We start from the raw sequence: 46,248 nt of genomic DNA on the forward strand, positions 1-46,248 counted from the left end.
GAAAAAATTTATTAATGTTTTCTTCGGCAGAAACCCCATCAAACAAACGCGCATTAAAACTGATCATCCAAGCACGACTCCAACCAGTGCCTGCTCCTCCATGCTCCAAGCGGTAGTCAAGGGTCTTCTTGGCTGCTTTAAAGGCCTCTGGTGTAGCCTCTGTAATGGCATCTCCTGGATGCAGCGCATAGAGGTGTGAAAGATGTCGATGTCCTTTTTCCGGCTCCTGGTAAGGCTTGTCCCACTCCAGTATTCGTCCATCTTCTCCAATGACAATACCTGGTGAAAGATTTGCTCGTTTTTCCTTGAGTTCCCTTATAAAATCATCCTCAATGTTTAGTACTTGGGCTGCTGAGAGGACATTATCAAAAACTTCCGCGATAATTTGATGCCCCATAGCCGCACCTTTGGAAACTGCAGCTGGATTCCCATCCGAGGCAAAGTATGAATTTTCAGGTGATGTTTCTGGATACGAAATCCATTTTCCAGTAGCAGGATCCATTTGTAACCAATCCATATAAAATAACGCAATTTCTTTTAAAAATGGAAAAGCCCTATTTTTTAAGAAATCTTCATCTTGTGTAAAACGATATTGCTCCCAATAGTGTTGGGCTAACCACCCACCTCCATGGATCCAAGAGCCCCAATAAGGTTGAGAGGAAAACATAAAAGCTGGTGCCCATAGATCAGTGGTATGATGCATCACAGCACCTCTTTGTATTCCATATTGCTCCTTGGCTGTCTTTTTACCGCGTTCCAATAGTCGATCTGAAAAATCAAATAAGGGCTGCTGCAATTCACTTAGATTCGCCACCATCGATGGCCAATAATTCATCTGAAGGTTCACATTAAGATGATAGTCTGCATTCCAAGGGGCAGCAATATGATTGTTCCAAATGCCTTGTAAATTAGCTGGATTCGTTCCTTCTCTAGAACTGGAGATTAACAGGTACCGTCCATAGTCGAACAACTTGGTTTGTAGATCCAAATCTACCTGTCCGTCTTTATATCGTTGTAATCTTTTATCCGTTGGCAAAGAATCTAAGGCAGCATCCCCAAGGCTAAAGTGTACTCGGTCGTAGAACTCACCAAAATCTTCGCTGTGCCTTTGGAGGAGCTGCTCAAAAGATTTGGAGGTGACCGCACTTAAATTCTCCTGCGCTTTTGTCTTATAATCCTGATGATAAAAAGAGGTTTTTGTCACTAAATAAATAACTGCACTTTTAACTCCTCTTAGCTCTAAATGCCTATCGGAGGCTGAAATAGTCCCCCCTTGGGAGGTCGCCTTTAGTCGTGTTTGAAATTTAACACCATCCTCCATGGGATAGGGTTTATTCTCAACTATTCCCCCGCGTTGAGTGACCATACCATCCATGATCAGTTCATTATTATTATCAGTGGTAACTTGTACGGTAGGAATATCCTGGTCCTTGGGGCGAGAGAGTCGTATATCAAAATCAAGTCCTTTTTCGGCAGTAGTTTCAAGGGAAATAATCAAGGCATCATCCACATGGGAAGCGAAGATTTTTTCAGTAAACTGAGCGCCATCTACTTTATAGGATACTGTAGCCATAGCCTTATCGAAATCGAGTCCACGATAGTAATCCGATACCTTGCCATTGCGTTTAAAATCCAGAAAAAGATCTCCAGCTGTTTGATGGGATCTTTTGACCTCGAGATGAGAAAACTTATCTACTATAAATTTATCCGCCTGATGAACTTTACCCTGATCAATCAAAGCGCGTAAAGTCGCCAAATCCTCTGGCGTTCCTTTGCTATCACCTAAAGTAGGTCCTCCAGGCCACATGGAATCTTCATTGAGCTGTAGATGTTCAACATCCGTGTTTCCAAAAATCATAGCGCCCAGTCGACCGTTGCCAACTGGCAAAGCTTGCATCCAATTTTCGGCTGTTTGCTCATACCATAGTTCATCAACTGAATCCTTCTTGGGTGGCGCTTCTGATTGGTTACACCCAACACCTAGCATGGTCAATAAAGCCAGTGTTATAGATCGTTTCATCACACTCATATTTGTTTTTTTATTATAATTTATAAAATCGCACCGCGTTTTCACCCATAATCTTATCTAATTCTAAAGGTGAATAAAAATCGGTGATAATAGATTTCACCTGCTGATAACTGGCCGCCAATAAACAGACAGGCCAGTCGGATCCAAACATAATTCGATCCGTTCCAAAAGTAGCTGTTATGAATTCTAAAAAGACCGTAAAATCGCCAGAGTCCCAATTAAAATCATCGGTTTCTGTTACCATACCCGAAACCTTACAATACAGGTTTGTATGGCTGGCCAATTCCCGTATCTCACTTGCCCACTTTTGATTCAGGCCCTTGGATATCCTAGGTTTGGCAATATGATCGAGTACAAATTTTTGATCCGGAAACTTTTCAACCAGCCTTATGGCTTCCGCTAACTGCGGTGGTTTAATTAAAATATCATACGTTTTATCAAAAGCATCTAAAGAACGAATACCCTCTACGAACTCTGGCCTATCCATAAATCCTAAAGGCTCCTCCTGAACAATATGCCGTATCCCTTTGAATTTTTCAAAGCCAGAAAAATAAGACAATCGGCCCGTTAGGTTCTCTGCATGTAGATCCACCCAACCAACCACGCCTTTGATAAAGTCATATTTATCGGCTAAGGACAACAAAAAGTGCGTTTCCTCTTCCGATTGGTCGGATTGTACGGCAACACATCCGTCAATATTGTTTTGCTTTAACAACCCCTCAAGATCCTCAGGTGTAAAATCGCGTTGTATGGCACTCATCTGATCGGTAATCCAGGCATCGCGCTTGGGGTCGTAATTCCAAAAATGTTGGTGGCTATCGATATACATGTTTTAACTTTCCTTGTAGGCTCTAGCTGTTTGTTTTGAAACTCCCAATCCCTCGATTCCTAACTCCACGACATCCCCAGGTTTTAGGTAACGTTGCGGGTTGAAGCCCATTCCTACCCCGGCTGGTGTTCCTGTGGAAATCACATCTCCAGGAAGTAGGGTCATAAACTCACTGATGTAACTCACCAGGGTCTGAACATCAAATACAAAATCTTCCGTATTACTATTTTGCAGAAGCTCCCCGTTGAGTTTTAACCATAATTGTAAATTATTTGGATTCTTTATCTCATCGGCGGTAGCAATAAAGGGCCCTAAGGGTGCAAAAGTGTCACATGATTTTCCTTTCACCCATTGTCCACCGCGCTCGATTTGATATTCGCGCTCACTATAATCATTGTGTAACACATAACCCGCCACATGTTCCATTGCATTCTCTTTAGAAACATAGGAGGCTTTTTTTCCAATAACCACAGCTAATTCTACCTCCCAATCTGTTTTTACGCTATTTTTAGGGATAACCACATCATCAAAAGGCCCAACAATGGCAGAAGTTGCCTTAAAAAACAGTACGGGTTCCTTCGGGGTTTCCATTCCGCTTTCTGCTGCATGTTTTGCGTAGTTCAATCCCACACAAATCAGTTTAGAAGGACGAACAAGTGGAGCCCCCAATCGAACCTTATCCGAAACCTCTGGACACGAATCCAAATGGTCCTTTAACCATTCACGCAATCGATTGACGCCTGAGTTACCAAAAAAATTTTCATTGTAATCTTCTCCAAAAGCGCTCACATCAATACGCTTACCACTTTCAAGTTGCAGTCCTGGCTTTTCCTGTCCTACTGCTCCAAATCGAATTAATTTCATTTTTATGTTTTTACTCGTTGTATGTTTAATACTTTCTTTTCTTTCTCTTAACCGTTTAATTTGATAAATCCACCATCAATCGGAAAATTAGTTCCGGTGATAAACGAGGCGGATTCACTACACAAATAAAGCGCTAAATTGGCAACTTCCTCCGGAGTTCCCATGCGGCCTATAGGTTGTGTTTTAGATAGCTTCTCAAAGGTTTCCTCTTCTTTTCCTGGGTAATTCTTTGCGATAAACCCATCGACAAACGGGGTGTGTACTCTTGCCGGTGATATACAGTTACACCTTATATTATCCGAAAGATAATCTTTCGCAACAGAATAAGTCATTGTTAAAACTGCTCCTTTGGACATCGAGTACGCAAAACGATCTGAAATCCCAACAACAGAAGCAATGGAAGCCATATTTAAAATCACACCTTCACCATTACGTTTAAAATGTGGAAGGATACCATAGATACAATTATACACCCCTTTTACATTTACCTCATAGATGCGATCCAGGTCTTCTTCTGTAGTTTGTTCAATAGTCCCTACATGGGCAATACCAGCATTGTTTATTAAAATATCTACTTTGCGCTCAGCACTGATTTCATCTAAAATGGAAACAACTTGCTTATGATTGGAAACATCACATTTTCTCCAATCTCCCTGACCTCCACGAGCGGTGATTTCCTTTAAAGTTTCAATAGCATTATCTTTGTTATATTCCAAAATATACACAAAGGCACCACTTTTGGCAAAAATATGAGCAATTGCTTTTCCTATCCCACTACCACCTCCTGTTACTATGGCTGTCTTATTTTTTAAACTAAATTCTGACATCTTACTTCTTTCAAATTATTAGGTTAAATACCTTTTTTTTATTTTAAAACAACCTCTACTACGGTGACTATGGAGTCCTGTTTCTCCTGGGGAATCTCCAAAGTAACACCTTGTTTGGTCTTTTTATATGTAATCTTAGATTGGTCCTTATAAAGAAGCACCTTCGTTACTTTTGCATCCAACCCTTCGAGCAAAACTTCGGATTTAATTGGCTTATAAAAATGCAAAAATATGCGCTTATCTTTCTGAGTAGAGGTCATTACACCTTCAATACTAACAGGGCCTTTTTGACTTTGGTAAATCGTTTCTCCATATCGATCCATCCATTGCCCTATGAATTTTAGATTTTCGACATGCTGTGGTTGGATCTTGCCGTTTGGCATCGGCCCAACATTGAGTAGTAGGTTGGCACCATTTCCAAAGGTCTGCACCATAAAATGAATCAACTCCTTTTTAGATTTCTCTTTGGTATCCTGCAAATTAAAACCCCAAGAAGTATTCATCGTTTGACAGCTTTCCAAGGGTAGTTGACTAATATCAGCACCACCAAAACCAGTGGTATTTTCTCCAGGTAAATCCTTTTCAAACATCTGAAAGTCTTCACCATCAAAAGGCATCTCGTGGTGATTATTCCCAATTAACAACGCTGAATTGATCTGATGGATCATCTGGTAGGTTTCACTGAGCCTCCAGTCATTCCCACTAATTCTGTAATCCACCTCACGATGCCAATCCTCTTTATGGGGTGCCTGGTCCCACCACCCATCAAACCAGAATCCAGCGATATCATAGTTCTCTGCAAGCTCTCTGATTTGCGCATTCTGATAGTCCAGGTAGGCATCCCAATCTCCAGCTTCTGGTCGCCCTGTTTTTCTTCCGGTCCAACCTCTTGGATAGAAGTCTGGATGATCCCAATCCAATTGAGAATAATAAACAAACAACTTAAGGCCATGCTTCTTACACGCCTCTTCCAACATCCTAAGAACATCTTTTTTATAAGGAGTGGATTTCACTATTGTATAATCAGACACCTTAGAATCATACATGGCCAATCCATCATGATGTTTGGAGGTAAAGGTGATGTATTTCATCCCAGCTTCTTTAGCAAGGGAGACGATGGCATCCGCATCAAAGTCAGTGGGATTAAAAAAAGAAGGCAACATTCGGTACCGATCCTTTGGTATATCCTGGTTATTCATAACCCATTCCCCATCACCAAGTAAACTATATACCCCCCAGTGAATAAACATTCCAAATCGGGCATCTTCAAACCATGCTCTAGCTTCTAAGTTTTCCTTTGACGGCACATACTTCTCTTGAGCCACTGCAGCGATAAACGATCCTAAAAGGCATATATAAAGGCAAATAGTTTTCATCTTTTTGGTTTTTAATGGAATGTATAATTTTAAAATTTATGAACTCATCCAAACTTCGCCATCTGGGAAGGTATAATTCTTAATTGATTCTTGTTTCATTGTAATGCTATATCCGGGCATTTTGGGAGGCATATAAGCCCCATCTTTTATCTGAACGGGATCTAAAAAATGCTCGTGTAAATGATCCACAAATTCAATAACCCGATCTTCCATACTACCACTAATAGCAATAAAATCGATCATTGAAAGATGTTGAACATACTCACATAATCCAACGCCACCAGCATGAGGACAAACGGGAATTCCAAATTTAGCAGCCATTAACATAATAGCCAAATTCTCATTCACTCCGCCCACTCTACAGCTATCGATCTGACAGACCTGCATAGCTCCAGCTTGCATAAGCTGTTTAAATATAACCCTATTTTGACAATGCTCCCCTGTGGCAACCTTAATAGGAGTTACCGCTTGGGCAATTTTCGCATGCCCTAAAATATCATCTGGACTCGTAGGTTCTTCAATCCACCACGGATTAAATTGCTTAAGGGATTCCATATTTTCAATGGCTTGATCCACATCCCACTTCTGATTGGCATCCATCATTAATTTCAGATCGTCTCCGATTTCTTCTCTAATAATTGCGGCACGTCTTATATCATCTTGCAGATTAGATCCCACCTTAATTTTCATATGCTTAAAACCTTCCACTTTGGCCTCCCTGCAAAGCCTTCTCATTTTCTCATCCGAATATCCCAACCAACCTGCAGAGGTGGTGTAGGCTGGGTACCCATGTGTTTGCAAGTACTCCATACGGGCAGCCTTACCAGATTCTTTGGATTTTAAAATTTCTGTAGCTTGCTGTGGTGTTATCACATCAGTGATATAAGTAAAGTCAATACAACGAACAAGTTCCTCTGGGCTCATATCAGCGAGAAGCCTCCAAAGTGGTTTACCTTCCACCTTGGCATAAAGGTCCCAAACTGCATTGACAATCGCCCCAGTAGCCAAATGAATCACCCCTTTTTCAGGGCCTAACCAACGCAGCTGACTATCTCCAGTAATCATCCTCCAGAAAGCGCCCATATCTGCTGTGAATTCTTCTAGCTTTTTCCCCTTAATCAAAGGTGCCAAACTAGCGATGGCAGCGGTGCATAATTCATTCCCCCTTCCAATAGTGAAGGTTAGACCATGTCCTTGAAAATCGGGATGGTCTGTTTGTAAAATCACATAAGCAGCTGAATAATCGGGGTCCGTATTCATAGCGTCCGATCCATCCAAAGTTTTACTAGTTGGAAATCGAACGTCTTTAATAATAATATCAGTTATGATCATTTCTTTGAAATGCTAAAATTGCTTTTTTCCAAATGTATTAGCAATTCCTTCATTTAACCACCAAAGAATTCACAAAATATGATACTATTTTTGCCCTTAACTTCTAACGGCGTGTTTTTTTGTGAACTCAGAAGGTGTCATGCCTTTGATAAGCTTAAATTGTCGATTGAAATTAGAGAGATTATTAAACCCCGATTCATAGCATATATGAGTGATCTTCATATTGTTTTCTATTAACAACATCTTACAGGCATACCCTACTCTAATTTCGTTGAGGTAGTTGGTAAAGGTCGTTCGGTGTATTCTTTTAAAAAATCGGCTAAAGGCGGCCTTGTTCATATGTACTGCCTCCGCCACATCCGAAGCACTGATCGGCCGGGTGAAGTTTTCAAATATAAACTCGTAAATCCTTTTAAGATTGCTATTTTCCACCTTGTCAAAGGAATTCTTAAACCCAGCGCTTGATAGGATTTTGTAATTTTCATGTTCGGATAACGCACCGAGAATTCTCAGTAGAAGGAGCGTCTTTTGAAGCGGAGTGCGATTGGTATTCTCAGAAAGACTTATAAACTTATTTAGGAGTCTTTTTGGAAGTTTTCGAAAACATATTCCAAGGGCTGATCGCTGCAAAAGATCCTTTAACGGCTTCATTTCATATGCATTGAAAAAATGTTCTCCTAAAAAGTCCTGACGGAAATGCACTGAAATAGCGTCAGCATAATTGGTATTAGTTTTACTATCAAAGTAATGCTCATCATTCATCCACATATGGGGTAGGTTCGCTCCAATGAGCACCACATCCCCTTTCTTAAAAGGTTCTATACTGTCTCCGATAAACCGTGTCCCAGTACTCTCAAGAATAATCACCAATTCGAGCTCTGGATGATAATGCCATACTTTTAAAAAATGAGGATGCCTATTTCTAGTAACAGAAAAAGAATTTAATTGGGAGTTGGTACGATCTAAATAATGAAGTTTCATCGATGCAATAACATTAGCTCTAAGATACAAAAAATTCAATTCGACAGAAGTCAATCTCACATTTAGGCCACTCTTGAAAGCCTACGTTATGGAGCGCTAGACTATTTTCAGCCAACCTGCAACACCAATTTTCTTACCCAGCACATTGCTTTTATAGATTACCAATTTTTAAAACCCACAAATTTTCTATTTTTGTAGAAAAATATAACGGATGCTTATTATAGGAATAGCTGGTGGGACTGGCTGTGGTAAAACAACAGTAGTCAATCAAATTATCAATGAACTTCCAGAGAACGAGGTTGGTGTAATCTCTCAAGATTCCTATTATAAGGACACCTCTCACCTGAGCTTCGAGGAACGGACAAAAATTAATTTTGACCATCCGCGAACCATCGATTTTGACTTACTTTACGAGCATCTACTGCTGTTAAAAGATAATCAAGTGATTGAGCAACCAGTGTATTCCTTTGTAAAACACAACCGTACAAAGGATACCATATTAACCCAGCCAAGAAAGGTGATGATTGTCGAAGGAATCCTTATATTGACCCATCCAAAGTTACGTGAGTTATTTGATATTAAGATTTTTGTGCACGCCGATTCGGATGAGCGTCTAATACGAAGAATTAAGAGGGATATAACAGAACGCGGAAGAGATGTCAACGAGGTACTTACCCGATATCAAACCACGCTTAAACCAATGCACCAACAATTCATAGAACCATCGAAAGAGTTTGCAGATATTATTATACCAAACAATAAATACAACACTGTAGCTATTAACATAGTACGTACTATTATTAACGAGCGTTTGATATAAGCATGACAATTAAAGAGATTAGAAAATCCAGATGGTTTAAATTTTTTTCCAATATATATGTATTGGTGCTCACACTGTTTGTTATTTGGATGCTCTTTTTCGACACCAATTCTTGGTGGTTTACCCATAGGGAGCTCAATAATGAAATTAAAAAACTCCAACAACAAAAAATTCATCTGCAAAAAGAAATTGCAAATGATAAAAGGATTTTAAAGAATCTTAAAAGTAAGGAGGATCTCGAGAAATACGCCCGTGAAAAATATTACCTCAAAAAGGACGGCGAGGAAATCTACTTGATAGAATATCAAGATAGTATCAATAAGGATTAACAACCAATCGCATGGCTTATCATTGATAATTCATCTGGTGTGTTGCAAAAGGTTGTGAATTCAATACAAGATTATATCTTTAATCTCTAAAACTAACAACAATGCAAAATTCTCTATTTAGCGACTTTGATGAGATTACCGCAAAACAATGGAAACAAAAAATCCAATACGAATTAGAAGGAGAGGATTATAACCAGAGGCTTGTACATAAAACCGCAGAGGATATTAATATCAAGCCTTTTTACCAAGGTGTAAAAGAAGATGCGATTACCATGCTGCATCAAGGTTGGAAAATCACAGAAAAAATATATGTAAAAAACCCAAGCGCTTCCAGAGCTACGATCCTCAAAGCCATTGAAAATGGCGCGGAGAGCCTTTACCTAATTGTACCTAGCAAAGACATCTCCATCGAAGAGGTACTCCATCAAGTACCCTTAGCAGGGCTCGAGATAGATTTTGAATTTGAATTTCTCTCCGTTGATTTTATAGAGGCACTAATAAGTTTTTTCTCAGATAAAAAAGTTAAACTACATTTAAACTTAGACATTATCGGCCGATTAGCAAGGGAAGGAAATTGGTTTGACAACCAGAAGAATGATTTTGAGCAGCTCTCATTAATTCTTAAAAGAATTCAAGGAAGTAGCCAGGTTCAGAGTTCCATTGGTATCGATATAAGTCTATATCAAAATGCAGGAGGTACGATGGTACAACAATTGGCCTATGGGCTTTCTCATGCTAATGAGTACCTAAATTATTTTAGGGACGCTGCATTACATGTTAGCTTTCACAATAGCGTTTCGGGAAATTATTTCTTTGAAATCGCGAAACTTAGAGCGATACGTGTGTTATGGGAAAATTTGATCTCGGCCTATCAAATATCTGCTGAATTATCTATACACAGTACGCCTTCCAAGCGAAATAAAACTTTGTATGATTACAACCTCAACATGTTGCGTACTACCACGGAATACATGAGTGCTATTCTTGGAGGATCTGATCGCATTTCATTTCTCCCCTATGATGCGGTATATCACAAAGACAATGAATTTTCCAGAAGGATCGCACGCAACCAGCTGTTGATTTTAAAACATGAAAGTTATTTTGATACGGTAAACAATCCAGCCGATGGCACCTACTATATCGAAGAACTTTGCCGTGAGTTATGCCAAAAAGCATTTAAGCTCTTTAAGCAATTAGAGAAAGGTGGAGGATTTTTATCGCAACTAAAATCGCATCAGATTCAAAAGAAAATAAAAGAGAGTGCCAGCAAAGAAAACGCTAGTTTTAAGAAAAAGTCTACGGTATTAGTAGGCACCAACTTTTATGAGAATCCACAGGATAAGATGTCCGAGGATTTAGAGCTTTATCCATTTGTAAAGACCAATTCGAGAAAGACACTCATCGAACCCATTATAGAGAGACGCCTATCAGAGCAGCTAGAAAAACAACGCCTAAAGACTGAAATACTATGAATAGGAAAGACCTCCAAGAGCTTGAATTAAGCTTTGACAAGTTTTATAACCAAAAACCCACACAGGTTTCCAAGTTCAACACCGCTGAAGACATCCCTATAAAGAAACACTATACAAAGCAAGATGTTGCTGGGTTAGATCATTTAAATTTTGCCGCAGGTTTCCCTCCTTATCTACGGGGACCATATACCACCATGTATGTGAGAAAACCATGGACCATACGGCAGTATGCGGGGTTTTCCACAGCTGAAGAAAGCAATGCCTTTTACAGAAGAAATCTAGCAGCAGGTCAACGAGGGCTATCCGTTGCATTTGACCTTGCCACCCATAGAGGATATGATTCCGATCACCCTAGGGTCAATGCGGATGTTGGAAAGGCAGGGGTCGCCATCGATAGTGTGGAAGATATGAAGATCCTATTTGACCAAATTCCGCTGGATCAAATTTCAGTATCCATGACCATGAATGGTGCAGTGCTTCCCATTATGGCATTTTATATCATTGCCGCACGGGAACAAGGCGTAAGTGAAGATAAACTATCTGGTACGATACAAAATGATATTTTGAAAGAATTTATGGTTCGTAATACCTATATCTATCCTCCAGATCCCTCGATGCGAATTATTGCTGATATTTTTAAGTATACCAGTGGACATATGCCAAAATTTAACAGTATCAGCATATCAGGCTACCATATGCAAGAGGCAGGAGCTACCGCAGATATTGAACTTGCGTACACCTTGGCCAATGGACTAGAATACATTAAAACAGGACTATCCCAAGGGATGGATATTGATGAATTTGCTCCGAGACTTTCATTTTTCTGGGGAATTGGAATGAACCATTTTATGGAAATCGCCAAATTAAGAGCTGGCAGAATGCTATGGGCAAAACTACTAAGGCAGTTTCATCCAAAAAAAGATAAATCTAGCTCCCTTAGAGCTCATAGTCAAACCAGTGGATGGAGTCTAACCGAACAAGACCCCTTTAACAATGTGGCTAGAACGTGTATTGAAGCGGCTGCAGCAGCTTTTGGTGGCACGCAATCCCTACATACCAACGCTTTAGATGAGGCCATTGCTCTTCCAAGTGATTTTTCCGCTCGTATTGCGAGAAATACCCAATTATATTTACAACACGAAACAGGAATTACCAAAACCGTGGATCCATGGGCGGGAAGTTATTATCTCGAACGGCTAACGGCTGACATTGCCCAAAAAGCCTGGCAGCACATCAAAGAAATTGAGTCCCTCGGGGGAATGACCAAGGCTATAAGTTCTGGCATTCCAAAAATGCGAATCGAACAGGCAGCAGCTCGTAAACAAGCTCGCATCGATAGTGATCAAGATCTCATTATAGGAGTCAATAAATACCAGTCTCCTGAGGATGACTTTTTAGAAGTGCTCGAGGTTGACAACCACATGGTACGTCAAAGTCAAATCGAGCGATTACAACAACTCAAACAACACAGGAACCACGCCAGGGTTCAGGAGTGTTTAAAGAAAATTGAACAGGCAGCGCAATTAGGCGAAGGAAATTTATTAGCTTTAAGCATTGATGCAGCAAAAGAGCGTGCTACTTTAGGTGAAATATCCACGGCCTTAGAGAAGAGCTTTGGCCGATATAAGGCCGAAGTACAAACTTTTAGCGGAGTATACGCAAAGGAAGTGAACAAAGACACCAATTTTGAAAAAGCAAGAGCATTAGCGGATCGTTTTGCCCAGCAGGACGGCCGAAGACCCCGCATTATGATCGCCAAAATGGGACAAGATGGTCATGACAGAGGGGCGAAAGTAGTGGCAACTGGCTATGCGGACATAGGATTTGATGTGGATATTGGCGCCTTGTTTCAAAGTCCAGAAGAAGCGGTCAAACAAGCTGTTGAAAACGATGTTCACATTTTGGGTATCTCCTCCTTGGCTGGAGGGCACAAGACCCTTGTTCCAGAAATCATGAAAGCTTTAGAGGCCTATCAACGCGAGGACATTATGGTAATTGTTGGCGGGGTTATTCCGAAGAAGGATTATGAATTTTTGTTTGATAACGGTGTGGTGGCCGTATTTGGTCCCGGCACTAAAATAAGTGAGGCTGCCATTACCATATTAGAGATATTAATGGGCTAATTATTAATTAAGATATTTTTGTCCTAATTAAATTTTTCAATGTATATTTGTACCCAATAAAACGAGATATTTATGTTTTCAAAGGCATGTGAATACGGAATTAAAGCTGCAATCTACATAACGCAAAACTCGCTTCAAAACAATCGAGTGAGCCTAAAGGAGATAGCAGCTGAAATTGATTCACCTGTAGCATTTACAGCTAAGATCTTACAAGACTTAGCAAGAAATCAGGTAGTCACTTCCATTAAGGGCGCCCGTGGAGGTTTTGAAATTCACAATCCCGGAGAACTTAAATTATCCCAAATTGTCAATGCTATTGATAGCGATGATGTGTACAAGGGATGTGGTTTGGGTCTAGTTAAGTGTGATGAACTTAACCCCTGCCCTATTCATGATAAATTCAAAATCGTTCGCGAAAAATTAAAAGAAATGTTGGAAAATACTTCTTTAAAAGAACTCGCTCTTAAGCTTGATGATGGGACCACTGTTTTAAAGATTTAACAACGATTAAAAAAAAATTTAAACAGAAATAGGATATAATTGTCCTAATTAATAATACATAAGCAATGAACAAAGAACGAAAACTATGGATATTATTTTCGGCTGTAATGGTACTCTCTTTCGCAGTACTTGGTTACTACGGTTTCGAAATTTACCAACAGATGCCCCCTGTCCCCAAATCGGTTCAGACAGAAGATGGGACAGTAATATTCACCGAAAAAGAAATTTTAGATGGTCAAAATGTATGGCAAAGTATAGGAGGACAAGAAGTAGGATCCATTTGGGGTCACGGTGCGTATCAGGCACCTGATTGGACGGCTGACTGGCTTCACCGTGAGGCTTTACTGATACTTGATCAGTATGCCCAGGAACAATACAAGGTGAATTATCAGCAAGCAAACCCAGCGCAGCAAGCTGCCCTTGAGGTAAAACTTCAAGAATATATTAGAGAAAACACCTATGATCCAGCCAGTGAGGTAATATACATCTCCAAGGAGCGCGTCCTTGCAATAGAAAAATTATCACAATATTACTCCTCTCTTTTTACCGACGATCCTGAATTTGAAAAGCTCCGCCACGATTATGCTATCCCAAAGAACTCCATTAAAGATCCACAAAAGTTAAAGCAACTCAATGCCTTTTTCTTTTGGGCCACTTGGGCTACCGTTACAGAACGTCCAGATTCGCAAGTGAGTTATACCCACAACTGGCCAGCAGAGGATCTAGTAGGCAACAAGGCAACCACTGAATTATTATCATGGTCAGGAGTGAGTATCATTTTGCTTATTCTTTGTATCGGTATTATGGTGTTCTATCACGTAAGATCTGGTGGAGAAGAGGAAGTATTAGCCCCTGCCAGGGATCCGCTTTTAAAGCAGGGTATTACCCCTTCCATGCGACTTACTAAAAATTATTTCTGGGTGGTTTGTTTACTTATGGTTCTTCAAATGGTACTAGGTATCATCACTGCACACTACGGTGTTGAAGGTGACGGCCTTTACGGCATACCCCTAGATCAGTTCCTGCCCTATTCTGTATCGCGAACATGGCACACCCAATTGGCTATTTTCTGGATCGCTACAGCTTGGCTAGCTACTGGCCTTTACATTGCTCCAGCGGTCTCTGGAAAAGATCCAAAGTATCAAAGCCTAGGGGTAAACTTATTATTTATTTCCCTTTTGGTTATTGTGGTGGGTTCCATGATCGGTCAATGGATGGGAATCATGCAAAAATTAGATCTAATTGATAATTTTTGGTTTGGACATCAAGGTTATGAATATGTTGATCTTGGAAGATTCTGGCAGCTGTTCTTATTTGTGGGCCTATTTATATGGTTAGCCCTTATGATTCGGCCACTTATTGCTATAGTTAGACAAAAAACAGCCGAAAAGAACCTTATCATTTTATTCCTTATTTCTTGTTGTGCTATTGCGTTGTTCTACGGTGCAGGTCTTATGTGGGGTAGACAAACCAACTTAGCAATTGCAGAATACTGGAGATGGTGGGTAGTTCACCTTTGGGTAGAAGGATTTTTCGAGGTTTTTGCAACGGTAGTGATTGCATTCCTATTTGTGAGACTCGGTCTCTTAAAACCCAAAACTGCAACCTTAAATGTGCTTATTGCAACGATTGTATTTATGTCTGGAGGAATTCTTGGAACCTTCCATCACTTGTACTTCAGTGGAACTCCAACCGCTGTTATGGCACTCGGTGCGACCTTTAGCGCTTTAGAGGTGGTACCTTTAACGCTTATTGGATACGAGGCTTATCACAACTATAGAGTGACCAAATCAACCCAGTGGATTAAGGATTATAAATGGCCTATCTATTTTATGATCGCCGTGGCATTTTGGAACTTCCTAGGAGCTGGGGTCTTTGGATTCATCATTAACCCTCCAATTGCGTTGTATTACATTCAAGGTTTGAACACAACTGCTCTGCATGCACACACGGCCCTATTTGGTGTCTATGGAATGTTAGGTATCGGTTTAATGCTCTTTGTCCTTAGAAGCTTATACAGAAATGTAAAATGGAATGATCGTCTGATAGGCATTACTTTTTGGACATTAAATATCGGATTACTCGCTATGGCTCTTTTAAGTCTACTTCCTATTGGAATTTGGCAAGCCGTTGAGAGTATAGAAAAAGGTATGTGGTATGCGAGGTCTTCCGAACTTATGCAACACCCGACAATGATCACACTTAAGTGGCTCAGAACCATTGGGGATGTAGTATTTGCAGTTGGAATTCTTAGTTGTTGTTATTTCGTTTTCGATCTAACTATTAAAAATAAAATAAATTCAAAATAGAACAGTCATGGAAAATTTAATGAATGAAACCATTGGTCAAGTTGTAGCAGAAAATTTTAGAACTGCTGCCGTATTCTACAACCACGGAATCGATTTTTGCTGCCGAGGTAATAGAGTTATAAATGATGTATGTGAGAAGAAGAATATCGATCCCAGTAAATTGGAAGCCGAATTAAGAGAAGCGCTAAATACCGCTGGAAGAGGTGTGGATGATCCAAAGACTTGGACATTGGCAAAGCTCATCGATCATATCGTTCCTACACACCACAGATACGTTGAGGAAAAGACTCCAATCCTATTGCAATTCCTAGCCAAGCTTTGCAAAGTGCATGGAGAGGCTCATCCAGAACTTTTTGAAATCAACGAGCATTTTCAATACACTGCAAGTGACCTTGCCGCACATATGAAAAAAGAAGAACTCATGCTCTTCCCACAGATCAAAAAATTGGAAAATGCCAAAGAAACTGGAACTTCATGGACTCCTCCAGGATTTGGAACAGTAAAAAACCCAATTGCAATGATGATGCAAGAGCACGAGGATGAGGGCGATCGATTTGTGAAGATTAGTGAACTATCCAATAATTATACTCCACCAGCGGATGCGTGTAATACCTATAGAATTACCTATGCCATGTTGGATGAGTTTGAAAAAGACCTTCACAGACATATCCACTTGGAAAACAACATTCTGTTTCCAAGAGCTATTGAATTAGAAAGTGCTGTGGTTTAAAACCCATCTAAGCCTCATTAAAAGCGCTCTAATTTAATAGAAGCTTCAAACGAACAAATTAGTTTTGAGTTTTTGTTCCAAGGTTTGTTCTGCCATAAGTGATTCTATTTTTACCCTAGAATCACTTATGGTTTTCTAATTTAAATTAAAAACTCCTGGTCTAAAAAGAAATCTTTTGGGCTGCCACTGAACCACTATAAAGGTAACTTTCATACCTTTATAGCTACTGTAAATCATCCTGAAATCTCATTGTAATGGAAAAGAAATTTATGGGTCTGTGTTTTAGTAATTTTCTAATTGCTGCAACACTAGGACTATTTCTTAGGTTCTTGTATATCTATCCCACCACTGGTTTTAATTTTAAATTTTTAACCCATGCGCATTCGCATATCGCTATGTTAGGTTGGGTTTATTTATCCATTCAATGTTTTGTAGTGGGTTGGTATATCAAAGGTTCCTTAAAAAAATACAAGCGATTATTCTGGGTCACCCAACTAGCTGTTGTAGGGATGCTTTTAAGTTTCCCTTTTCAAGGATATGCTGCCATATCGATTAGCTTCTCCACCCTTCACATCTTCTGCAGTTATTTCCTGGCCTATTATTGCTTAAAAGAAATCAAACCTATAAATCCCGCCAATAAATTCATGCGCTGGGCGTTTATCTTTATGATACTCTCTACCATAGGAGTCTGGTGTCTAGGGCCAACGGTTTCTCAACTTGGAAAATCCTCCCCATTTTATCAATTGGCCATTCAATATTTCTTGCATTTTCAATTCAATGGATGGTTTTTATTTGCAGTGCTTTCCATACTATTGAAAATACTAAAGGTACCCAATGGGACACTGACTGGTAAAGTGTACATTCTTGGGATTGTATCCACCATACTGACCTTTGCTTTTCCAGCAAGCTGGTATTTGGATTTTGACATCCTTTATTGGGTCAACGCCCTTGGAGTGGTATTGCAACTTATTATGCTATATTACCTTGTTAAGTTACTAAAACAGCCTCTCTCTACTTACCTAAGAAACAAAAGTACGCTGACAAAAAACTTATACCAATTTGCTATTTTTAGTTTTATGATAAAGGTCGTGACCCAAGTATTTTCAATGGTGCCCTTTATTGCAGAACAGGCACATCTGTACAGAAATTTAGTTATTGGCTTTATTCACCTTTTTATGCTAGGAATCATCAGTAGTTTGCTTTTTGCATATTTCTACCGAAGCCTAAAAATATCCGCCCCATATTGTTTTAATTGGGGGTCTTATTTATTTCTTTTAGGAATCGTAATAACAGAACTATTACTATTCACTCAAGGATTAATCTATATCCTTAGATTAGGTGCCGGATTACCCCAATATTATTTGTGGTTATTTATAGGAAGCGCCATATTGGTGCTCGGCATCCTTTTAATGCTGATCAGTGTACTGCAAAGTTCAGTACTAAAGGGCAGCCTTGATAAGGCATCACAAACAACCTAATCTAAAGAAATAGAGACATTATTACATAGCAGAAATCGCTTTTTCTACTTGCTTGACAATGGCATCTGGACCTACGTTGATTCCTTCCTGCTGAAAAACTAGTTCTCCTTTATCATTAAAGACACTGATAATATTGGAGTGCGAGAAATCGATGGGTGAAATTCTGCGATAATTAACCGCTAACACCGCTGCGAATTCACGCGTATTTGCCTCGGATGAACGCAGAAACACCCATGGCTCCTGATCCATATGGTTTTCAATAGCAAAGGACTTTAAACGCTCTGGGGTATCTGTTTCTGGGTCGATACTGATCAGTAGCATTGTTACCTTATCCAATTGATCCTCTGGCAGACGCTCCTTTATAGTTCTCATATCCGCCACCAAACGTGGACAGGCTATTTGGCATGAGGTGTAAATCATTACAGTAACCAATACTTTTCCACGGTAATCTAAAAAATTAACAGCCTCACCGTCTTGGTTGGTCCACTGTGATGGTAAATTGTATATAGACATATCAGAGATCGCCTCATCATTACTGACCACATAGGTAGGTTGATCATCGTTTTGTCCTTTTTTATCTGTTGCAGTGTTGCATGAGACAAGTAAACTCATCAACACTAAAACCATCATTTTATATCGATTCTTCATAATATTATTTTCAACCACTTAATTAATATCTGAGGCACACCGAAACCCTAGGTTCTTTACCGCATAGCGCGCCTTAATACTTCCTCTAAAAGCATAGCGCATAAAGGCAGCATAGTTCATCAAATCGGTAGCACCAATGGATGCCGCCCCACAGAAAAGATTCTGATCACTATCTACATCACGACGAGACTCACCTGAGAGCATCACAGAATTATAATCCATGGTCCATTCCCATACCAAATCATGCATATCATAGACGCCCCAATAGTTCGGTTGCCCTTGTCCAACACTGCGTTGAGCGGTGTTTGGCGTTTCATACCAGGATAAGATTTCCTCGGTGTATTTCACATCCTTTCTTGCATCCTTTTTAAACGCATCAGCCATTGCTACATACTCCCATTCGTCTAGGGTTGGCAGCCGTTTACCTTGACATTCACAATAAGCCTTAGCGGCAAACCAGGACACATAATTAACTGCCGCGTTTTCATTGAGCTCATCTCCTAGCACTATATCACTTTCCCAACTCTTTAAATACCCATTATCCGCGAAAATTGATTTGACATTCGAGCGTTTCCACATAGGATTCTTCTTTACAAATTGAAGGTAATCTTTTAACCTAACAGGATACTTATCAAGAAGAAAAGCATCTACTTGAACAGCCACCGTATCATTGCCGTAAAGTGGGATATACGTTCCCGTTTCAATACGCGCCATAGTCGTTTCCTGGGCTAAGGTTGCGCTAGTGATCAGTAGACATATTCTTAAAACACCATACTTTTTAAATACTGCCATCATAACCATCATTTGTTTAGTGTTGAACAATCCAATAAAACAGTAATGTAACGTAAATAGCTTATAAAAGGGGCAGTAGAATCACATGAACCCCAAAAAAAGCCCCTTTTATATTATTGATCACTATTCTCCTGCTCTAATTTTCGCTACCATCTCTGGAGTAACACGTACTTTTGAATTATCCCAACTATGGTAAATATAGGTCAGTACATTGGCAATTTCTTCATCGGTAAGTCCCTGACTAGGCATTACGTTATTATACGTAGCGCCATTTACAGTAATTTCTCCTTGCAATCCTTGTAGAACCACCTTAATACTTCGATCCACATCATCATTTAAGTAATCGGAAGCAGCTAATGGAGGGAACACATTCTCGATTCCTTGCCCCTCTGCCTGGTGACAAGCGAAACAGGTAGTCATGTAGACTTGTTTTCCATAGGTCATTTGATCCTCTAAATCCATTGCAGCTGGAGGTGGAACGACCTGATTATTCGAAGGTAATTCTTGAATTGTACCTCCTTCCGGCTGATAGATTCCTTCTCGTAGTTCTCCTGAGAACACTTTTAGGTTTTCATCCCCAGAGACTTGTAGTTGTGCTAAGGCTCCTTTGTTAAATGCCCGGAAGACAGAATGATCCAACAACACATAACTTCCTGGTACATTCACTTTAAATTCTACAATAGCAGCACCTCCAGCGGGAATCAAGGTTGTTTGAACATTTTCATTGATCAAATCACCACCTTCCACATGAACTCTATCGAAAATCTCACCAATCACATGGAAAGACGATACCAGATTAGGACCTCCATTTCCGACATACAATCGAACGGTCTCACCAGCTTTAGCTGTGATCGCATTTTTACCAACCATTGACCCAGTGTTTCCATTAAAGACCACATAGTCTGCCTCTTCAGCCATAGCCTTTTCCATATCGAATGGTTGAAGTCCTCTTTCACCAGTTTTTCCCTTGGTATAGAAATCCCCTTGCATGATATAGTACTCCTTATCCACTGGTGGCAATCCTTCTTCAGGTTCCACTAAAATCAACCCGTACATTCCGTTAGCGATATGCATCCCAACAGGCGCTGTGGCACAGTGGTAGACAAATAAACCAGGATTCAGGGTTTTAAATGAAAATGTCTTTTCATAACCAGGTGCTACAAAGGAAGATTCAGCTCCACCTCCAGGTCCATTCACAGCGTGGAGATCGATGTTGTGTGGCAACTTGTTGTCGGGATGATTCTTTAAAGTGAACATGATTTCATCCCCAACCTTTGCGCGGATAAAACTTCCAGGGACGGTTCCCCCAAAGGTCCAGAAAACGTATTTTACTCCATCAGAAAGTTCCATTTCCTTCTCCACAATCTCCATATCCACAATTAACTTTTTAGCCTTACGCTTTGCGGTGGGTTTAGGTACATAAGGCGGTGAAGTAAGATCTGCTACCATTTCTAATTCCACGTTAGAGTGCTCTAAGTCTACGGTTTCTTCCTTCTTAGTAGAGCAAGAAAATACCAGTAGCAGACAAACTAAATATTTAATGACATTACTCATAATAATAACAATTTAATTAGGATTTTAATAAATAGGACAACTTTGTCTTATTTGAAGCAAATATACGCTGAACCCTACATAAAAAATATGATTTAAGTCATAACATATAAATGATTTTAAAGTCAAAATTTGATAAATTAGACTACATTTGGATTAAGGGAAAAAGGTTATATTAGTGTTAAATATCTTAAAAAAGATGGATTACAATAAAAAAATGTTGCGTGATGATGCCTTAAAAAGTAAAACAATCGTAGTTACTGGCGGCGGAAGTGGATTGGGAAAAGCCATGACACGTTATTTTTTAGAATTAGGAGCTCAGGTAGCCATCACTTCAAGAAATATAGAAAAATTACAAAAAACAGCCGCTGAGCTACAGGAAGAAACTGGTGGGAGCTGCTTTGCGGTCTCCTGCGATGTCAGACATTATGATCAAGTGGAGGCTATGCATAGGGCGGTGATTGCAAAATTTGGAAAGATTGATGTTCTTCTTAACAATGCAGCTGGTAATTTTATATCGCCCACAGAACGACTTTCGGCCAATGCCTTTGACACTATTATAGATATTGTATTAAAGGGAACAAAAAACTGTACCCTTGCCTTTGGTAAGCATTGGATTGATCGCAAACAAACCAATACCACCGTATTAAATATAGTTACTACCTATGCTTGGACGGGTTCAGCCTATGTCGTACCATCGGCAACTGCCAAAGCAGGGGTATTAGCGCTAACGCGTAGTCTAGCTGTTGAATGGGCTAAATACGGCATACGTTTTAATGCTATTGCTCCAGGCCCCTTCCCTACCAAAGGAGCTTGGGATCGTTTATTACCTGGAGACTTAAAAGAAAAATTTGACCTAGCTAAAAAGGTACCACTAAAAAGAGTAGGTGAACACCAAGAGCTCGCGAACCTCGCCGCATACATGGTATCCGACTTTTCTGCCTACCTCAATGGAGAGGTCATCACCTTAGATGGTGGAGAGTGGTTAAAAGGTGCTGGTCAGTTTAATATTTTAGAAGCCATACCAGAGGATATGTGGGATCAACTAGAGGCAATGATTCGTTCCAAAAAGCAGTAAAATTTCCTAATTAAGGACAAAAAAACCGCCCTATTTTCGTGAATAAAGACCAATTTGTAGTTGTTAATTACTTTGTTGGCGAACTGTTAACAAAATTCATTTTCTAAACTCACAAATAATCGTATTTTTACCTGACTAAAATTACCTTACTAAAATCGAATTAACTCATGGGCAAAGTAATTGCTGTAGCAAATCAAAAAGGTGGTGTCGGTAAGACCACCACTTCCGTTAATCTAGCGGCATCTTTGGGCGTACTTGAAAAAAAAGTATTGCTAATTGACGCTGATCCTCAGGCAAATGCTACTTCCGGTTTAGGAATTGATGTTGAGTCGGTTGAGGGAGGCACATATCAATTGTTAGAACATTCGGCAACCCCCGAAGAAATCATTTTAAAAACGGAGTCCCCAAACGTTGAACTTGTACCTGCACATATTGACTTGGTCGCTATTGAAATCGAACTTGTCGACAAAGATCAGCGGGAATATATGTTAGCAAAAGCTATTGAGAAGCTTAGGAATTCGTATGATTATATATTGATTGACTGCGCTCCATCACTTGGCTTATTGACATTAAATGCCTTAACCGCATCTGATTCAGTGATCATTCCAATTCAATGTGAATATTTTGCATTAGAAGGATTGGGTAAATTACTCAACACAATCAAGAGCGTACAAAAAATACACAATCCGAATCTAGACATTGAAGGCTTGCTGCTAACGATGTACGATTCTAGACTTAGACTATCCAATCAAGTCGTAGAGGAGGTTCAAAAACACTTTAGCGAAATGGTATTTGAAACCATTATTCAACGAAATGTGCGATTGAGTGAGGCGCCGAGTTATGGAGAAACAATCATCAACTATGACGCTACTAGTAAAGGTGCTACAAACTACTTGAGTTTGGCGCACGAGATAATTAAGAAGAATAAGCAAACGGTGTAAATGGCAAAGGCAACAAAGAAACAGGCTTTAGGAAGAGGTTTATCTGCATTACTTAAAGACCCCGACAACGACATTAAATCGGCCTCGGATAAGAATGCTGATAAGGTCGTGGGTAGCATTGTGGAACTGGAAATTGACTCCATAGAAGTAAACCCATTTCAACCTAGAACTAATTTTAATGAAGAAACATTACAAGAACTCTCCACCTCAATTCGTGAGCTAGGGGTGATTCAACCTATAACAGTTCGCAAATTAGATTTCAACAAATACCAATTAGTCTCTGGTGAGCGAAGATTGCGAGCTTCAAAATTAGCAGGTCTGACCCTCATACCGGCCTATATTAGAATTGCAAATGACCAAGAGTCCCTTGAGATGGCTTTGGTGGAGAACATTCAACGACAAGATTTAGATCCTATCGAGATCTCTCTTTCTTATCAAAGACTTATCGATGAAATCAATATTACTCAAGAACAATTAAGTGACCGCGTAGGTAAAAAGCGATCTACCATCACCAATTATTTACGACTATTAAAATTAGACCCCATCATCCAAACCGGAATGAGGGATGGTTTTGTCAGTATGGGACATGGACGAGCACTGATCAATATAGAGAACAAAAAAGACCAGTTAGAGATTTACGAAAAAGTAATTTCGCAACGACTAAGTGTTCGCGACACTGAAAAGTTAGTTCGTACTTACCAAGAGAGTAAGGATCAAAAGAATGTAAAAAGTACTTCAGTAGAAATTCCAGAATATATTTCCGAAAATGTCGATGAGTTAACAGAATACTTTTCTTCAAAAGTTGACGTTAAAGTAGCAAAGAACGGAAAAGGTAAGTTAATTATACCATTCCACTCTAAAGAAGATTTTTTACGTCTTACTAAACTTCTTAAATAGTGCTTAAAAAAGGATTATTCATATTTTTTTTCTCGCTTTTTCATTTCATGGTTTTCGCTCAGGAGAAGCAAACGGATTCAATCTCTAACCAACAGGCCGAGACAGATCCTATCCATGAATTGACTAAAAGAGAGCTCAAAAAACTAGAAAAAGAAGCAAAAGACTCCTTGCAGCTTGTTACGGTTCAAGACACCGTTTCAAGTGACACCTTGACTAAAAAAGAAATCAGACAACTTAAAAGACAACGAAAACGCGATAGCATCGCCAAAATCCCAGTGGATATCGATCCATTAGCACCTGCAAAGGCTGCTTTTTATTCTGCAATACTTCCAGGTCTAGGGCAAATCTATAATAAAAGTTATTGGAAGGTTCCTTTAGTTTATGGCGCTATCGGAACTGGTGCATATTTTTACATAGAGAACACCAATAATTACAATCGCTACCGAGACGCTTATAAAAGGCGTTTAGCAGGCTTTCACGATGATGAATTCTACGATATTAACGGAGATGGTATTTCTCCTGGAAATCCAGATGTTAGCGATGACGCCTTAAGGGATGCACAGGAATTTTATCAACGAAATCGCGATCTCTCCCTACTGATTACCATTGGATTATATGTTTTAAATATCGTGGATGCCAATGTCGATGCACATTTAAAACAATTCAATGTCAACGAAAATATATCTTTCAAACCATATATTGAACAAAATCAACTTAATTACAATCCAAACTACGGACTGAGTCTAAGTTTGAATTTTTAAAATCTATAAAATATTACCGATGAGAATAGCAATACTAGGGTATGGGAAAATGGGAAAAATGATTGAAAAGATTGCCCTAAACCGTGGTCATGAAATTGTTGCCAAAATAGACATCAACAGTACAGATATCAATTTTAATAAGGCCGATGTCGCAATTGACTTTAGTATTCCTGATGCGGCCTTTAACAACATTAAACGCTGCCTGGAAAATGGCGTGCCCGTCATTAGTGGGACCACGGGTTGGTTAGACAAATACCCAGAGGCCGTTGCATTATGCGAAAAAAACAACGGTGCATTTATATACGCCTCTAACTATAGTCTAGGAGTTAACATCTTTTTTCAAATCAATGAATATCTCGCCAAGATCATGAACAACCACTCCGAGTATAGCGTTGCCATGGAAGAGATTCACCACACCCAAAAATTAGATGCTCCCAGCGGAACCGCAATCACTCTTGCAGAGGGTATTATAAAACACACCAATAAAGAAAAATGGACCCTTGAGGCGCCTAAAGCTAATGAAATTCCAATTCGTGCCAAAAGAATTGATGCGGTGCCTGGCACACATACGGTGAGTTATGAAAGTGAAATTGACAGCATTTCAATGACTCATACAGCGAACAGTCGTGAAGGTTTCGCTCTTGGGGCAGTTGTAGCAGCAGAGTGGATCGTAGGAAAGTCAGGCATCTTCACTATGAAAGACGTGTTAAACTTGGGTTAAAAACCTCAATTAAGACACACATAGAGAGGCTTTTGAGGTAATAAATTTTACTTTTACCGAGATAGTTAATAACGTTACTTTAAGCTAAACCAAAAATTATGACGATTACACAATGGTTTATATTCTTCCTTTTGCTACAAGTTATTCACTTTGCAGGGACCTGGAAATTATATATAAAAGCTGGTAGAAAATCATGGGAAGCCTTAATACCGGTATACAATGCAGTGATCTTGATGAAAATCATCAATCGACCATGGTGGTGGGTTATTTTATTGTTTATCCCGATTATTAACCTAATCATGTTTCCAGTAGTTTGGGTAGAGACCATTCGCAGTTATGGACGAAATAGCACGGCAGATACCTGGCTAGCAGTCCTTACTCTAGGATTCTACATCTATTACATAAACTACGCTTTGGATGTAAAACACATAGAGGATCGCAGCTTAAAGCCACGCACAGCCACAGGAGAATGGATTAGTTCAATTTTATTTGCCGTCATAGCAGCTACTTTGGTTCATACCTATTTTATGCAACCATTTGTAATTCCAACCTCCTCTTTGGAGAAAACATTATTGGTGGGCGACTTCTTATTTGTCAGCAAGTTTCACTACGGCGCCAGAACACCGATGACTACCGTTGCCTTTCCAATGGTACACGACACTATCCCAGTGATTAAAACCAAGTCCTATCTTGACAAGCCACAACTGCCTTATTTTAGAATGCCTGGTCTCCAAGATATTAAAAGGAACGACATTGTGGTATTTAATTGGCCTACCGATACGGTAGAGCAATTTTTTAAAATTACACATCGCAAAATTCGTAAACCGATCGATAAAAAATCCAATTACGTTAAGCGTTGTGTTGGATTACCTGGAGACTCCCTATCGATAAAGGATGGGTTCATTTTCATCAATGGAGAACAAAACAAGCTACCAGGACGCGCGAAACTACAATTCTCCTATTATGTCCAAACCACAGGGGAACTCACACCAAGGTATATGTATGAGCGCTATGGGGTAACAGGCAGCTTTGGAAAAGTTAAAGAAGGTGTCTACTTCTTCTCTGCGCTAACTCAGGAAGCTGCAGCGCAGTTAGAAGACAACCCGAATGTTGTTCAAGTTCAAAGAAATATTGAGAAGGAAGGAACCTCCAGAATAGGAACGGTATTTCCAAATGACCCCAATAATTATCCATGGAATCAAGACCAATTCGGTCCGATATACATTCCACAAGCTGGTCAAACCGTGGAATTGAACCCAACTGTTCTTCCACTGTATAAACGCATCATAGAACGTTACGAAGGAAACACCATCCAACAAGATGGCGATCTAATACGTATCAACGGGCAAGTAGCCAATACCTATACCTTCAAACAGGATTACTACTGGATGATGGGTGACAATCGTCATGCCTCAGAGGACAGCCGTTTTTGGGGCTTTGTTCCAGAGGATCACATTGTCGGTAAACCCGTATTTATCTGGATGAGTTTCGATAGTAATGCAAGTGGCCCTTTTTGGAATAAAATTCGTTGGGAACGCGTTTTCACAACCGTCAGTGGCGACGACCAACCACGCTCCTACTTGGTTTATTTCCTTATAGCAGTAGGGCTTTGGTACGGATATAGTGTATTTAGAAAACGTAAGAATCCTAAATCGTAAACTGATTTTTTTCCATACAAATGAAGGCACTGATACATCCTACATATTTTCCTAGCATTGCTCACTGGGTTGTTATTGCACACCATCAGGAGAAATTGGTAATGGAGGCTCAGGATAATTATCAAAAACAAACCTATAGAAATAGAGCGCATATCTATAGCCCTAATGGAAAGCAATTGCTCACTGTCCCAATAGTACACACCAAGACAACAGGACATCAAAAATACCGGCAGGTCACCATTGAGGATAGCTTTGATTGGAAAAAACAACATTGGAAATCCATCGAGACGGCCTACCGCACTTCCCCGTATTTTGAATTCTACGAAGATGAGTTGGCACCGTTTTTTAAAAAGGAACATCATTCTCTTTTTCAGATGAACTTAGAGAGTATGGAAATTATAGCACAATGCATGCAACTTGAACCTTTTACCTATGAATTTACGGATGAATTTCTCTTGACTGACCAGACGAAGTTAGACATGCGATCGCTTGTAAAAGCAAAAACTAAACAGGAATACTGCTTTGATTCTTATGTGCAGGTATTTGATGACAAGCATGGTTTTATATCAAATTTAAGCATCCTAGACCTCTTGTTCAACCAAGGCCCCAATACGCATAATTACCTATTAAACATGACTCTTAACCAAATAGCTTGATTCGATTTTTAATCCATTATGGAATTCACTTTATCGTCCCTATTGTAATTGCCTGGTTTTTCTATCGAAAGCGATTTAAAGAGGCCGTGTTAATTCTATGGCTTGGAATTGTCATCGATCTGGATCATTTATGGGCTGATCCCATATTCGATGCCAATCGTTGCAGTATGGGCTTTCATTTTCTGCACACCTTTGGAGCCTTTGTGATTTACTTGGCCTTATTTACATATCCGAAGACTCGAATTTACGGTTTAGCCTTATTATTACATCTTATAGCCGATACTACCGACTGTTTTTTAATGTCTTTACAGTTGTAACTGAGCGATCACTGGATAATGATCTGAGAGCTTTTCATAACGATTTTTATGCGCGATTACCTCTATACTTGGATCACAGAAAATAAAGTCAATGCGCAAAGGAAAGTATTTAAAGTAGAAGGTTTTTCCAGTACCAGTCCCCTGCTCTTCAAAGGTATCGACATTATCACCTCGAATTTGATCGTAGATCGCCGAATACTGATTGTTATTTAAATCACCACAGGTAATGGTTTTATACGGACTTTTATTTATGTGTTTGACAAAAATATCGGTTTGAACTTGCTGTTTCGAGAACACCGCTCCCATACGGCTGGCCAAACGCGAAGAATTTTCTTGGCTCAATTCTTCACTTAGCGGATCGATGTGAAAGGATTGCAAATGTACATTGTAAATTCGCAAGGTATCGTTATCCCTAACAATATCAGCGAAAATAGCATTGTTTCCTGAATTAGGAAAGTCCAAGGACCCTCTATTTACAATAGGATATTTAGAATAGATCGCCTGACCTGTTTCCTTGGTTTTGTAGTTTACATAACGGTATGGATACTCCTCAAACTTATCCTCTTTAGTGAAATAAAACTCCTGAAAACATACGATCGAAGGGGCCTCCTCTTTAATGAGCGCTTTAATCTGGTCAAAGACATCGGTATCGCCCCCAATCCATTTATAAACATCAAAAACACGTACATTGTAGGTCATCACCTTTAAAGCGCCAGTACTTACTACCTCCTCTTTTCCCGAAAATTTATACAGGGAGCTTACCTTTGGATACCCTAGTAATAGAATCAGAAATGACAGCAAAAACTGCTTTTTAAACTTCAAAGCCCAGTACAACATAAAAATTATGTTGATAATTATAAGAATGGGTGTAATAAGGCTATAAATAGAAATTCTAGGAAATGATTTCACGGATATATAAGGGGAAATATATCCTAAAATCAGGAGTACAGCGGCAACTATATTGATACTAAACACAAACTTGTTTACCCAACTTAACTTTTTCATCTGATTTTGGTAGGTTCTAGTTTTTTTGGATGATTAATCTTTCCCTGCATTAAATAGAAAGTCTTTTTCTTCCTTAGATAAGCTCTCATACCCACTTTTGCTAATCTTATCCAGGATAACATCTACTTTTTTCTGATGATCAGAAATATCAGAGGTAGCTGATCTCCTCTGGGATTTTTTACTTCTGTAAACAGTTCTCATGGGCGCCTTCTTTGATTTGCTAAACCACGATGACACACCCTCCATGATAAAGTAAATCCCCCTTCCTATATCATCACCATTTTGCAATTTTTTCGCGTAAACATAACCGAGTAAAGCACCTCCTAAATGCGCTAGATGGCCGCCTGAATTTGAAAATGGCAATGACACTAAATCCAGCAAAACTAAAACTGCTCCTATATGCCAAAGTTTTACATTTAAAATAAAAAACAGCTTTACTTCTTGATACGGCATACTAGTACAGACAAAAATCATAACCGCCATCACCGCAGCTGAAGCACCTATAAGAGATGAATTCACCCCAGAGAAGACTGGAAAAATATTATAACTCAGCAAAAACAGCAGCCCTCCTGCCATGGCGCCTAAAATATACAAGCTCAAGAATCGTTTGGTAGGGTGTACCATTAGAAAAAATCTTCCTACAAAAAACAAAAGGATCATATTCCAAAATAGGTGCATAAAACTACCGTGGAAAAACGAATAGGTAATCAAAGACCAGGGCTGGATGATAAAATCATCAAATCCTTTAGGAAGCTCGAACCAGCCCATGATAAAATCAATGGGCAACTGAAATAAAAACACCACCAAGGCATTGACAATAAACACGGCGGTATTGATTATAATTAACTTTTCAGCGATGTTTAATACTGAAAATTTTAAATTTATTTCATCCCTTATACCCATACCTAATTATTGATTTAAATATCCTAAATGCAATGTACTAATCCCATCGGTTATTTCTAAATTGATTTCGTTTCCAATACCAAACCATTATAAATCCAAATAGCGCACCTCCTAAATGCGCAAAATGGGCTATTCCCGGTCCGAAAATAGAGGTTCCAGAGAGTCCAGAAAATAAATCAACTACGATTAGCCCTGGAATAAAATACTTCGCCTTGACTGGAACAGGGAAAAACAGCAACATCAATTCGGCATTTGGGAACATCATCCCAAAGGCCACCAAGACCCCATAAATAGCTCCTGAAGCACCCACCGATGGGGTCATAAAGGCACTAAGGAAATTATCCAAGTCATCTGGTGTTAGTATCGATTCCCAGGCAGTCATATACCGGCCCTCATTAAGTACTGTATAAATTTCCTCTGGTTGAAAACCATGTCCCAACAACACTTGCAATCCACTATTGAAATGATAATAATTGACCAAGATATGAATTAAAGCGGCTCCTAAACCAGCGGAAAAATAAAAGAATACAAATTTATTTCGGCCCCACATTTGTTCCATTGGTGTGCCAAAGGCCCACAAAGCGTACATATTGAATAGAATATGCATAAAACCTCCGTGCATAAACATATGTGTTACAACTTGCCAGAGATAAAAGTTTTCATTCTGTGGAAACCATAGTGAAAACCATTGGTACATTTGATCGCCAAGAAGTTGTGTGGCGATAAAAAAAAGCACATTGACAATCAATATATGCTTAACCGCTTCTGTAATTCTTCCCATGCTAATGTTATAAAAATCGTTTATCTAATTCTTCTAATGACATTGTAATAAAGATAGGCTTTTGAAATGGAGAAACCATAGGTTCCTTAGTAGCAAACAAGTTATTCACTAAGGATTCTTGAGCGGCTGTATTTAAATGCGCTCCACTCTTTACTGCTAGCGTCTTACACATCGCCTTGGCTAGCATATCAGTTTGGGAGAGGGACGATTCAGGTATTTCCTGCTGTAAATCGGCCAATAATTGATCTATAATTCCGCTGACTTGAGTCTCGGAAACATTCAAAGGCATCCCGCTGAGTTGCACCTGATTTTCAGTCATCTGTGAAAATACAAATCCTGTGCGCTCTAGGCTATCTTTAATAGTTTTTAAAAGCTCCATTTCGGTGGTGGAAAACTCCAATGTCAAGGGAAATAACAATTGTTGGCTACTTCCAGTATCCACCGTTATATTTTTTAAATATTGTTCATACAACACGCGCTGATGTGCGCGGTGTTGATTGATGATCACCATCCCCGATTTAATGGTGGTGACAATGTATTTTTTGTGTAACTGATAGGTGGTTGGTGAACTATCTGTTTCCTCTTCAGTAAATAATTCATTTGAGGTGGATTCCGACTCAATACTAACGGTTTTAAAATCCTCACTTGAATCGACCGATACATACAAGCTCTCCCATGAGGCTTCTACTCTATCTGCCTTGGAATATGGCTTTGGACTAACCCTAACACTACCTTTGTTATCCTCTTTAAAGGGATTAAAATCAGCATCCACTTCGACTGCAGGTTGCTGTGGTAACTTGGTCTTATAACTATACGGGGTGTCCAAATTGGCATCCCTATCAAAGTCCAATATAGGCGCTACATTAAATTGGCCAAGACTATGTTTTACCGCGGATCGAAGGATCGCATACATCGCTTGGTCTTGATCAAATTTTACTTCTGTTTTTGTAGGATGAATATTAATATCGATAGAGGAGGGGTCCACCTCTAAAAATATAAAATACCCAGGATGATGCCCGGGCTTTAACAAACCTTCAAATGCAGAATTCACCGCATGGTGCAAATAGGAGTTTTTCACAAAACGGTTGTTGACAAAGAAAAACTGTTCTCCTCTGGTTTTTTTAGTAAAGGCTGGTTTACTGATAAAACCGTTAATTTTAACCACTCCAGTTTCTTCCTTAACGGGCACGAGCTTTTCATTTGTTTTACCACCAAAAACATTGACAATCCTTTGCCGAAGGTTTGAGGGTGGCAATTTAAAGAGTTCCGAATTATTGTGGAAAAAGTCAAAATGGATATCTGGGTGCGCGAGTGCAATGCGATGAAACTCATCCATAATATGACGCAGTTCCACGGTATCAGATTTTAAAAAATTACGGCGCGCAGGAATATTAAAAAACAAGTTTTTAACTGCAATAGAAGTTCCTTTATCACAGGCAATTGGTTTAGGATCACCAATTGAAGCTCCTTCTATCTTCAGTTGTACACCTACCTCATTATCCTCTTCTCGGGTTGAAATCTCAAGATGAGCAATGGCTGCAATTGAGGCCAACGCCTCTCCTCTAAATCCTTTGGTCTGCAACTGGAAAAGATCTTCAGCCGTTCGGATCTTGGAGGTTGCGTGACGCTGAACCGAGAGCAATAAATCGCGCTCACTCATGCCCTTACCATTATCCACTACCTGGATAAGGGTTTTCCCCGCACCCTTGACAATAAGCTGAATGACGGTACTTCCGGCATCTACTGCATTCTCTACCAATTCCTTTACCACTGAGGCAGGCCTTTGTACTACCTCACCGGCTGCTATTTGGTTTGCAACATGATCGGGTAAAAGCTGTATTATATCTGCCATTAAAAGAGAGTCTCAAGTTTAATTTCCTTAAGCGCATACCATGCGAATAACAAAAGAAGTATTAATATAACGATAAAACGTAACCTTGAATTTTTATCAGCACTGCTCTTACGAGTAGCCTTCCAATTATCTTTAAAACCCTTGGGTCTATACCCTTGGAAATATTCTTCATCAGAACGGGACTCTTTACGGTTCTTAAGAGCCTCCAAACGTTCCTTTCGCTCATCGTAATACCTGGGCTTATAATTAAAAGCCTTTGGTTTTTGCGTTTTAAAAAGTGAAGGAAGTCTCACTGGTCAAGTATTAAAATTAATATTGGCCGTGTACAACAGAACAATAGATTCCATATGGGCACACTAGCTTAATTACCAAAATTACTTAAAAAGTGGCAGAAACACAGGTATTAAATCCTAAAACTTGTTAACAAGAAGTACTAAATCTACAAATACGATACAGGACCTGGCTGATTAGAATTCCAATTCATCTGCAAAGGCACTACCACGGCCTAATACCGCCATTTTAATAGCAGCAATTGCAGCCTCCACACCTTTATTCCCATGTTTGCCCCCACTGCGGTCGATGGCTTGTTGCATGGTATTGTCTGTTAGTACACAAAAGATAATGGGCGTATCATACTGAACATTTAAGTCCATTATGCCTTGAGCGGTTGCTTGACAAACAAAGTCAAAGTGCTTTGTCTCTCCTTGGATCACGCTCCCAATGACAATAATCACATCTGGATCATGTCTTTTAATCATTTTTTTAGCACCATAGACTAATTCAAAACTCCCGGGCACATCCCACTTAACAATTTGGTGCTCGACAGCTCCGCAGTCCAGCAAGGCCTCAACAGCTCCCTGGTAGAGAGCGTCCGTTATAGTTGCATTCCACTGAGAAACAACAATCCCAAATCGAAGATCTTTCGCATTTGGGATTGTTGACTTATCGTAATCAGACAAATTAGTATTTGCTGTTGCCATAATATTTTATCATTGATTATTGCTCGTTTTTCAACGCACAAATATACAACTTCTAATTTATAATAACTTCCTACTATTGTTGGGCGGTTTCCGCTCTACCTATATAGATATCAATAGTCCGACCTTCTTCAGAGTTAGGAAATTCATTTTTAATTCTGTTGAAGTACTTCGCAGCTTCACTTGCTTTCCCGTCCTGGAGTAAAACCACACCTGCTTTAAATAAAAATTTAGGCGTTGTGAAATTATTGTTGGAATTCTTAATCGCTTTTTCATAGTAATCCAAACCGTCCGCTTGTTGACCTAATTGAACAAAAGCATCTCCTATCCCTCCTAAAGCCAAGGATCCTAAAATTTCATCATCAGAACTAAACTCCTGCAGATGAGCAATCGCTTGATCGTATTTTTGAGTATTCAAATACGCCATTCCAGCAGTGTATTGCGCAAGATTTGCAGCCTCTGTACCAGAATAATTTTCGATAATATCTAACAAGCCGTACTTTCCATCAGCACCATTTAGAGCTAAAACATATAAAGAATCATTCTGCGTTCCATTCACAGCTTGGTCAAAATATTGTTGCGCAAAGAACAATTCATTGGAAGCTTCTGCCTCCTTTGGTTTTACTACAAATTGCTCATAACCTAAAAACCCAAGAACTACCACAACCACAACACCAATAACACCCAAAAGAATCTTCTGGTTGTTCATTACCCATGCCTCAGTTTTCCCAGCACCCTCATCCAAAGCAGAGAATACATCTCTTGTTGTACTTGGTCCACCTTGTCCTTCTTCACTCTTATCTACAGCTTTCTTATAGCCGCGTTTCTTATATGTTGCCATAATAATGATATATTGTTAAGCGTGGCAAAAATAAAATATTTATTCAAATAGGAAAGCTTATTCATTTGATATTTTTCATAATTTGCAACTTCTTAGCAAGTACCTCAATAATAACATCAGTATAAGTACTCCTATGCAACTTCAAAGGCTATCCCTTATAAATTTTAAAAACTTTAAATCACAAGAATTTGAATTTGACCACAAGATCAACTGCTTTGTAGGCCAAAACGGCATAGGAAAAACCAATGCGCTGGATGCTATATACTTACTTGCCTTTGGCAAAAGCTATTTCAACCCCATAGCCTCACAAAACATCCATCACGATGAAAACTTTTTTGTCGTTGACGGCACTTTTATAAAAGACCAAAGAACAGAAAAGATTATTTGCAGTTTTAAAAAGAGCCAAAAAAAACTCATTAAAAGAAATGGAAAGCAATATGATAAATTATCAGATCATTTAGGATTAATTCCTTTGGTGATTATTTCACCCTCTGATAGAGATCTAATTACTGAGGGAAGTGAAATGAGAAGAAAATTTATAGATAGTGTCATCTCCCAAGGCAACAAAATATATCTTCAAAATCTTATCAACTACAACAAAGTACTCTTACAGCGCAATGCACTACTGAAGTATTTTGCGCTAAACAACACCTTCAACCAAGACACCTTATCCGTTTATGACGATCAATTACAACAATATGGAACTGAAATTCACTTAGTTCGTAAAAACTTCCTGGAAAAGTTTATTCCAATTTTCAAGGAGCGTTACATGGATATCTCTTCAGGAAAAGAAACAGTAGGTTTAACATACCAAAGTCAATTGGAAAACAAGGAGTTAGGACAACTCTTTAAGGAGTACCTAAACAAGGATAAAGCATTACAATACACCTCCGTTGGCACCCATAAAGATGATCTAATTTTTGAGATCGATGGCCATCCCATTAAAAAATTCGGAAGCCAGGGACAACAAAAATCCTACTTAGTAGCTTTAAAACTCGCCCAATTCGACTTTACAAAGCAGCAATCAGGGCAAACGCCTATATTACTTTTAGACGATATATTCGACAAACTAGATGAGAAGCGAGTAAGTCAAATCATTCATCTTGTCAATAAAGATTCTTTCGGACAAATTTTCATTAGCGACACCCACCGAGAGCGCACAGAAAATGTGGTAAAACAAGCCGAACAATCCTATAGAATGATCGAATTATAGCCTCCCATAAAAGGAGAGTTCCTAATATATATCCCTCCTAATTGTTTTAACACCCTTCTTTTGCCTACCTTTGTTATTAAACTAAATTCAACCAATGTGAAAGCACTTCTATTCGGCTTAGTTGGCCTTATTTTATGGAGCTGTAACCAAGGAAAAGTAGAAGACACCCACCTACTAAATGGGTATTGGGAGATCGAAAAGGTAGAGTTCCCATCAGGAGAAACTAAAACCTATCAAGTCAATACTGTGGTTGATTACTTTTTACTAACTGGGGACTCTAGTGGAGTGCGCCAAAAGGTGATGCCTCAACTTGATGGTACCTTTATTAGCAATGGCGATCAAGAGCCATTTAGGATAACCTCCCGAGGTGACTTGCTTTACTTAGATTACAACAAAGAGGGCGTAACGCACAGCGAACAAGTGATCTCATTGAACCAAGAAAAATTCGTGGTAATCAACAAGGATGAGTTGATCTATTACTACAAACCATTTAAAAAATTTGAGTTAAAATAATGGCTAAGCGACACAACGAATCTAATTCATTGAACGATCTTCTTAAAACTTTTGTACAAGAGAATAGCCTTGAAAAAGGTTTGAACAAGATTGATGTTCGTAACGCATGGAAGAACCTCATGGGCCAGGGGGTCAATACCTATACCACTGAGATCGAACTCAAAAGGGATACCTTGTATGTTTGTTTATCTTCTTCAGTTCTACGGCAAGAGCTCGTCTATGGAAAGGATAAAATCATAAAAATGATCAATGAAGAACTAGGAAAAGAGATCGTAAAAGCCATTGTATTTAGATAGCTCAAACCAAGCATACTTCCAGAAACATTCAACAATGGCCAAAAAAAAAAGAGACTAACAAAAGTTAATCTCTTTTTTTAATTCTATGCGTATGCTTTAAAAAACTTCTCTACCAGAAAAGTGGAATGCACCCTCAATAGCTGCATTTTGATCACTATCTGATCCGTGAATTGCATTTTCTCCAATAGAACTTGCAAATAGTTTACGGATGGTACCTTCCGCAGCTTCAGCGGGATTGGTAGCTCCAATTAAAGCTCTAAAGTCCTCTACAGCATTATCTTTTTCCAAGATTGCAGCCACAATAGGTCCACGAGTCATAAATTCCACCAACTCTCCAAAGAAAGGACGTTCGCTGTGAATTGCGTAGAATGCCTCTGCATCTCTTTGGCTTAGCTGCGTATATTTCATTGCAACTATTTTAAATCCAGCAGCAGTAATTTTTTCAAGAATAGCCCCTATGTGACCGTTTTCAACTGCATCGGGCTTAATCATTGTAAATGTTCTGTTTGTTGCCATTTTTTTACTTTAGTAATATTTTTGTTCCCAACCCCGTGTAAAACATTCAACACGCTACGGCTGTTGGGTTATTAAATTTTGCGCAAAAATAAGGGAATTAAATTTAATGCTCGTATAGCATCGGGATAAATACGACCTAAAAATTGCCACCACTTTTGAATTTACCTTAAAGAACACCAAGTAGAACTATCAGAAGAAACCTTAATAAGCTTGCTCCAACTCATTTAACACCTTGTTCCCATCACCGATCATCTGAAGTGTTGCTCTATAGTTTTTTAAATTAAGTCGAACTAGTCCAAAACTCTTTTGCGTAACAACTTCCCCTACTCTATACGGATTTTCCTCTCCAGAGAAGGCTTCATAGGTATGCGTAAGTCCACTTGAGGTAAAGTCAATCAAAGGATAATTTAAGTCACTTAGATTGATTTGTGAGAATTCTGAAATATGACGATCACCAGAGAGTATCATGACCCGCTGTGCCTTGCTTGTCTTAATTAAATCTATCATCTTCTCTACCTCAGAAGGAAAATTCCCCCAAGTCTCAAAACCATGTTTGTTGGAAAGAAATTGAATACTACTTACTATAATATTAAAACTGGCCTCCGAGGTCTTTAATTCACTTTCCAACCATGCCCATTGCTGCGCTCCTAAGATTGTCCCTTCACCATAAGGATTCGGCATAAACCGCTTGCCGTCATTTCCTAGATTTTTAGTCAAAGGGCTTCTAAAATAACGCGTATCGAGCATTATAACCTTTACGTCTCCTTGCGCGGTATGGTAAGTTTTGGAATGGTAAACCCCTTTTTGATCGCGTCTTGGATCATGCTTTGGCACTTCTAAAAAGTTTAAAAAGAGCTCTTGTGCTTGGTCCTTAAAGGCCCACTCACGACCGCCATCATTTAAGCCGTAATCGTGATCATCCCAAGTTCCTATTATATCCATGGATTTTCGAACTTCTTTATAGCCGTTTTGATAACGTTGTTCTTCGTAATCTTTGCGCATCTGCCGAAGGTCATCGGTATCGGCATAGATATTATCCCCACCCCAAATCCAAACTGCAGGCTTATTAGCTACTACATCATCCCATAGATGATTTATTTCATCCTGCCTATTACAGGAGCCAAATGCAATTACGAATTCATCATCATCCAAGGGATACAATGTTTTTTGCAACGCATTACACCCTGTTAATAAAATCAATAGAACCCCATAGTAAAGTACACGCATCACATATCAGTTTGGTACCACAAATGTACTATACATTTTCACATTCACCTTAAAAAAATTATCAAAGCACATAAAACAGGTGCCTTCCGTTTGTATCGTGAGGGATTACAGCACGCAATACACCATTGATTCTATTTTAAATTGTATATTCGCTTCGCTTAAATGGCTTAAAATTAAAACTTTTGACTACAACACAAATACACGAATTAAAAGAACGAATATCCACACCTTTGAGGGTTGTTATAATTCCCCACAAAAACCCCGATGGGGATGCCATAGGATCCTGTTTGGCCTTGTATCATTACCTTAAACAATATAAGTGTGACCCCATAGTGATCGCGCCTAATGAATTCCCTGATTTTTTAAAATGGATGCCTGGAGCTGATCAAATTATCATCCACGAAAGGCAGCTTGATCAAGCAACCCAATCCATTAAATCAGCTCAACTTGTTTTTACCTTAGACTTCAATTCCTTAAGTAGAATTAATGGTGTGGCAGAAACATTGGAGCATTTTACAGGAGATTATGTGATGATCGATCACCATCAAGCTCCAGATTCGTATGCGAAATACACCTATTCCGATACTAACATGAGTAGCACCTGCGAGATGGTATACAATTTCATTCACATGATGGCCGACAGTGGAAAGATCACCCAAGATATTGCGAGCTGTATTTACACAGGGATTATGACCGATACTGGTTCGTTTCGCTTTCCCTCGACAAGCAGCACAACACATCGCGTGGTCGCAGATTTAATCGACAAAGGTGCAAACAACGCCGAAATTCACAACGCGATTTACGACACAAATACCCTAGACAAGCTACAGTTATTAGGAACCGCTTTAAGAAATATGGTGCTTTTACCAAAGTACAACACGGTATACATTACATTATCCAAAGAGGAACTCGCCCTACATAATTTCAAAAAAGGTGATACTGAAGGGTTTGTGAATTATGGACTTTCACTAAAAGGTATTAAATTTGCGGTGATTTTTATTGAAAGTCAGCAAGAAGGAATCATAAAGATATCTTTGAGATCCAAAGGAGATTTCTCGGTAAACGACTTTGCTAGATCACATTTTAGTGGCGGCGGACATACCAATGCTGCTGGAGGTAGAAGTACCATATCATTGGAAGAAACCGTTGATAAATTTATAGCACTTCTACCCGATTATAAGAATCAGTTGCAATAATCATATACGCTCCAAAAAACTAAAAGAAACTTTATGAAAAAACTACACCTCAGCTACCTATACCTACTCTTGTTTGTTTTTCTGGCCGCAGGGTGTAGCCAACCTAAACCAAGAAAACCGATCAGTGTAAAAACCGGAAGCTTCATGTCGACTTCCATCGAGCGCAATAAAGCACTACTAACTCATGAAGAAGCGATTATAGATAGTATTATTGCCAAGGACACCCTTAATCACTACCATAGTTCGCCTAACGGATATTCTTATTATTTCAACAAACTGGACTCCACAAACAATTATCATCCAAAAGAAGGAGACGTGGTTAAAATAAATTACGATATTCGAACCTTAAGCAATCAAACCATATATTCTAGCGAAGAAATAGGAGAAGTTACCTTTAAGGTAGACAAGGAAGATTATTTCCCAGGGCTACGAACTGCTGTAAAACTATTAAGTGAAGGTGAAACAGCAACGTTCCTATTTCCATCATCCTTGGCTTATGGGTATCATGGAGATGATCATCGGATTGGGACCAATCAAACCATTAAAAGCACCATTCATATAATTGAAATTGTCCAAAAATCAACAGATAGTTTAACCGCAAATTAAAAAACAAACCTTACAACGATGAAGAAATTAAATCTCATTCTAATTTCAATGTTATTTTTTGCATCATGCTCCAGTTCTAAATATGCTGATTTAGGTGATGGCATCTTTGCAGACATACAAACAAGTAAAGGGGATATGGTCGTAGAACTATATTACCAACAAACCCCAATTACAGTAGCCAATTTTGTCAGCCTCGCTGAAGGAACGAGCACGCATGTGGTAGACTCTCTTAAGGGAAAACGCTATTATGATGGTATCATATTCCACCGCGTGATCAAGGATTTTATGATTCAAGGTGGAGATCCAACAGGTGAAGGAAATGGAAATCCTGGATATAAATTTGCAGATGAATTTGTAGACAGTCTTCAACATGACAAAAAAGGAATCCTATCGATGGCCAATGCTGGACCTGAAACCAATGGTAGCCAATTTTTTATTACCCATAAAGAAACGCCATTTCTAAATGGAAAACATACTGTTTTTGGAGAGGTTGTTATTGGGCTAGAGGTTGTAGACAGTATTGCAAATGTTAAAACTGGCGCTAAAGACAGGCCTGTTGAAGATGTCGTGATCAACCATGTAGAAATCATCAGAAATGGCAAAGAGGCTAAGAAGTTTGATGCATTAAAGGTTATGGATGATTATTTTGCTGCAGAGGCAGAAAAACAAAAAGAGCTCGAAAAGACTCTTAAGGCTGCTGCTGCAGAGTTCGAAGCACAAAAGAAGGAAGCTGAAAGTACAGAATCTGGTCTTCAGTATATCGTTCTCAGTGAAGGGAATGGTAACAAACCTAAAACTGGAGATGTAGTGCTAGTTAATTATGCTGGACACTATGAAGATGGAAAACTTTTTGACACCAGTGTTTTAGAAGTTGCAGAGAAATTTGGTAACGTCAACCCGCAGAAGAAAGCTCGCGGGATGTACAAACCAATGATGATGGAGGTTAGTCCTGACGCTGGAATTATCCCTGGCTTTAAGGAGGGTATTATGCTTATGGAAGAAGGTGCTAAGTACCGTCTTTTTATTCCTTATTATCTTGCTTATGGTGAGGCTGGATACGGTCCTATTCCTCCAAAGGCAGACCTTGTATTTGATCTAGAGATTACCGAGATTCAATAAATCATCCGATTCATCGGGATAGTCATATAAATTCTGTCAATGGCAACATTGGCAGAATTTTTTTTACCTCCATTAAGGTAAGGTAAGTGCCAAAAAAAAAGGTCTTCCGTTTCTGAAAGACCTCCTTTGAGCCGATAGAGGGACTCGAACCCACGACCTGCTGATTACAAATCAGCTGCTCTAGCCAGCTGAGCTACATCGGCGTTTTGCTTTTAAAAGTGCGCAAATATAAAACTGAAATTTGTTATTCCAAATTTTTATTTAAACTTTTTTAAGCCTTGGAAACAGAAAGTTTATTTAACTCCTCAATCAGGGCATTGGCCTTGGTTTCCAACTCCTTGTTAACGTCCTTAAGATGAGCCTTTCTATTTTCTACTGATTTATCATTCACCTTCTCAATAAGTGTATCAAAAGTTGCAATTGCCTTATCTATAATCTTATCACCTTCTTTTGAGTTTGGATTTTCAGTGCTGATTTCCCAAATGTAAACCGCCTCAATAATGTCTCCTAGTACATTATTAATATCCCTTTTTAAATTTCTAACACTTGCCATTTGATTCTATTTTTTTGCAAAAATAAGCTAATTTCACAAATAAACCTCTAAAATTTTCGCATCTGCAGCACTAATTACTACATCATTGGCCATGGCAGGAACCAAAACAGTCTGTCCCATACTCAAATTTTCGGTATGTTCTCCAATTTTAATTTGAGCTTTTCCGTCCACACAAAGATAGATACTAAAAGAATCTCGATTAACGAGCTGTTGTACATAGGTCCCTTGTACGTTTAAATAATTGGTTACAAAGTATGGACAGTTGACCATATTATTGGTCGTATTAGATTGCTTAGGGTAATCCACCTTAAAATCATTCCTTAACGAATAATCAATAGCATCCACGGCGAGCTCCGTATGAAGTTCTCTAGTATGACCGTCTTTATCCTTTCGTTGGTAATCATAAATCCTGTATGTAATATCGGAGGTCTGTTGAATCTCCGCTAGCAAAATTCCAGCTCCAATGGCATGCACCTTTCCAGTATTTATAAAATAGGTATCCCCTGCCTGAACTTCCTCATGATTTAAAATATCCATTAGCTGCCCTTTCTTAAGATATTCCAAATAATCCTCTTTGGTCAATTCTTGATTGAAACCAACAATAAGTTTAGCCCCTGGATCAGCTTGCATCACATGCCACATTTCAGTTTTACCAAAAGAGTTATGACGCTTTTTGGCCAATTCATCATTAGGGTGCAATTGCACGGATAAATCCAATCGTGCATCGATGAATTTTATAAGGATAGGAAACTTTGTACCAAATCGCTCATAAACAGAATTCCCTAATATATTCGAAGTATATGTATCTAGTAATTCCTGAAGATCCCTTCCCTTTAATGCGCCATTGGACACTTGCGTCACGTTACCTTCCACTCCCGAAATCTCCCAACTCTCAGAGGCTGTCTCGGTTTTCACATCCTTTTTCAACACCTCTTTTAATTTAACTCCACCCCATAGATACTCCTTAAATATTGGGGTGAACTTTATTGGATAACATAGATGATCTACCGTATTCTTATCATGGTTTAAACTTTCCATCTGAGGTTTTTAAATTAAAATATATTATATAATTGATCAGGTAGGTATGCCTACTTACCCCTTATAGGTAACAAAATTTCTTGGAGTCTCGTAGAGAACGATCTCCAATTCAAAATCTTTAAGATGTGGTTTTAATCGATTGTAAATCACCACGGCAATGTTTTCAACCGTGGGATTGAGGTGTTTAAACTCCTCTACTTCAATATTTAGGTTTTTATGATCCAAATGCTCTTCGATCTCTCTTTGAACCAATTGTTTTAATACCTTTAAGTCAATCACAAAACCAGTTTCAGGATCCACCTCCCCTGTTACGCTGACGATTAACTCATAATTATGGCCGTGGAAATTAGGATTACTACATTTACCAAAAACCTCAAGGTTCTTAGCATCATCCCACTGTTTCTTATACAGACGGTGAGCAGCATTAAAATGCGCTTTTCTACTTACTTTTAATTTCATAATACATTGGTGGATTTCTGCTCAATATGAACATAAAATTTTTCAAATATAATTTTAAACCACGCGGTGTAATGATCTGGATTAATAGCAATATCAGCTTTGATATCTTTGAGCGACATCCATTTCCACGAAGCTACTTCATCTGGATTTGGCACTGGCTCCTGGTTATACTTCCCAACCATTATATGGTCATATTCATGCTCGGTAAGTCCATTGTCAAATGGAGCATGATAAATAAAAGACAGTACTTCTTCAAGCTCTGTGGTAAAGCCCATTTCCTCCTGCAACCTCCTTTTCCCCGCCGCAATATTACTTTCTCCATCACGTTGATGACTACAACAGGTATTGGTCCACAGTCCAGGCGAGTGGTACTTATGGGCAGCCCGCTGCTGTAACATGGTCTCCCCTTTATCATTAAAAACAAACACAGAAAAAGCGCGGTGCAACAATGCCTTCTCATGAGCTTCAATTTTTTCCATCAACCCAATTTGTCGATCATCTTTGTCAACCAAAACAACCTTTTCTTTCTCTTTATACATCGTATTTTTTTAATTTTAATAATAAGGGGGTATCCCCTTTATGAAGCTTTAAAAATACATCAACAAAACTACAAAAAAGGTTAAGTAATTCCCAAAACATATAAACTCGACAAAAGCACAAGTTTATAGAACCTGTATAAATCAGAGCCACAACTCTAAAGAACTACTTTAGATGTTTTAAAGTTTATGCGTGCTTTTGATATAAATAGTTTAATTTTGCACCTCTTTAATTTAAAGAGATGCAGCTAGAAAAAGAAATTAATAAAAGAAGGACCTTTGGGATCATATCCCATCCAGATGCAGGAAAGACCACATTAACTGAAAAACTATTACTTTTTGGAGGCGCCATACAAGAAGCTGGAGCTGTAAAAAGTAATAAAATTAAAAAAGGAGCCACGAGTGACTTCATGGAGATTGAACGTCAAAGAGGGATTTCTGTAGCTACTTCGGTACTAGCCTTTAATTATAAAGACAAAAAGATCAACATCCTTGACACCCCAGGTCACAAGGATTTTGCGGAGGATACTTTTAGAACCCTTACTGCTGTAGATAGTGTTATCGTTGTCATTGACGTAGCTAAAGGGGTTGAAGAACAAACACTAAAATTAGTCCAAGTTTGTCGTATGCGCAAAATTCCAATGATTGTCTTTATCAACAAATTGGACAGAGAAGGAAAAGATGCTTTTGATCTTTTAGATGAAGTCGAGCAGAATCTCGGGTTAAAAATATGCCCGTTAAGCTATCCCATCGGAATGGGATATGACTTTAAAGGAATCTACAATATATGGGAGAAAAACATTAATCTCTTTAGTGGAAACAATAAGAAAAACATCAAGGACACTATTGCATTTGATGATATCGAGAGTCCAGAGCTTGAGAAACTTATTGGTACAGACGAAGCTAGTGAGTTAAGGACAGACTTAGAACTCATTGCTGAGGTATACCCCGACTTCGATAGAGAGGCTTATATTAAAGGAGAATTACAACCTGTGTTTTTTGGATCGGCATTAAACAATTTCGGGGTACGTGAGCTTCTGGATTGCTTTATCACCATTGCACCTCCCCCACTACCTAAAAAAGCAGAGGAGCGCATGGTCACCCCTACGGAAAATACCTTTAGCGGGTTTGTATTTAAAATCCATGCCAATATGGATCCAAAACACAGAGATCGCTTGGCTTTTGTTAAGATCGTCTCTGGTACTTTTGAACGCAATAAACCTTACCTACATGTAAGACACCAAAAGAAGCTAAAGTTTGCAAGTCCAAATGCTTTTTTTGCCGAAAAAAAGGAAATTGTTGATGTATCTTATGCTGGAGATATTGTCGGTTTACACGATACAGGAAATTTTAAAATCGGGGATACTTTAACTGAAGGAGAACCGTTAAACTTCAAAGGAATTCCAAGCTTCTCTCCTGAACACTTCCGTTATATAAACAATGCCGATCCAATGAAATCTAAACAATTAGAAAAAGGCATCACCCAGCTCATGGATGAAGGGGTAGCTCAGTTATTTACTCTGCAATTAAACAATAGGAAAATTATTGGTACTGTTGGAGCCCTTCAATATGAAGTAATCCAATACCGATTAGAACATGAGTATGGTGCAAAATGTAGTTACGAGAACTTTCCTGTGCACAAAGCCTGTTGGGTAGAAGCAGACGACCCTAATAATGAAGAATTCGCTGAGTTCAAACGTGTTAAGCAAAAGTTCCTAGCTCATGATAAACAAGGACAACTGGTCTTCTTAGCAGACTCTCCTTTTTCAATACAAATGACACAGCAAAAATATCCGAGCGTGAAATTGCATTTTGTATCGGAATTCAAATGATATATCACCCAAGAAATACGCCATAAAAAAGCCCCAACATAAAGAAGGGGCTTTTTAACGCACTAATATACTAAGATGTTAGGTTTATCGTAACCGATCAACAGATTTTACGAGATCTTCGTCCTTTTTAATAGCCTTATTGGCCAACACTAAAAAAACGATAGAAACAATAGGGAGAAGCATCCCAATACCCTTCTCAGAAATATTACTTTCTCCGGATAAAGCTAGCGACCGATAAACGAAAAATCCTAGTAAAAAAAGATTAAGTATCATGTTCAGTCTGTTAATAACAAACTGATTTTTTCTATTCTTATACATAAATATTGCGATAAGCGCCAGAAGTGTTACTACACCAAAACAACCTAGTATCATTAACTCATTTTGCGCATAAACTTGGTTGGCTTGTCCATCCGTCCATAAAGGCAACAAAAAAGGCAATCCCGCACTAATAAGGACTACGACAAGTAAATATATAGATTGAATGCGCTGTATCACAAATTTTAATTTTGTTAGGCAAAAATAATGTTCTTTTCTAAAAAATATGCTTGTTTATTAAAATAAATTTGTAATATTGCGTAGTCAATTCGAAACGAGTACTTTACTTCATTTGATTTTGTACTTCTAATTTTTTTTCAAAACAACAATCATAATTTACCTCAGACCAAATAATAATTTATTTATTTAATCAATGTTTGAAATTTCAGATTTAAAGGCAAAAAAGCTTGCCGAACTACATGAGATTGCTAGAGTGGCTGGTATTCCAAA

Annotated in this window: 47 protein-coding genes and 1 tRNA gene (1 of these 48 cut by a window edge); 23 read left to right on the forward strand and 25 right to left on the reverse strand. The window is 38.9% G+C overall.

All coding sequences use genetic code 11. The features are described 5' to 3' along the window. From VKY50_RS01525 to VKY50_RS01555, 7 genes are all read right to left on the reverse strand, one after another. A protein-coding gene (locus VKY50_RS01525; protein ID WP_324298135.1) for a glycoside hydrolase family 95 protein crosses the window boundary here: on the reverse strand, positions 1-2,020 show its 5' portion. It extends 356 nt beyond the left edge of the window; 2,020 of the gene's 2,376 nt are visible here — the first part of the coding sequence; the start codon lies at positions 2,018-2,020; the stop codon falls past the left edge of the window. 22 nt (positions 2,021-2,042) lie between these two features. Further along, positions 2,043-2,858 (reverse strand): amidohydrolase family protein, encoded by an 816-nt coding sequence (locus tag VKY50_RS01530; protein ID WP_324298137.1) that lies wholly within the window; start codon positions 2,856-2,858, stop codon positions 2,043-2,045. A 3-nt stretch (positions 2,859-2,861) separates the two neighbouring features. After that, on the reverse strand, positions 2,862-3,722 hold the full coding sequence (locus VKY50_RS01535; RefSeq protein WP_324298139.1) for a fumarylacetoacetate hydrolase family protein: 861 nt from the start codon (positions 3,720-3,722) through the stop codon (positions 2,862-2,864). Between the two features lie 47 nt (positions 3,723-3,769). After that, positions 3,770-4,549, reverse strand: coding sequence for an SDR family NAD(P)-dependent oxidoreductase (locus tag VKY50_RS01540; RefSeq protein ID WP_324298141.1), 780 nt, complete (start codon positions 4,547-4,549; stop codon positions 3,770-3,772). 38 nt (positions 4,550-4,587) lie between these two features. After that, entirely contained in the window at positions 4,588-5,925 is a 1,338-nt protein-coding gene (locus VKY50_RS01545) for an alpha-L-fucosidase (RefSeq protein WP_324298143.1), read from the reverse strand. A gap of 36 nt (positions 5,926-5,961) precedes the next feature. Beyond that, a complete protein-coding gene (locus VKY50_RS01550) occupies positions 5,962-7,257 on the reverse strand; it encodes an L-fuconate dehydratase (protein WP_324298145.1) in 1,296 nt (431 codons plus the stop codon). Between the two features lie 96 nt (positions 7,258-7,353). Continuing rightward, positions 7,354-8,238 (reverse strand): AraC family transcriptional regulator, encoded by an 885-nt coding sequence (locus VKY50_RS01555; protein WP_324298147.1) that lies wholly within the window; start codon positions 8,236-8,238, stop codon positions 7,354-7,356. 211 nt (positions 8,239-8,449) lie between these two features. Between VKY50_RS01555 and udk the strand changes: the two genes are divergently transcribed. The 8 genes from udk to VKY50_RS01595 all read left to right on the forward strand — a co-directional run bounded on the left by udk (position 8,450) and on the right by VKY50_RS01595 (position 18,000). Further along, positions 8,450-9,058, forward strand: coding sequence for a uridine kinase (gene udk / locus VKY50_RS01560; protein WP_324298150.1), 609 nt, complete (start codon positions 8,450-8,452; stop codon positions 9,056-9,058). Between the two features lie 2 nt (positions 9,059-9,060). After that, a complete protein-coding gene (locus VKY50_RS01565; RefSeq protein WP_324298152.1) occupies positions 9,061-9,387 on the forward strand; it encodes an FtsB family cell division protein in 327 nt (108 codons plus the stop codon). A gap of 101 nt (positions 9,388-9,488) precedes the next feature. After that, entirely contained in the window at positions 9,489-10,859 is a 1,371-nt protein-coding gene (locus tag VKY50_RS01570) for a methylmalonyl-CoA mutase subunit beta (RefSeq protein ID WP_324298154.1), read from the forward strand. After that, complete coding sequence (scpA, locus tag VKY50_RS01575; protein WP_324298156.1) at positions 10,856-12,982, forward strand: methylmalonyl-CoA mutase; 2,127 nt, start codon at positions 10,856-10,858, stop codon at positions 12,980-12,982. Before VKY50_RS01570 ends, scpA begins: the two co-directional genes overlap by 4 nt. A gap of 72 nt (positions 12,983-13,054) precedes the next feature. Next, on the forward strand, positions 13,055-13,483 hold the full coding sequence (locus tag VKY50_RS01580) for an RrF2 family transcriptional regulator (protein WP_324298158.1): 429 nt from the start codon (positions 13,055-13,057) through the stop codon (positions 13,481-13,483). Positions 13,484-13,548: 65 nt separating this feature from the next. Further along, complete coding sequence (locus VKY50_RS01585; protein WP_324298160.1) at positions 13,549-15,792, forward strand: nitric-oxide reductase large subunit; 2,244 nt, start codon at positions 13,549-13,551, stop codon at positions 15,790-15,792. A gap of 7 nt (positions 15,793-15,799) precedes the next feature. After that, the gene (gene ric / locus VKY50_RS01590) at positions 15,800-16,522 is read left to right on the forward strand and encodes an iron-sulfur cluster repair di-iron protein (protein ID WP_324298162.1); all 723 of its coding nucleotides are present in this window, start codon (positions 15,800-15,802) and stop codon (positions 16,520-16,522) included. 254 nt (positions 16,523-16,776) lie between these two features. Beyond that, positions 16,777-18,000, forward strand: coding sequence for a hypothetical protein (locus tag VKY50_RS01595; protein ID WP_324298164.1), 1,224 nt, complete (start codon positions 16,777-16,779; stop codon positions 17,998-18,000). A gap of 21 nt (positions 18,001-18,021) precedes the next feature. Here VKY50_RS01595 and VKY50_RS01600 read toward each other — a convergent pair whose 3' ends face one another. From VKY50_RS01600 to nirK, 3 genes are all read right to left on the reverse strand, one after another. Next, on the reverse strand, positions 18,022-18,648 hold the full coding sequence (locus VKY50_RS01600; protein WP_324298166.1) for an SCO family protein: 627 nt from the start codon (positions 18,646-18,648) through the stop codon (positions 18,022-18,024). Between the two features lie 18 nt (positions 18,649-18,666). Then, on the reverse strand, positions 18,667-19,449 hold the full coding sequence (locus tag VKY50_RS01605) for a formylglycine-generating enzyme family protein (protein WP_324298229.1): 783 nt from the start codon (positions 19,447-19,449) through the stop codon (positions 18,667-18,669). Between the two features lie 114 nt (positions 19,450-19,563). After that, complete coding sequence (gene nirK, locus VKY50_RS01610) at positions 19,564-20,994, reverse strand: copper-containing nitrite reductase (protein WP_324298167.1); 1,431 nt, start codon at positions 20,992-20,994, stop codon at positions 19,564-19,566. A gap of 196 nt (positions 20,995-21,190) precedes the next feature. Here nirK and VKY50_RS01615 point away from each other — a divergent pair, with 196 nt between their 5' ends. The 8 genes from VKY50_RS01615 to VKY50_RS01650 all read left to right on the forward strand — a co-directional run bounded on the left by VKY50_RS01615 (position 21,191) and on the right by VKY50_RS01650 (position 28,020). Continuing rightward, positions 21,191-22,069 carry an SDR family oxidoreductase gene (locus tag VKY50_RS01615; RefSeq protein ID WP_324298169.1) on the forward strand — a complete coding sequence of 293 codons (879 nt, stop codon included), beginning with the start codon at positions 21,191-21,193 and terminating at the stop codon, positions 22,067-22,069. Positions 22,070-22,236: 167 nt separating this feature from the next. After that, entirely contained in the window at positions 22,237-23,010 is a 774-nt protein-coding gene (locus VKY50_RS01620; protein WP_324298171.1) for a ParA family protein, read from the forward strand. Further along, positions 23,011-23,907, forward strand: coding sequence for a ParB/RepB/Spo0J family partition protein (locus VKY50_RS01625; RefSeq protein ID WP_324298173.1), 897 nt, complete (start codon positions 23,011-23,013; stop codon positions 23,905-23,907). Next, positions 23,907-24,668: a DUF5683 domain-containing protein gene (locus VKY50_RS01630; protein ID WP_324298175.1), complete on the forward strand. Its 762-nt coding sequence runs from the start codon at positions 23,907-23,909 to the stop codon at positions 24,666-24,668. Before VKY50_RS01625 ends, VKY50_RS01630 begins: the two co-directional genes overlap by 1 nt. Before the next feature lie 19 nt (positions 24,669-24,687). Then, on the forward strand, positions 24,688-25,389 hold the full coding sequence (gene dapB, locus VKY50_RS01635; RefSeq protein ID WP_324298177.1) for a 4-hydroxy-tetrahydrodipicolinate reductase: 702 nt from the start codon (positions 24,688-24,690) through the stop codon (positions 25,387-25,389). Between the two features lie 98 nt (positions 25,390-25,487). Next, positions 25,488-27,047, forward strand: a complete 1,560-nt coding sequence (gene lepB, locus VKY50_RS01640; protein WP_324298179.1) for a signal peptidase I — start codon at positions 25,488-25,490, stop codon at positions 27,045-27,047. 20 nt (positions 27,048-27,067) lie between these two features. After that, a complete protein-coding gene (locus tag VKY50_RS01645) occupies positions 27,068-27,703 on the forward strand; it encodes a WbqC family protein (RefSeq protein WP_324298181.1) in 636 nt (211 codons plus the stop codon). Further along, complete coding sequence (locus VKY50_RS01650; RefSeq protein WP_324298183.1) at positions 27,700-28,020, forward strand: DUF6122 family protein; 321 nt, start codon at positions 27,700-27,702, stop codon at positions 28,018-28,020. The genes VKY50_RS01645 and VKY50_RS01650 overlap by 4 nt, the downstream gene beginning before the upstream one ends. Here VKY50_RS01650 and VKY50_RS01655 read toward each other — a convergent pair. From VKY50_RS01655 to VKY50_RS01685, 7 genes are all read right to left on the reverse strand, one after another. Then, positions 28,009-29,025 carry an endonuclease/exonuclease/phosphatase family protein gene (locus tag VKY50_RS01655; RefSeq protein ID WP_324298185.1) on the reverse strand — a complete coding sequence of 339 codons (1,017 nt, stop codon included), beginning with the start codon at positions 29,023-29,025 and terminating at the stop codon, positions 28,009-28,011. The two genes, VKY50_RS01650 and VKY50_RS01655, sit on opposite strands and share 12 nt — an antisense overlap. A gap of 33 nt (positions 29,026-29,058) precedes the next feature. Continuing rightward, a complete protein-coding gene (locus VKY50_RS01660; protein ID WP_324298187.1) occupies positions 29,059-29,928 on the reverse strand; it encodes a rhomboid family intramembrane serine protease in 870 nt (289 codons plus the stop codon). Between the two features lie 37 nt (positions 29,929-29,965). Then, complete coding sequence (locus tag VKY50_RS01665) at positions 29,966-30,709, reverse strand: rhomboid family intramembrane serine protease (protein WP_324298189.1); 744 nt, start codon at positions 30,707-30,709, stop codon at positions 29,966-29,968. A gap of 7 nt (positions 30,710-30,716) precedes the next feature. Next, the gene (gene mutL / locus VKY50_RS01670; RefSeq protein WP_324298191.1) at positions 30,717-32,561 is read right to left on the reverse strand and encodes a DNA mismatch repair endonuclease MutL; all 1,845 of its coding nucleotides are present in this window, start codon (positions 32,559-32,561) and stop codon (positions 30,717-30,719) included. Then, on the reverse strand, positions 32,561-32,854 hold the full coding sequence (locus VKY50_RS01675; RefSeq protein ID WP_324298193.1) for a hypothetical protein: 294 nt from the start codon (positions 32,852-32,854) through the stop codon (positions 32,561-32,563). The genes mutL and VKY50_RS01675 overlap by 1 nt, the downstream gene beginning before the upstream one ends. A 174-nt stretch (positions 32,855-33,028) precedes the next feature. Then, positions 33,029-33,541, reverse strand: coding sequence for a 6,7-dimethyl-8-ribityllumazine synthase (gene ribH, locus VKY50_RS01680; protein WP_324298195.1), 513 nt, complete (start codon positions 33,539-33,541; stop codon positions 33,029-33,031). Between the two features lie 73 nt (positions 33,542-33,614). Next, entirely contained in the window at positions 33,615-34,379 is a 765-nt protein-coding gene (locus VKY50_RS01685; protein WP_324298197.1) for a tetratricopeptide repeat protein, read from the reverse strand. Positions 34,380-34,512: 133 nt separating this feature from the next. On the opposite strand from VKY50_RS01685, the gene recF reads away from it, so the two are divergent. From recF to VKY50_RS01700, 3 genes are all read left to right on the forward strand, one after another. After that, positions 34,513-35,592: a DNA replication/repair protein RecF gene (gene recF / locus VKY50_RS01690; RefSeq protein WP_324298199.1), complete on the forward strand. Its 1,080-nt coding sequence runs from the start codon at positions 34,513-34,515 to the stop codon at positions 35,590-35,592. A gap of 96 nt (positions 35,593-35,688) precedes the next feature. Next, complete coding sequence (locus tag VKY50_RS01695) at positions 35,689-36,105, forward strand: lipocalin family protein (RefSeq protein ID WP_324298201.1); 417 nt, start codon at positions 35,689-35,691, stop codon at positions 36,103-36,105. After that, complete coding sequence (locus VKY50_RS01700; protein ID WP_324298202.1) at positions 36,105-36,401, forward strand: DciA family protein; 297 nt, start codon at positions 36,105-36,107, stop codon at positions 36,399-36,401. Before VKY50_RS01695 ends, VKY50_RS01700 begins: the two co-directional genes overlap by 1 nt. Positions 36,402-36,497: 96 nt before the next feature. Here the strand turns inward: VKY50_RS01700 and VKY50_RS01705 are convergent, their stop codons facing one another. Together VKY50_RS01705 and VKY50_RS01710 are read right to left on the reverse strand one after the other, a co-directional pair. Then, positions 36,498-36,917 carry a nucleoside-diphosphate kinase gene (locus VKY50_RS01705; protein ID WP_324298204.1) on the reverse strand — a complete coding sequence of 140 codons (420 nt, stop codon included), beginning with the start codon at positions 36,915-36,917 and terminating at the stop codon, positions 36,498-36,500. Positions 36,918-37,118: 201 nt separating this feature from the next. Next, complete coding sequence (locus VKY50_RS01710) at positions 37,119-38,144, reverse strand: alkaline phosphatase D family protein (RefSeq protein ID WP_324298206.1); 1,026 nt, start codon at positions 38,142-38,144, stop codon at positions 37,119-37,121. A gap of 182 nt (positions 38,145-38,326) precedes the next feature. On the opposite strand from VKY50_RS01710, the gene VKY50_RS01715 reads away from it, so the two are divergent. From VKY50_RS01715 to VKY50_RS01725, 3 genes are read left to right on the forward strand one after another with little or no spacing between them, the layout of a single operon-like run. Further along, complete coding sequence (locus tag VKY50_RS01715; protein WP_324298208.1) at positions 38,327-39,340, forward strand: DHH family phosphoesterase; 1,014 nt, start codon at positions 38,327-38,329, stop codon at positions 39,338-39,340. A gap of 33 nt (positions 39,341-39,373) precedes the next feature. Then, positions 39,374-39,946, forward strand: coding sequence for a gliding motility-associated peptidyl-prolyl isomerase GldI (gldI, locus tag VKY50_RS01720; RefSeq protein WP_324298210.1), 573 nt, complete (start codon positions 39,374-39,376; stop codon positions 39,944-39,946). A gap of 18 nt (positions 39,947-39,964) precedes the next feature. Further along, positions 39,965-41,065, forward strand: coding sequence for a peptidylprolyl isomerase (locus tag VKY50_RS01725; protein WP_324298211.1), 1,101 nt, complete (start codon positions 39,965-39,967; stop codon positions 41,063-41,065). 129 nt (positions 41,066-41,194) lie between these two features. On the opposite strand, the gene VKY50_RS01730 is transcribed toward VKY50_RS01725, so the two are convergent. The 5 genes from VKY50_RS01730 to idi form a co-directional block, all read right to left on the reverse strand. Continuing rightward, positions 41,195-41,268, reverse strand: a tRNA-Thr gene (locus tag VKY50_RS01730). Positions 41,269-41,336: 68 nt separating this feature from the next. After that, positions 41,337-41,618: a hypothetical protein gene (locus VKY50_RS01735; protein ID WP_324298213.1), complete on the reverse strand. Its 282-nt coding sequence runs from the start codon at positions 41,616-41,618 to the stop codon at positions 41,337-41,339. 33 nt (positions 41,619-41,651) lie between these two features. Continuing rightward, positions 41,652-42,656, reverse strand: coding sequence for a type I phosphomannose isomerase catalytic subunit (locus tag VKY50_RS01740; RefSeq protein ID WP_324298215.1), 1,005 nt, complete (start codon positions 42,654-42,656; stop codon positions 41,652-41,654). 54 nt (positions 42,657-42,710) lie between these two features. Next, positions 42,711-43,115, reverse strand: coding sequence for a 6-pyruvoyl trahydropterin synthase family protein (locus tag VKY50_RS01745; protein ID WP_324298217.1), 405 nt, complete (start codon positions 43,113-43,115; stop codon positions 42,711-42,713). Then, a complete protein-coding gene (gene idi, locus VKY50_RS01750; RefSeq protein ID WP_324298219.1) occupies positions 43,112-43,654 on the reverse strand; it encodes an isopentenyl-diphosphate Delta-isomerase in 543 nt (180 codons plus the stop codon). The genes VKY50_RS01745 and idi overlap by 4 nt, the downstream gene beginning before the upstream one ends. A 239-nt stretch (positions 43,655-43,893) precedes the next feature. On the opposite strand from idi, the gene VKY50_RS01755 reads away from it, so the two are divergent. Then, on the forward strand, positions 43,894-45,483 hold the full coding sequence (locus tag VKY50_RS01755; RefSeq protein ID WP_324298220.1) for a peptide chain release factor 3: 1,590 nt from the start codon (positions 43,894-43,896) through the stop codon (positions 45,481-45,483). A gap of 84 nt (positions 45,484-45,567) precedes the next feature. On the opposite strand, the gene VKY50_RS01760 is transcribed toward VKY50_RS01755, so the two are convergent. Further along, positions 45,568-45,978 (reverse strand): DUF4293 domain-containing protein, encoded by a 411-nt coding sequence (locus tag VKY50_RS01760; protein WP_324298223.1) that lies wholly within the window; start codon positions 45,976-45,978, stop codon positions 45,568-45,570. Between the last annotated feature and the right edge of the window lie 270 nt (positions 45,979-46,248).

The sequence above is a fragment of the Galbibacter sp. genome (assembly GCF_035306585.1).
In the GTDB taxonomy this organism is placed as follows: domain Bacteria; phylum Bacteroidota; class Bacteroidia; order Flavobacteriales; family Flavobacteriaceae; genus Galbibacter.

Coding starts and splice junctions, on each gene's coding strand:
- recF (WP_324298199.1), top strand. CDS start 34,513: ATGCAACTTCAAAGGCTATCCCTTATAAATTTTAAAAACTTTAAATCA.
- lepB (WP_324298179.1), top strand. CDS start 25,488: ATGACGATTACACAATGGTTTATATTCTTCCTTTTGCTACAAGTTATT.
- VKY50_RS01660 (WP_324298187.1), bottom strand. CDS start 29,928: ATGGGTATAAGGGATGAAATAAATTTAAAATTTTCAGTATTAAACATC.
- VKY50_RS01710 (WP_324298206.1), bottom strand. CDS start 38,144: ATGCGTGTACTTTACTATGGGGTTCTATTGATTTTATTAACAGGGTGT.
- VKY50_RS01755 (WP_324298220.1), top strand. CDS start 43,894: ATGCAGCTAGAAAAAGAAATTAATAAAAGAAGGACCTTTGGGATCATA.
- nirK (WP_324298167.1), bottom strand. CDS start 20,994: ATGAGTAATGTCATTAAATATTTAGTTTGTCTGCTACTGGTATTTTCT.
- VKY50_RS01725 (WP_324298211.1), top strand. CDS start 39,965: ATGAAGAAATTAAATCTCATTCTAATTTCAATGTTATTTTTTGCATCA.
- VKY50_RS01685 (WP_324298197.1), bottom strand. CDS start 34,379: ATGGCAACATATAAGAAACGCGGCTATAAGAAAGCTGTAGATAAGAGT.
- VKY50_RS01580 (WP_324298158.1), top strand. CDS start 13,055: ATGTTTTCAAAGGCATGTGAATACGGAATTAAAGCTGCAATCTACATA.
- VKY50_RS01740 (WP_324298215.1), bottom strand. CDS start 42,656: ATGGAAAGTTTAAACCATGATAAGAATACGGTAGATCATCTATGTTAT.
- VKY50_RS01665 (WP_324298189.1), bottom strand. CDS start 30,709: ATGGGAAGAATTACAGAAGCGGTTAAGCATATATTGATTGTCAATGTG.
- VKY50_RS01595 (WP_324298164.1), top strand. CDS start 16,777: ATGGAAAAGAAATTTATGGGTCTGTGTTTTAGTAATTTTCTAATTGCT.
- VKY50_RS01615 (WP_324298169.1), top strand. CDS start 21,191: ATGGATTACAATAAAAAAATGTTGCGTGATGATGCCTTAAAAAGTAAA.
- VKY50_RS01545 (WP_324298143.1), bottom strand. CDS start 5,925: ATGAAAACTATTTGCCTTTATATATGCCTTTTAGGATCGTTTATCGCT.
- VKY50_RS01540 (WP_324298141.1), bottom strand. CDS start 4,549: ATGTCAGAATTTAGTTTAAAAAATAAGACAGCCATAGTAACAGGAGGT.
- VKY50_RS01705 (WP_324298204.1), bottom strand. CDS start 36,917: ATGGCAACAAACAGAACATTTACAATGATTAAGCCCGATGCAGTTGAA.
- VKY50_RS01645 (WP_324298181.1), top strand. CDS start 27,068: ATGAAGGCACTGATACATCCTACATATTTTCCTAGCATTGCTCACTGG.
- VKY50_RS01625 (WP_324298173.1), top strand. CDS start 23,011: ATGGCAAAGGCAACAAAGAAACAGGCTTTAGGAAGAGGTTTATCTGCA.
- VKY50_RS01655 (WP_324298185.1), bottom strand. CDS start 29,025: ATGAAAAAGTTAAGTTGGGTAAACAAGTTTGTGTTTAGTATCAATATA.
- VKY50_RS01550 (WP_324298145.1), bottom strand. CDS start 7,257: ATGATCATAACTGATATTATTATTAAAGACGTTCGATTTCCAACTAGT.
- dapB (WP_324298177.1), top strand. CDS start 24,688: ATGAGAATAGCAATACTAGGGTATGGGAAAATGGGAAAAATGATTGAA.
- gldI (WP_324298210.1), top strand. CDS start 39,374: ATGAAAAAACTACACCTCAGCTACCTATACCTACTCTTGTTTGTTTTT.
- ribH (WP_324298195.1), bottom strand. CDS start 33,541: ATGGCAACAGCAAATACTAATTTGTCTGATTACGATAAGTCAACAATC.
- VKY50_RS01555 (WP_324298147.1), bottom strand. CDS start 8,238: ATGAAACTTCATTATTTAGATCGTACCAACTCCCAATTAAATTCTTTT.
- ric (WP_324298162.1), top strand. CDS start 15,800: ATGGAAAATTTAATGAATGAAACCATTGGTCAAGTTGTAGCAGAAAAT.
- VKY50_RS01735 (WP_324298213.1), bottom strand. CDS start 41,618: ATGGCAAGTGTTAGAAATTTAAAAAGGGATATTAATAATGTACTAGGA.
- udk (WP_324298150.1), top strand. CDS start 8,450: ATGCTTATTATAGGAATAGCTGGTGGGACTGGCTGTGGTAAAACAACA.
- VKY50_RS01600 (WP_324298166.1), bottom strand. CDS start 18,648: ATGAAGAATCGATATAAAATGATGGTTTTAGTGTTGATGAGTTTACTT.
- VKY50_RS01530 (WP_324298137.1), bottom strand. CDS start 2,858: ATGTATATCGATAGCCACCAACATTTTTGGAATTACGACCCCAAGCGC.
- VKY50_RS01700 (WP_324298202.1), top strand. CDS start 36,105: ATGGCTAAGCGACACAACGAATCTAATTCATTGAACGATCTTCTTAAA.
- scpA (WP_324298156.1), top strand. CDS start 10,856: ATGAATAGGAAAGACCTCCAAGAGCTTGAATTAAGCTTTGACAAGTTT.
- VKY50_RS01620 (WP_324298171.1), top strand. CDS start 22,237: ATGGGCAAAGTAATTGCTGTAGCAAATCAAAAAGGTGGTGTCGGTAAG.
- VKY50_RS01745 (WP_324298217.1), bottom strand. CDS start 43,115: ATGAAATTAAAAGTAAGTAGAAAAGCGCATTTTAATGCTGCTCACCGT.
- idi (WP_324298219.1), bottom strand. CDS start 43,654: ATGTATAAAGAGAAAGAAAAGGTTGTTTTGGTTGACAAAGATGATCGA.
- VKY50_RS01565 (WP_324298152.1), top strand. CDS start 9,061: ATGACAATTAAAGAGATTAGAAAATCCAGATGGTTTAAATTTTTTTCC.
- VKY50_RS01585 (WP_324298160.1), top strand. CDS start 13,549: ATGAACAAAGAACGAAAACTATGGATATTATTTTCGGCTGTAATGGTA.
- VKY50_RS01570 (WP_324298154.1), top strand. CDS start 9,489: ATGCAAAATTCTCTATTTAGCGACTTTGATGAGATTACCGCAAAACAA.
- VKY50_RS01535 (WP_324298139.1), bottom strand. CDS start 3,722: ATGAAATTAATTCGATTTGGAGCAGTAGGACAGGAAAAGCCAGGACTG.
- mutL (WP_324298191.1), bottom strand. CDS start 32,561: ATGGCAGATATAATACAGCTTTTACCCGATCATGTTGCAAACCAAATA.
- VKY50_RS01605 (WP_324298229.1), bottom strand. CDS start 19,449: ATGGTTATGATGGCAGTATTTAAAAAGTATGGTGTTTTAAGAATATGT.